The sequence below is a fragment of the Streptomyces sp. NPDC046862 genome, assembly GCF_040704615.1.
GTDB lineage: Bacteria > Actinomycetota > Actinomycetes > Streptomycetales > Streptomycetaceae > Streptomyces.
On sequence record NZ_JBEYXP010000029.1, the window covers coordinates 1 to 55,637 of the forward strand.

The window sequence follows — 55,637 nt, forward strand, 5'->3', positions numbered from 1 at the left end:
ATGTGACTTGTGTTCAGACGTTTGATATTCCGATCTGGCGTGGGCTGGCGCGGTGGACATCCCTTTGGGATATCCACGGCAACAGCTTGCTCGGCCGGTGGCCGTCGGAGCCTCCGGCTCCGCTGAGGAAGTGGTGCCCGCCGAGTCAGCGGTCGTCATCGGCTCGACTCCGGGCTTCGGCGGCGGACATCTCGCACGATGTCGGCGACGTAGTCCATCGCAAGGATCGGATGGTGCAGGGTCCACGGCCGCGAACCGGGCGTACGGTGCACGATCCAGACCCCGTCGGGCCCGGCCTCGACTCGGTGCAGGTGCCCTCGGCGGTGCAGAACGGTCAGCCAGGCGACGACTTCGGCGGCAGTGGCGGGCGTAGTGCGCATGAGCGGCATCTCCGGTGTGGAGGGAAGTCTTGGTGTGGATGCGGGGCGGCTGGGCTGGCCGGACCCTCCGTCAGTCACCCGCCCGCGCGAGGGTGGCCGGTCAGGCGGCGCGATCGTCTGTGGGCTGTCCGGGGTCGTCCCGGAGCGTGCGCATCAGTTCGGTCAGCCGGTCGTTGGACAGTGGCAGCCCCTGTCCGCGGATGGCCTCGGCGACCACAGCGCGGGTGGTCCGGCCGGTCTCGGTAACCGCCCTCCGAGCGATCGGGAGCAGTTGCTCGGTGACCGGGTCGGTCACCCGGTCACCGCCGGACAGAGGCTGCGGACGAGTGACCGGCTTGGTGTCCGTGCTTGGGCTCACCGGTCGGTCACCGTTCGGGCGAGCGTCCTCAGTAGCTCTGGACCCGGCATGTCCGCCCTGGTCACCGACCGGGAGAGGCGTCCGGACGGCCCGGGAAACTGCCCCGGACACTGGCTCAGTGACCGACTCGGTTGCTGGGGCGGTCGGCTGACCCGAGGCGCCCCGACCGGTTGGTGTCCGGCTGTCCTGACCGGGCATGTCGGAGGTGACCGGCTCGCGGCCCGTGACATGTCCGGGTGTCCCGGTCAGTGCAGCGTGCTGGTGACCGACGGTGACCTGACTGGCGGTTGGAGGCTGCCGGTGTCCGGTGGGTGCCGGTCGCTCGACCTCGATGCGGTCAGCGGAGTGACCGGCGGCGGCCGGCTGTCCGAGGGAACCGGGGGCAGTCTCCTCGGTGACCCGGCGGGCGATGAGGATGTACAGGTGGACCGCTCCGGCCAGGGCGAGCGGGGCTAGCGTGGACAGGATGCCGACCGTGGTGTCGCCGAGCCGCAGCCTGCCGGAGGTTATGCGCTCTTCGTTGAGGCGGACGGCATGCAGGGCGTTGGCCCAGATGCTGGCGGCGGTCGCGGTGCCGAAGAGCGTCCATACGTACGCGCGGGCACCGAGCGGTGCGGCGCGCAGGACCACCAGGGCGCGTACTCCGTAGGCGATGAACCCATCGATCACCAGTGGGAAGAGGTAGGTGAGGAAACCGCGGACGTGGATGGCGACGGCCATCTGCTGGAGGGCGTCGTACGACAGCGCGCTGCCTGCCGCGCCCAGGGCCACGATAGCGGCGCGGTCCCAGCCGGTCATGCGCGCCGGCATCGGCACGGCGGTGGTCATGCCGCCGCCCGGAGGTCGTCGCGGGACACCGTGGTCTTCTTCTTCGGCCGCCCGCGCTTCTTGGGCTTCGCCGTGGCGGCGTTGCGGCTTTCGAGTCGGCGGCGGGTGCGTCGATAGAGCTTGTCGGCGTGTTCCTCGGTGATCTTCAGCAACCAGGCGAGGCGGCTGGCGGGGATGCCGGCGCGGAAGGCGGCCAGGGCGGCTGCCTCGCGTTCCCGGGTGGTGAGGTGGATGTCGCGTCCGGCGAGTACGGCGTTGACGCGGGCGTAGTCCAGGCGGTGCGGCAGCTTCTTGTGCAGGGGCTCGCGTTCCTCCTCGGTCAGGCCACCCCGGATGCCCTCGCGGTCCCTGTTCTCCAGGGCTACGTCCAGGCAGGTGCGGCGGACCGGGCACTGGGCGCACAGTGCCTTGGCAGCGGCGACCTTGTCGAGGTCGTCCGGCTCGGGGAAGAACAGCTCGGGGTCGACTGGGTGGTGCTCGGTGGAGCGGCAGGCGGCGCGGTTCTGCCAGGTGTGGTCGCCCAGCGTGCGGAAGTGGGCAGGGGGCGTCGAGGTCTTGGGCATGCGCGGGGTGTCTCCGATCGCCCTCCGTGCGCCCGGCGGGGCGTCGGCGGAGGATGGTGCGTGGTCGGGGAGGTGATCAAGGGCGGGAGCGAGCGGCACCGCCCGGTGGGATGGCCTGGTGGCGGTCAGGCGGCTGGGCCTCGTCTGCGGTCGGCGCCGGTCAGCACGATGCGCTCGGTCATCTCCGCCAGCCGGGAGGCGACCCGGTCGCCGACGGCCTGGCGCAGGTCACGGATGGCCAGGTTGGTGGTGATCAGCGTCGGCAGCATCTGGTTGTAGCGGTGGTTGACCAGCCGGTACGTGATCTCCTCGGTCCACTCCGAGGTCTTGGACGCCCCGAGGTCGTCCAGGAGCAGCAGCGGGCAGCGGGACAGCGCTAGCAGCTCCCGCTCCGTGTCGACACCTGCCCGAGGGCGCAGGCTCGCGTACATGTCGGCGGCGGTGGTGGCGTGCCAGCGCACGCCGATCTCGGCACCCACGAGGCTGCGGATGGCGCCGTACGCCAGGTGCGTCTTGCCGGTGCCGGTGGTGCCGACGAGCAGGAGCGACGGGCCGGTGCGTACTTGTCGGCGGGCGCCCTTGCTGGGAGCGACGGCTTCCGAGGCGACGTTGCGGACCCACGCCTCGATCTGCGGGTGCTCGCCGATCGCGCTGCGGTAGCGGAGCGGGATCCGGGCCTCGGCCGCTTCCAGCGCGGCGATCGGCTCGGGGGTGTCGTGCACCACGGCGGTGGCAGGGTCGACGCCCCGGGCCGCCAGGATCCGGGCGATGCGGGCCATGGTGCCCTCGCCGCCGAGCCGCTGAGGTTCGCGGTTGCGGTCGCGCATCACAGCTCCTCGGCGTAGGCGGCGGCAGCGTCGACCGGGTTGGTCCACGCCGTGTGACCGGGCACGGTAGGCCGGTTTTCCGGCCCCACCAAACGACCGCCCCCGGCGTTCATCGCCTCGTTCACCAGGCTCGGCAGCGTCGAGGGGTGCATCGGCTTGGCCCGGAAGCGCTCCAGCCCCGCCCGGACGTACTTCGGATCGATGCCCTCGTCGAGCAGTTGGCGGACCTTCCGGCCGAGGTGGCCCAGCACGTCGTTCGGCGGGCGCTCGGCACAGGCGGCGGCGTACTCACCGATCAGGGCTCGCGCCGACGGCGATGGTGCGGGCGCTGAGCGCCCCGAAGGATTAGAAGATCCAGGATCCAAGATCCTAGATCCAGGCACCGAGGACTCCACGAGACTTCGGGGACGGTTCGGGGAAGCCTCGGCGAGTACCGCCTGACCTGCAGTTTCACGATTTCCGTGAGTTGGGTTGCCAACGGCCTCGTCCTGAGTGTCCCGCCGGCCGTCGCCGCCCTTGGCACGGTGGTCAGGACGCGTTGGAGCGGACGGCGCGGGAGCGTGGGCAGGCCGATCGAGGCTTCGGGGGAAGTTCGGCGAGGCTTCGGGGAGGGTTCGGGTAGGGCGCGGTGACACCTCGCCGGACTTGGCCGAGGCAGCGGTGCAGACTCCCTTGCATGCCCCGCACCGGTCGGCGGTGTGATGGACCGGGCAAGAGGGCAGCCGGGACTGAGAGGGCTTGTCGATCTTCTGGTGCTCGCCCCAGGTGGCCACGTGCAGATACCGGCGGCCGTCGCAGCCGGTGTACCGGCAGATCAGCCCGGCGTCGGCAAGCTGCTGCAGGTCGTCCTCGGCGTGGACGGCGGTGTGCTCGGTGCGCAGCGGCCACAGCAGACCGTTGATGATCGCCGCGTTGTCGCGGAAGCGTCCCTGGTCGTCGGCCTGGGTGAGCAGGCCGAAGAAAGTCCGTTCGGCGTTCACGCTCACCTCGGCGAGCGACTCGGAGACGAATGCCTCCGGCTTGATGGTGCGGATCCTCGCCATGCTCAGCGGCTCCGTCCTGCCGTGACCACGACGGCGCGGTGCAGGCGGGCGGTGGCGAGGTCGAGGTCGTACACATCGCCCCAGGTGACTTGCGGATACGTCCGGATGATCCAGCGGGCGGCGGTGATCGCCTGGGTGCGAGTCAGGGTGATCGCCTTCCCCGCCGTGTCGTAGGCGCGGGCGTGGGGGTGCGGCCACACCTGGGTGGGGTCGTGCAGGGTCACCCGGAAGGTGGCGGCCCCGGGGATCATGTCGGCCAGTAGGTCAGCCAGGCGACGGTGCCGGTCGTCAGGCTCCGCGACACTCCGGCTTCCGCTCCGGTGCTCGGGCATGCGAGTATCCTTCGCTGGTAGTGAGCGGCCCGGCTGTCTCTCGTGGAAAAGGTCCAGCCGAGCCTGCTTGGTAGTGGATCCGCACCCCTGTTGGGGGCGACCATTCGGCGCCTGGGAGTTCCCGCTCCTGGGCGCCGTTGCCTTTGGGACTGCGGCCACCTACGGGCTGCGGACACGCACCGCCTCCATGGCAGAGCCCCTCCTCACGTTCTCGCAGGTCGCTGCTGTGCTGATCACCGCAGCGATCAGCACCATATGACCACCCCGAGGAATACTCCAGTAAGAAGCGTGGCGCAAAGGTACACCAGAGTGACGCAATCGTCCTCACTCGAGTACGGGACGACTGGACTCACAGACCGCCGGGTGCACTACAGTGGCGCCCGTCCGGCACCAGAGGAGGTGGAATGGTGGTCCAGAACGAAGGTCTGACTGCAGGAGCCTTGGACGCGGGCGCAGTTGTCGAACCATGGGAGACAGGCACGTTCGCCGAGCCGCTGAACTACCTGTTCCAGCATGTCCGCCTGCAGGGCCGGGACGGGCCGCCCACGAACGCCGAGGTGGCTGCCGCGACCGGGAACGCAGAGAGCACGATCCAGCAGTTGCGCTCGGGCAAGAAGCCGAACCCGACGATGAAGACAATCGTGGCCCTGGCCACGTTCTTCCAGGTATCCCCGGGGTTCTTCTTCGACAAGCAGGTGGCCCGGCGGGACATGGAGAAGCACGAGGCGCCGACCGAGGCGGAGAAGAGGCTGGTGGCCGCCATGCGCAGCCGGGGCGTCCGCCGGATCGCCCTGCGGGCGAACGGGCTGTCCCCGGAATCCCTGAGAATGCTGGAGGCTGTCATCAGCACCGCCAGAGTGGCGGACGGGCTGTCCGCCGAGACGGTTGAGGACGATCTCGACCTGAGCGAATGAGACGACGCCTGCGGCCAGGGCGCTGGTACGCACAGGCAGCCTGGTGTTGATGGCCGCCGACCGGTGTCAGTCGTCGATCCTCATGAGGACGACGAAGCGCGATTCGATGCTGCGCAGCGGGGCAAGCATAATGATCTTCACGATGGTCTCCTCGGCACCGTGGTAGGGCAGCCGGAATTTGCGCACGTCGCCATCCGAGTGCGTGTGAACCTCGTGCCTCTCCCAGAGTTCGCGGACCTCAGGACTGCCGGCCACCACATCACGCGCCAGCTCCTGCAGGGCGCGACTGTCGGGGTATCGCCCACAGACGAACCTGATCTGGGCGATCGACGGACGCGCCCAGTCATCCCGCCAGTTCACCAGCTGGTGGCGAGCCTCCGGGTGGATGAGAATCCACTTCATTAGGTTGTTCTGGTACGGGATCCAAGGAAACCATTCGAGCATCCGTTGGTTGTACCCGACGAAGTTCCAGGCGATATCGGATATGTAGGCGGGATGGGGAAGCTGGTGCTCCAGAAAGCGTTGCATGGGGGCGTCGAACGCTTTGACCGCAGCCGAGTCCGCCGACTCCCGCAGGGGCGGCTCCCGCCCTAAAACACGCAGGAACAGCATGCGCCGCTCTGAGTCACTGAGCCGGAGAGTGACCGCCAGCCTGTCAAGGAAGCCGGCGGAGTAGTCGGCAGGATGGCCAGCTTCCAGATTGCGGTACCAGCGGTCGGTCACTCCGGTCAGCTTCGCGACTTCCTTCTGCGACAGGCCCGGGTTAGGGCGGCGGCGGTCCGACCGAACCAGACCGGGAACCGACCGCGGGTCGAGGCGCTCCCGCCAGCCGCGCAGCAGGTCGGTCAGCGTTTCACTCACTTCCGGCCCGCCGCCCACTCCTTCCCCAAATCTACGCATAACAGGCATTTTACCGTCGGGGGCACATCGGCGCGCCGGGGCGCACCAGCCACACAGAAGGCCGTGTGGCGTAGATCACACCTAATATTGATCACGCGCCTGCCGGTCGGGATTTCATGATCGAATAGAGGTTGATCTACACGCAGCGTAACTAGTTCTCGTTCGATACTTCTTCGACCGAACCATCTGCCCCGCTGTCAGCTTTCTTGATTCGGGGGGAAGTCCAGCCATCCTGCTTGCGACACCTGCACGTTCTTGCACGTAGGTGGATTTTCGAGCAGCGGACACGGAATGTAAGCGGAAGTGGCACTTCCGCGGAAGTGCGAGTTCCTCACAACCCTTGGCATGGTGACGCCCTCAGCGCCTACAGCCGTTGTAGGCGCGAACGGCTCAGCCTGGGAGGGATACATGCCTCGCTCTGTTTCGACCACCGGCAGCGACCGGGGACTCGCCCCGGAGTTGGCCCGCCAGGGGCGCGGGGATGCCAAGGAACAAGCCGCGATGCCCTACCAGAGGAGCGAGTTGCTCGTCAGACTGCACGCCACGCAGAGCGAAGGGACCGGCCCTGAACGGGGTGGCGCAGTTCTCTCCGCCGTGGCGCCCGTGCACGGCCTAGCCGAGGCGGCCGTCATGGGTTCCGAGATCGTCCGACAGACCTTGGCAGTGGGGATTAACCGCGACGCTGTCGCCTCGACCCTCGTCACCGGCGCGTGCCGGATCGTCAAGCGTGCGGTTCGGGGCATGCTCCGGCTGTGCTGCGGGCAGGTCGCCGTGCACTCCGCCGCGCCGGGCCTGACTCAGACCGCCGTCATCATCCCGTTTCCTGCGGGTTCGGCTCGGCCGACTCGCCAGCGGGGCGGCGCCGACGGCACAGATTGTCGCTGGTGCTGATGCTGCCCGAGCACTTCTCCCGTGCGACATACCGCAGGCCCCGGCTTGCCGGCGGTACGCCCCACTCCCGGCAGGACCGCTGAAGCACCGGGCCCAGCATCGGCCCCGGAGCCGCCGCAGAGGCTGTGCAGCCTGCCGCCGCACTCCTGGTGTGCCTGCCTGTCCGCCACCGATGCCCACCGGCCCCGGCCGGCCGCCGGTACACCGCAGCCCTATCGAACGGCCTCATTGACGGGGGGATCATGGACAGCCGACTTCGTACCGCCTGTGAGGAGCGCCTCGCCCTCCTCAATCTGCCGCATCGGTTCGGCACCGGGCAGCTCTGCGACGCGGTTGCCGCGTGGTGCGGCAAGCCCCTCATTCCGCGCCCGCTGGACACGACGGGGTTCGTGGATGCTCCGTCCGGCGTCAGTTTCGAGACGGACGAGGCGTTCTTCCTCTTCTACGAGCGAGGAACCTCGCGCCTGCACCGCTTGCACATCCTCGCGCACGGGATCAGCCACGTCCTGTGCGGTCACATCGGGTCCCTACCCTGGGAGGACGGGCTGGTACCGGCGCCCCGGCTGGAGCCGGAATTCGGGGCCTGCATCTCCGGCCGTACTCGCTACGCCACCGCCGACGAACGCGAAGCGGAAATGATGGCCACCCTCATCCGTCAGCACATCTACCGCGGCCGGCAGTTCCCCACGTGGCGGCCCGCAGCGGCCGAGGACTGCTGGGAACGGCACTCCGTAACCCTCCTCGATCCGCTGTGGCAGGACCTCACCCGCGTGCTGCCGCACATCGTCCTGGAGGTCGGCGCCGACCACGAGCTGGACTTCCTGCTCCACCGCAAGGTCATCGAGATCAACGACGGCATCCTCGCTCTGCGCCCCCACCGCTCCCGGTCCGTTAAGCAGGCAGCCGCCGAGGCAGTCGCCGCGCGCCAGCTCGCCAGCACCGCCGAAGGCGACGCGATCATCGAAGCCGCGGTTCTGGCGGCGGCCCTGAACTCGGCGCGCAGCAGCAGCGAACCGGACTTTGATCCCGCGCCCCCAACCCCCGGCACCCGTGAACGCGCGGGAGACCTCCGCGCGGAAACCACCTGGTTGCGCCAGGTCTCCCAGGCCTACACCACCGACCCCATCGTTCACTCCGTCCGCCTTCTGGCGGCGAGCCCCGCACCAGCAGGAAAGTAACCATGAGCAACCCCCTGCAGAACCCCGAGTTCTTCGCCAACCCCTACCCGGCCTACGCCGAGCTCCGCGGCTCCTGCCCGGTGCAGAAGATCCGCACCGGTCGTACCACCACCAGTTACCTGGTCACCGGCTACGCCGAAGCCCGGGCGGCCTTCACAGATCCCCGCTTGTCGAAGAACGCCACTGCCTTCTTCGCCGACAAGCCCTCCCAGCGCAACCTGCACCCTGCCCTCAGCCAGACCATGCTCGACAGCGACCCGCCCGAGCACACCCGGATGCGCCGCTTGGTGACCAAGGCGTTCTCCACCGCCACCGTTCAGAGACTGCGCCCCTACATCCAGCAGGTCACCGACGAGCTCATCGACGCCTTCCTGCCGCACGGGCGAGCCGATCTCGTCGAGGAATTCGCCGTGCCCCTGCCGGTCACCGTCATCTGCGAGATGCTCGGCGTACCCGAACAGGACCACAAGGCCATACGCGAGTGGTCAGCCGAACTTTTCGCGGCCGGGCACCCCGACCGCATCGACGCCGCCACCCACACCCTCGCCGACTACATGACCGACCTCGTTCAGGCCAAGCGGCGCACGCCGGACAGCGGCCTGCTCGCCGACCTCCTCGCCGCCCGCGATAACGGCGACCAACTCAGCGAGAGCGAAGTCGTCTCCCTCGGACTGCTGTTGCTCGTCGCCGGCCACGAAACCACCGCCAACTTCATCGGCAACGCCGTCCTCGCGCTCTTCCAGCACCCCCAGGCGCTCAACCGGCTGCGCGACCATCCCGACCTGCTCAATGGCGCCGTGGATGAACTCCTGCGCTACGACAACCCTGTCAACATCGCCACCTTCCGCTACACCACCAAAGCCATCACCCTCGGCGGCGTCCACATCCCTGCCGGCGAACCCGTCCTCATCTCCCCCACCGCGGCCAACCGCGACCCCGACCGCTTCCCCGTCCCCAACCGCCTCGACCTCGACCGCGATGCCGTACGCCACCTCGCCTTCGGCCGCGGCATTCACCGCTGTGTCGGCGCTCCACTCGCCCGTGCAGAAGCCGACATCGCCCTCACCACCCTGCTGCGCCGCTGTCCCAACCTCCAACTCGCCACCCCAGCCGAGCAATTGCAGTGGCGACCGACCCGCCTGGTACGCGGACTCGAATCACTGCCGGTCACCTTCAGCCCCGGCTGCCCCACTCGGTGAGTTACACCGCGTTTCCTTGGCAGAGGTGAGCGTCCGCCACCAGGTCATCTCCGGAGCGCGCGGGACTGTAAGACGTTCGCTACACAGACCCCCAGGACGGCCACACCAACATCGCCGCCGCCCTGCGCCGCACCGCCCGCAACTACCGACGGCCCCTGGCCGCCCTCGGCCTCACCGTGAAACCCTCACTTGCCCGGAATGATTTCTAGAAGACGGGAAACCCTGCCCCAGCCGCCCGTACAGATCGCCCCGAGCACAGCGCCTGCAGCGACACACCAACCCTTCATGTCCGAGGGAATGCCGAGGGTGGCCACGACGGGAGACGCTGACAGCGCACCGGCAATTGCGGCGAGGATGATCAACGTAACGTGCGCCGATTCCTTCAACGCGCTACGCGCCATAGAGACGGGCTCGACGTTCTCCAGATCACTGTCAGGGAGAAGACTCCCCACCAGGCGCCGGGAATACCTCTCCCCGACCGTGAGCATCTTGGCCGCCAGATCGCGGATCGCGGCTTCCGGCTCCGCATCGATCCGGGACATCTCCCGGCGCAGTGCTCCGGCCACATGAAACGCGTGCTCACGTGCCGGTCGGTGCCGCAGGGATCTGATGGACATCGTGGCCGTGGTGCGATGAGCGCGGAGGACTCCTTGCTCGACTGATCGGCAGCGGCGATCGAGCGTGCGCAGACGGGCGGGCAGACTCGCGGCCGTAGCCTGGCGTACGGCGGCACATGCGATCACCGCTTGCTCGATGTCGAATACCAGCTTGTTCCGGATCGCGCTGCGGGGCACTCGCGTTAAGAGGAACCACACCCCCAGCACCCCGAGCGCCAACAGAATTGGCAGCAGGACCAGGTCTCTCACATCACTGCTGATGAGCAATGCGCACACCACGATTGAATACACCAGAGTGAGGATGGAGAGAACGAATTCGAAGAACCCGGAATCGGGTGGCGTCTTGATGATGTTGCGTGTCTCGGTGAGTTCAATGTGCGGCAAGGACAGCTGAACGACAGCCGCGACGAAATAAGCCTCACGTTCAGCAGCCCGATCCAGATCGGCCCGCCTCCAGTCGTCCCCATCCACCAGCGCATACGGATCCACGAAGCCCCCAGTCCGCCTGCCCGATCCCCACTCGGTGCTCCAGGCTAGCTTCTCAGGCCTCTCGGTCACGCAGCGTCTTCCAATCTGTCCGTTACTGAGCAAGCGCGATTCCGAGAGCGCCCGGAGCCGACTTCACCTCAGCAGGCGCCAGCCAGTGCAATCATGGGGAACGGGCGCCCCGACGCCCGCCAGGCCCTCCAAGTCGTGCGCTGGAGGAAGGACTTCACCACCGGCAAGCTCACCATCGAGCGCGTCTACCTGATCACCAGCCTGCCGCCCGGCGCGGTGACCGGCGCCCAGCTCGCCGACCTGATCAGGGGACACTGGAAGATCGAGAACCTACTGCACCACGTCCGCGACCGCACCTTCCGCGAGGACGCCTCCAAGATCCACGTCGGCCATCTCCCGCGCATCATGGCCGGCCTGCGCAACCTCGCCATCGGCGTCCACCGCCAGGACGGCCACACCAACATCGCCGCCGCCCTACGTCACACCGCTCGCGACTGGCAAAGGCCCCTGGCCGCCCTCGGCATCACCGGATGAATCCGGACAGATCTCGATCATGCAAGGGCCCCTGAGGGCCACCCCCCGTGCCGCCGGCACCCGGGCGTTGTGCCACTGCGGTCGGCGGGGTCCCAGCACCCCGCCGACCACGACCACCCCGACCGGCTCTCCGACACCCCCGCTCGAATGGCATCGCCATGTCGAGCGTGACATGTGGCGGATCCTCCCGCCCCATGTCACCAGGGCCCTGGAGGCCGTCGAGGCGTCCATCAGCAGACTGACCGTCAGCCTCACCTACTACGCCTGGTTGGACGAGTACCGCCCCCTTGCCGCCGTCAACGCCGCCATGCGGCTCCGCGTGTACCCGGACATCCTGCTGACTCAGGCGGTGGGCAGGGCGCGCGGAGAGGGATATTCCTGGGAGGACGTCGCCAGCCCTCTGGGAACGACCCGCCAGTCCGCACATGAGCGTTTCTCCTCCCGCTGAAGCCGGACCGAAATACCCGCCTCCTCCGCTCTTTTTACCCCTCGTTCCGATGCGGTTTCCGTATTCAGAAAGAGGGGCTTTCCTATGCGGTGAATGGGGACGACGGCGACACCGTACGGTCGTCATCAACGATGAGGCAGCCATTCCTGTTCCATGCCGGGCAAGCACAGTGATCATGATTGTGTCGAGGTGGCCAAGCTGCCGACGTCAGATACCCATCACGGGAGAGACTGGCTGTCATGAGCGCGCCAGTTCACGGCGCGAAACCCGAGAGGTCAAACTGCCTCGTCCAATCAGAGGAGCGTACTTCGGAGCGAACCGGGCGCATGATCGGGCGCAGAGGGCCGCCGGGTGCAGCTGACCTCCCAGTCGATCAGGCCCTTAGCATCCGCCTCCGCCTGGAGCCGGGTGAGGATCCTCGCCCAGGTGCCGTCCCTCTGCCAGCGCCGGAACAGGTCATGCTTGCGGAACGGAACATCGCACGGCCCCCGGCTGAGCTCCTTCAGCAGCACGTACCCCCTCGTCTGCTTCGGAATGCTCACCACACCGGCGCCGTACTCCTTGACCACACGCTCTTCGATCTCCATCAGCACCAGACCACGAACCGGGCGGCTGGACTTCTCAAGGCTCTTTCGCTGCCCGGGCAACCCACACTCAGCGAAGATCGAAAGAGACCCGACGGAGATCGCCGCTGTCCGTAGTCATTGCCAGCAGGATCACAGATTTGCTAATCCACTGCTAACGAACCACCATCATTGCTAACGAAGTCGCGGATCCTAGAAGCCTGTAGGTTGCGCTTTTCCGTGAGCATCGGCCGTCCAGGCACCTGGGGCGTTGACCGCGGTGGGCATTCTTGGCAGTGGGGCTAGTCGCCCGATCATGAGCAATCGCCTCTGCGATCGATGCTTGGGTGGTGGCGATGAGTAACGGGCGTTGCCCTTTGCGGGCAGGCTCGTGGCTGTGAGGGAGGGATTGGGCTGCTCCTTCGAGGCTCGGCTTCACAGGCCGTGCGCGTGCAGGGCCCGCTGAGGTTTGCGGCTGGAGGGGAGCTTCAAGTGTCGTGACGATCGCCGGTTGGGATAACCGGCGATCGTCGGCTATGTTGCGCCGTGACCGCGGCCCAAGCTTCTCGGAGGCAGATGTTCGATCCCGCCCGGCGGTCATGAACGGGAGAATCGTTCCATGCCAGATCTCTTGCCTTCAGACGACTCGGACGCCGGGACCTCCGCTCTCGACACCAGCGTCATCCCGCTCGGTGAGCGCGCCCTACGGGGCGTTCTTGGGCACGTAGTTGCTGTCGGCGACGAGGCCGAGACGACCTACCTCGAGGTCAAGAGCCCACTTGACATGAACAGCAAGGCTACGGCGGCCAAGATCGCAAAGTTCCTCCTGGGCGCAGCGAACCGGCGCCCGGGAGAGGCGGCCCGACACTTCCATGGCTACGCGGTCCTGGTCATCGGCGTACAGAAGAACAGTGCTCCCGGAGTACTGCGCGGAACCGAGGCGCACGAGCTCGAGGACCGGCTCCGCCCCTACCTCGGGCCCCAGTTCCCGGCCTTCGAGTTCGGCAGGATCGGCATCGACTCCGACCACGAGGTCCTGTTCGTCATCGCCCAGCCGCCGGAGGATGGCCAGACGATCTTCCCGTGTCACAAGAGCTATCAGAGTGACGACCGCCGCGACAGCCTTGAGGACGGCGCGATCTACGTTCGAGGCACCAGCAACACGCGGCCCGCACGCTCCGGAGAAGTCCTCGCCCTCGTCGAGCGCGTCCGCCGGGGCGGGAGGCCACCGATTGACCTTGAGGTGCAACTGCTCGGCCCGATCTGCAGGATCGACCGCGTGGACGAGATCCTGGAGAGCCTGCGCCGCTACGAAGAAGAGCAGTTCAGCAAGCCGACACCGGCGGAAGACACTCTCGCCTCGACGCCGCTCGTATTGCCGTCGAGCGTCTTCGGCAACCCGAAGCCGCTGTCGAAGGAGGACCGGGAGCAGGCGCTCGCTGCATGGCAGAGTAAGAAGGCCGAGCACATCGCCAAGGGTCGGGAGCACCTCCTAGGCGTCGGGATGCCGGGTACCGGCGTCCAGGTAGTCAGTCGCGATCGTTTCGTGTCCAAGCCGCACCTGATTCTGACGTTCCATAACTGCGAGGTGCTGGATTACCTCGACCCGGACAACGCAGACTTTGAGAAGGTCGTCGAACCGGTACTGGGGCCGCACGAGCCGTTCCTGCCGAGCTTCGACCACTCGACTATCCGACCCCTCCCGCGGGGCTATCCCGTGACCTGGAGCACCCACGGCGAGGACGCCGAAGTTGTGCTCACTCCGGAGTCGCTCCGTCCGAACGTACTTTGGACGAGCGACCAAGACGACTACGTCATCATCGCGAAGGATCCTCATGCCAGTTCGGTGGAGGTCTCGTGGGAACTTACCGAGGACGGCAACGACGCGGTGACCAGTGGTGAGCTCCGGGTACCCACCGAGCCCCTCGTCGACGCGGCCGACCTGTTCAAGTCGGTCTTCCTCAGCACGGACGAAGACCTCTGATAATGATCTTTTGGTGGGTCGTGGTGACCTGACGGATGTGGCGTGGGAACGCGTAGCGCCCCCTGCTTCAGGTGTTGATGGTCGTACGCGGCCGTGGCGTGATCAACGGGGTGTTGTGGCGTTAGCGGAGGGGTGCTCCGTGGCGTGAACTGCCGGAACGCTATGGACCGTGGCAGACGGCCCACGAGCGGTTCGCCCGCTGGGAGGCGGACGGAACGTGGGCCCGTCTGCTGGAACAGGCCCAGGTCCGGGACGACTCCGTCGTGGCCGTGGAGTGGACCGAGTTGGTCGACTTCACGATCAGCCGGGCCCATCAGCACGCCGCCGGCGCCCGCGAAAGGGTGCGGAGGCGGGGGGCGAGCTGGAAGATCCGGCACGCGCGGCGGCTCGCCAGGCGCCGGGATTCTCGCGCGGCGGACTGACCACAGACAACTGACCGCTACTAGACGTTACCTCTGCTCATGATCACGCGGAAGTGCTCGCGAAACTGCGGAACCTACAAAGCCGGGACGCGCCCCGTGCGCTCGTTTTGCAGATCCCACAGCTCGCGGAACAAGCCGTCGCGCTGGGCGAGGAGTTCGTCGAAGGTGCCGTCCTGGATGACGCGTCCCTTGTTCAGGACGACGATGCGGTCCGCGATAGCAACATTCGTGAGCCGGTGCGTGACCAGGACGACGGCGCGGTCTGCGGCGAGGCGGCGGAGGCCGGTGAAGATGCGGTGTTCGGCCCGCGGGTCGAGGGCGGCGGTCGGCTCGTCCAGCACCAGGAGCCCCGCCGGGCGGTGGAAGGCGCGGGCAATCGCGATGCGCTGCCACTGCCCGCCGGAGAGTTCCTGCCCGCCCCACCATTCCTTGGCGAGCAGGGTGTTCAGGCCGTTGCGCAGACCCTCGACGACCTCGTCGGCGCCCGCCGCGTGGGCCGCGGCGAGTACGGCGGCGTCCCCGGCCTCGGTGGGCTGACCGAGAGTGATGTTCTCCCGTGCTGACAGGGGCCAGTTCGCGTAGGACTGCGGTACGACGGCAACTCGCTCCCAGGCTGCGTGCGCGTCCAACTCCCGTGCGTCGATGCCGTCCCATGTGATGGCTCCGTTGTCGGGCAGGTACAGCGAGGACAGGAGCTTGCTCAACGTGGTCTTGCCCGAACCGTTCTCGCCCACCAGGGCTACGACCTCGCCCCGCCGGACTTCCAGAGACACGTCGCTGACGGCTGGGCGATCGGCGCTCGGATACTTGAAGGTGACGTTCTCGGCGCATACGAGCGTGGGTCCGGTCGGCTTCTGGGTGCCGCGATCGATGCGGTGGCCACCGGCTTCGTCGATGAAGTCGGCCCAGTCGTCCAAATACATGCCGGTACGGAAGAGTTGGGCTCCGTAGCCAACGATTCCGTCCAGGCCGGCGCTGACACGCCCCAAGGCGAGGAACGCGGTACCGAGGGCGGCGACCGAGATCTGACCGGCGGACATCAGCAGCGCCAGGGCCACCCAGACCACGGCGTGTGCGAGGCCTCCCGCGGCCCCGCCGACCAGGGAGATCCGGGCGGCGCGCCAGGTGGCCTGGTCGGTGGTCTTGTCGATCCGCGCTCCGGCCGCGCGGTACTTGCCGAGCAGGAACGGGGCCATGGTGCCGGAGCGGACCTGGTCGGCGGTCTGCTTGTCGACCATGTACCAGCGCAGCATCCCCAGCAGCCGGCGGTCCTTCGATGTGGCGAGTGAGGCGATGTAGCTGATGCGGGCCGCTCGCACGCTGGCCACACCCTTCGGCAGCGCGGCCAGGATGAGCAGCGGCAGCAACACCGGGTGCACAGCGGTCAGGACACATGCGGAGGCGATCAGTGACGCCGACGACGCGAGGATGTACTGGGTCTGCGTCAGGAGGTCCCGGGAGACCTCCACGCCGCGGTCGGCCGCATCCCACCGGTCGTTGTATCCGGGGTTGTCATACGCGGACAGTTCCGCCTTGGTGGCGGCATCGAGGAGCTTGAGTTCGGCTTCGCGGGAGATACGGGGTGCCAGCCGGGCCGACAGCGACGACGAGGCGATGCCCAGGAGGGCACGCAGACCGATGGCCCCGGTCAGTACGGCCAAGGACGGTGCGGCGTCCATGAGTTGGTCGCTGCTGATGTGCTGGGAGGCGATCAGCGGCTTGATCGCCCCGGTGGTGGCCATCAGCCCGAACGCTTCCAGCACCCCGGAGAGGACCTGTACAACCAGCAGGGCGATGACCGCGTTGCGGTCCACCTGCCAGCCCAGGGCGAGGGCTCGCCGGATCAGCTGGGGTAGGCGACGAGCCATGGAGCGGCTGGTGATGGCGTTGGCGGCCTCGATACGGCGGTCGCCGGGGATGGTGAACCTCAGTTCCTCGTCCGGCACCTTCGCGTCTTCGGGAGGCGTGGCCTTGGGGGCAGTCTTCGGTGTGGTCGTCATCGGCCCCGCCTCTCCGCCGCCGACGCGATCGCCTCGGTCGCCTCAGTCGCCTCAGCCTGGTACCAGCCGATCAGTGCGCGATACAAAACGTCCCCCTGTGGGTGAAGTGCGGATGGGCCTCCTGCTCGGCTGCCGTGCGTGCTCGGCACGGTCCGAACAAGTGGGTGTGTCATGCGCCGCCGCCTCCCTCGCCAAGCCGGGCGAACGCATCGTCGAGGTCGCCAAGGTGGTTCAGCAGGCGGCGGATGGTGGTCTGCCTCTCGTTCCAGTGCCGGCTCAGGTCCGCCTCGGCTTCCTGGGGAAGGTCGTATTCGGCGGTCGTGGCGCCGTAGAAGCTGAACAGCATGTACAGCAGGGCGATCCGGGCACAGGCCCGTAACTCGGCCGGAGGGAGGCTGGGGTTTTGCGCGTGGTAGGCGCTGACCATGGCCAACGCGCAGGTGTCCCACTCCCGGCTGGTGGCGACGGTGCGCGGATCGAATGCGGCGCGGCCGAGCTCCCAGGCAGGCATGCCCGTTGCGCCCCGGAAGTCGATGACACCGGTGACGATGTCGGCGAGGACGATCAGGTTGGTGCGGGAGAGGTCTGCGTGCAGTGCCTGCTCCACCAACGTTTCCGGCAGGTGTTCACGCAGCCGGTGGACGTGGTTCTGCAGGTCCTCCCGCCGCTGATCGAGGTCGGCCCGTAGCTGCTCGAGGCTCTCGTGCTCCTGGCGCATGGCTGTGGCCATCACGGTGTCGCACTTGGCGAGTGCGTCCTCGACCGTGCCGGTCCGCCAGCGGGACTGCTGCACGCTCTTCGGCAGCGGGTAGGCGGCCAGAACCCGGTGCATGCGCCCCATCGCTGCGCCGATGCTTTCGGCGAGCGGCACCGTCATTGCCGAGGTGGTCACGCGACCAGGCGCCTCGTCGACCAAGGCCCAGGCGCTGCCCTGCGCGATGGTGATGAGGTTGCCGTCCGCGTCGTCCCAGACGCGCGGGATGGGAACGCCCGCGGCTCGGCAGTACTCCGACATGTCCCATGCTGTGCGGGCCGCATCCAGGTCCGCATCCGACCGGTACTCCTTGACGAACAGCCGTAATCCGTCGTCGGTCAGGACCCGCCGGTTGACCGTGTCGGTGCCCATGTGCACCGGCTCGACCACGAGTGCAACGACCCCGTACCGCTCTTCCAGCACGTCAGCGGTCACTGCCGCGTTCCAGTCCGCTTCGCTCATCCCCGTCACCGGCTCCTGAAGGAGGGGCGGCGTGCCGTAAGGACGGTGAACGCGTTGTCCTCCACGAGGACCCCGTCTTCCACGAAGGAGACCAGGGCATTGGTGAGCCCTGCCTCGAAGGCTTCCCGGCGGTCGCCGAACAGGCGCTCGACCACGAACGATGTCGAGTGCAGGCCGCCGATGACCTCGTCGAAGCACCACTCGCGGCGCACGGGGATGGTCACGGTGGTGACATCGCAGAAGGCGGAAGCGCGTAGCGCCTCCTCATCAGCCAGCCCTTGCGGGCCGAAGACGCCGTCCCCTGCGCGCCGCTGTTCCCTGCAGCAGGAGGAGGCTCCGCCAATGACATTCACTGGCCCCACCCGCCCCACAGGCGCCCGCCGCTCTCCTGGCGCAGGTTTTCCAGCATGGTGTGGGCTTCGTCGACGAGACCGATGTCGCGGTGCGTGATTCCCCAGGACAGTGAGTCGAGCGCGTCCAGCGCCGCGTACGCCCGGCACGCCGCCAGCTCCTGCTCGGTAAGCTGGCGGCCGTAGCCGTGGTGGAAGGCGGCAAGGAGGTCGGGGCGCTGGAGCAAGATCCGGTAGCGAAGTCGGCTGAAGTCCCGGCGGGCAGCGGGCTGGAGTTCGGCCCGTTCGAAGTCGATGACTCGAAGCCGTTGCTCGGTCTCGTCCCACATCCAGTTCTTGGGCATGTAGTCGCCGTGCGCCGCCACTTGCGGCAGAAGCGGCGGAGCCTCCTTGACGAGCGCCTGCACTAGCGTGATCTCGTGCTCCGGCACATGGGGCGCAGCATCATCCAGCAGCTTCGCTGCCGTCGAGTCCCACGTCTCTTCGGTCACCTTCGTGGTCGGCTCGTCCGCTGCCGCGGTGTGATGCCGAGCCAGGAGTTCACCGGCCTGCTCATACGCCGTGCGTTCCTGCTCGGCCGGCAGCCGCAGTGTGTCCAGGCTCCGTCCGGGCACCGCGGTGACCAGGACGGTGCACGTCTCCACATCCGAAGCAATCAGCTCGGGCGCACGGTCGGCACCCAGGGCGACCGTCCATTTCCCGTACGCGTCGACCTCCCGCCGGTGCAGCTTCGGGCCCGCGTGCTGTTTGGCGAACCACCGTGCGCCGTGGAGTCCGTCGACCTCCCAGAGCGATGGTCGGTTGACGCCCGGGCGGGAGTATTCGGCAACCACGATGTACGTGTCGGTCACCGATCCCACCAGCTGGTGGAGTGCGCTGGGCATATCGGTCACGTTTGGTGCGCCCTTCCATGGACCAAGCCACATGAGTCACACATGGTGATGGACTGGGTTCTCTGAGTATTCAGTCGGGAGTGGGGAGTGTGCCAGGGGGCACTGACAATGCGGCCTGAGCAGGTCATACGGGGGCCTGGGCGCGGAGGATCGTGCCGGAGGCCATCTCGACGAGGGACTCGTCGAGAACGCCGTAGGTCCAGCCGAGCGACACCAAGTGCGGGTCGTTGCCTGCGTCGACGCGCTTTCGGAGGTCCCTGGTGCGTTGCACGGCCGTGTCCCGGCTGATGCGGGCACGGTCCCCGTACTCCTGTGGCGTCGCACCGATAGCGATCATCTGCCATGTCTCGATCTCCGCGTCCGAGAGGGTTCCTGGAAAGGTGACCTTCCGGGGGCGTTCGAGCTGCTTGGTGACGTAGCAGGCGTGGACGATGGCGGCCCGCCCGCGCACCCCGAGCTTCTGACCGCAGTGCTGTATCTGCACGTTGATCGTCCCAGTGGTAATCGTCAGGTCGGATGCGATGGCAGCGGTGCTCTTGCCTTCCGCGACCTTCTGAACGATCCGTACCTGTGCGGGGGTGAGCCCGAGGGGTGTGGCGGGCGGGCGCGCCGGTCGTGCACTCACGGGAGCTTGAGATCCCTTCTTCTCGATGGTGTGAGGGGTCAGGCGCGAGCCAGCCACCGCTGCCGCTCGGCATCGGTGACCACACGCTGCTGGTGTTGGAGTTCCAGGTAGGCGAGATGGCAGTAGTGCTCGACCACCTCGGTGCCGAACGCCTCTCGGGCTATGGCGCTGGTGTGGAAGGCGGGCATGGCATCGGCGAGGGCGGTCGGCACAAGGTTGCCGATGATGCGAGAGGAGTTACCGGTCTCCTCGATGCTGAGGCGAGGCGTCTGCTCGATGCCGTGATTGATGGCCGCCAGTACGGCGGACAGAGCCAGGTACGGATTGGCGTCTGCTCCCGGCACGCGGATCTCGAGGTGGAGCCCTTCACCGCGACCGACGACCCTGACGGCGCAGGTGCGGTTGTCCCAGCCCCAGTCGAAGTTGGTCGGAGCGAACGATCCGGGTGTGAACCGCTTGTAGGAGTTGACATTCGGTGCGTAGAACGGGCCCAGTTCCGGCAGTGCGTCGAGCAGCCCCGCGATCGCGTGCTGCCCGGTTGGAGACATTGCGCGGTCGTTGTCGGGGGCGTGGAGTTGGCTGACGCCGTTCTTCGACCACAGCGATACATGCAGGTGTAGGCCGTTGGCGCGGCCGGTCTCGGGAGCGGCCATGAAGGTGGGCGCCAGTCCGGCGCGTGAGCCCAAGGTGCGGACCGCGTGCTTGAAGAGCAGGTGCTGGTCGCAGGCGGCGAGCGCGTCCCCGTACGGGAAGGTCACCTCGACCTGACCGGGACCGGCCTCCGTCTTGATCGCCTCGACGGGCATGCCCGCGCCGGCGAGTGCCCGCTGCAGGCGGCGGAAGAACCGGTCGCAGACCGGATCATGGTCGAGGGCGTAGTCCAGGTTCTCCGCCGTCACCGGCCGCAGCCCCTGGTACCCGGTCTGTTCCGCGTCGGCGTAGGTGCCTTTGTAGAGGACGAACTCGGTTTCGATTCCCACCTGAGGGTGCAGGCCGTGCTGGGCCAGCCGGGTCAGCTGCTGCTGCAGGATCTGTCGGGGCGCGACCTCGATGGGCGTGCCACTCTCGTGTACGGCGTCGCCGAGCACCACAGCGGTACGCGGCATCCACGGCACCACGCGCGCTGTCGCCAGATCGGGCTTGACCGTCAGGTCCTGATAGCCGGTCTCCCATGAGGTCAGCGCGAAGCCGTCCCCCGGGCTCATCTCGACGTCGGTCGCCAGGACGTAGGCGCACATCTCCGCACCGTGGTGCGCGACGCGTTGGAGGAAGTGACCTGCGTCGTACCGCTTACCCTTCAGCCGCCCCTGCAGGTCGGGCAGGGCGAGCAGCACCGTGTCGATCGCCCCCGCCTTGATGAGGTTCCGCAGGTCAGACAGCGAGACCGCCTTCTCGGAGCGCCCGCCCCGCTCGGGGGCGGGCGCGGCAGCCAGACGTGCCGTAGGGACGTTACTGATCGTGGTTCTCGTCATCAGACGACCTCGTCTTCGTACGTAGCCGCCGAGCGGTCGAAGTTCTGGGCCGGGACCTCGTACGAACTGCCCTGTTTCCGCCACCACCCCCAGGCCAGGGCCAGGACGACGAGCAGAGCGATCGGCGCGTAGTTGAACGTCTCTACGGACACCAGGCCGCCGTCGGCGGGGCGCGTCTGCGGCAGAAGGAACAGGACGGTCACGAACATCACCCAGATGACCGCAATCGTGCCCACGGTCACGCCCCAGCTGCCCAGGTTCCACGGGCCGGGCCGGAACCGGTGCCGGTTCTTGACCCGCAGGAAGATCGGGATCGCGTACGCCGGGGTGATGCCGATGACGTTGATGCTGGTGATCGCCGCGTACGCGACCGGGCTGTACAGGCTGGGAAGGGCCAGCACCGCGGCGCACACGACGGACAGCAGCACGGCCTTGCGTGGTGTGCCAGTGCGGCGGTCCACCTGCCGCCACAGGTGCGAGCCTGGCAGCGCCCCGTCACGCGAGAACGCGAAGACCATCCGACTGGCCGCGGCGGTCTCGGCATTGCCGCAGCACAACTGAGCGACGATCACGACCAGGAGCAGCGCCTTCGCACCCGCCATGCCCAGGGCGTCGAGGAAGATCTGCGCCGGCGGGACCCCTGTTGCGGTGCCCACGGTGCCCGGGTAGTCCTGGATCGCGAACGTGAGCCCGGCCAGCAGCACGAAGCCGGCCAGCCACGACCAGCCGATCGCGTGGATGATCCCGCGGGATGCGGACACCTGGGCGTCGGTCGTCTCCTCCGACAGGTGCGCGGAGGCGTCGTAACCGCAGAACGTGTACTGAGCCAGCAGTAGACCGAGCACCGCCACGTACAGAGGGCTGGACCAGCCGGTGTTGTTGACGAACTCGCCGAACACGAAGTCGGCGGACTGGTGGTGTGACGGCACGATGGCCAGCGCGCCGACGATCACCAGGACGCCGCCGAGGTGCCACCAGACGCTGATGCTGTTGAGGATGCTGACGAGACGGACCCCGAACAGGTTCAGGACAAGGTGCAGGGTGAGGATGCACAGGAAGATCACCATGATCTTGCCGGGCGTCGGCTCGAAGCCCCACTGCAAGTTGAGGAAGGCGCCGGTAAACAGCGCGGCCCCGTAGTCGATGCCGGCGATGGCGCCGAGCAGGCCCAGCAGATTGAGCCAGCCCGTGTACCAGCCCCACTTCCGGCCGCCGAGTTGCTCCGCCTGGTAGTACAGGGCCCCCGAGGTCGGGTAGGCGGAGGTCACCTCGGCCAGTCCGGCGCCGATGAACATCACCATGGCGCCCACGACGATCCAGCCCCACAGCATCACGGACGGACCGCCGGTGTTCAGACCGAACCCGTACAACGTCATGCAGCCGGACAGCACGCTGATGACGCTGAACGAGATCGCGAAGTTTCCGAACGGCCCCATGCGCCGGGTCAACACCGGCTCGTAGCCGAGCTCCCTCAGGTATGCGTCATCGGCCTTCCGGGGCGCCGCGCGATGGCTGTGGCTTAAACGGGACACAGGACAACCTCCAGGTTTCAGGGAAAGCAGGAATGGGCGGGGTCATGCCAATTAGGGAAGGCATGGGGCGGAGATTCCTCACGGGTGCGGCCCAGCGCGCGCCCCATGGGAGCGGGCGTAGGAGAAGGACTCGGCACGTGCACGAAGCAGTAGCGCCTCGCCGGGGTCCGGGCCTGCGGCCCCGTCGTGCACGGAGACCCATGGCTCGCGGGCCGCGTACGGGCCCATCGCCGCGAACACCTCGGCGGCTTCCAGATACTGACATCCCGCCCACAACGCGTAGGCGAGATAGTTCAGATCAGCCACCGAACACCGACCTGCCGGCGTCTTGCGGAACCAGCCGTGGAAGGCATCCAGCGTGTAGTCCAGCGTCGAGGCATGCGCCCACTGCTGCCGCCACAACGGATCGATGTGCGATCGCCGCCGCTGCTCGATCTGCGCGTACGCCGGCAGGAGCAACAACGACGACCCCACCGGCCGCTGCGACGCCACCCACCGCCCGAAGTCGAACACCGCCGCCAAGGACGCGGCCTGGGGGCCGTCGAGTGCGAGCAGGAACTGCAGCACGCGGTGGTAGGCCTCACGGTTGTACGGATCACGCTGGTTGACCTCGTACAACAACCCCCATGGACCGCTCGGCAGCATCCGCTCGGCGGGTTCCAAGCAGTGTTCAGGACGCACCTGCCGGGTGTCGAGCTGCGCCAAAGCAATGAGGCACACCCACGGCACGGGATCCTGTGGCGCGCGTCGTGCCGCCAGCAACGCCCCACGCCGTGCCCGGGTCTCGAACTCCCAGGTGTACGGATGCCCTTGGCGGTGTGCCCGCAACGCGCGCTCGACGGCGACACGGGCGCTCATCAACTGGGCGTCATAGCTCCCGGGCTCTTCGTCGAGCCACACGCTGACCACATCCGAACGAGCTGCCGCCCAGGCCAGCACCTGAGTACGCGATGTCCGCAGCGCCCAGTGCGTCCCCGTATCCAGAAGCAGTTTCCTGGCCGTTCGCCAGCGGCCCGCATCCAGCTCTTCCATGGCCACACGTAGGTCGCCGTCGTGGCCGGCGGGGTGGTACACGAGACGCATCAGAGCCCCGCGACTCGAACGAGGCAGTGACGGAACCCGAGATCGAGGCTGCTCGTCCTGTGCGTTCGAACTGTGCGAGGTGGCGTCGTGCTCTCTGGGTTGGGCATCGATGTCATCGAGGGCCTCAGACAGGTTGGGGGGGGAATGGGACCGCGCAGTGGATGGGGTGCTCCGCCATCGAGCGGCGGACGGCGGCTCGGTCACCGAGCCGGGCAGCCTAGAAACGAATCTGGCCGATCATGTCCGCGATGCTGGTCATGAACCGGTTGATGCTCGGGGCCATGGATGTGCTCGCCAGGAAGAACCCGAAGAGCACACAGACGATCGCCGGCCCGGGCTTCAGGGATTTACCGCGGATCAGAACGACCACGACGATGCCGAGCAGCAACACGAAGGAGATACTCAGGGCCATCAGGAGGTTGCTTCCTCCACAGGCCCTCGGCGCTCCCTGCGTGCCTGGCTCAGCGCGCGGCGAAGAGCATCGGGGCGGGTCAGCGACCGCGGGCCGCTCGGGAAGACATGCCAGTGCATCCCGGGAGGTGTCGTGGTGTCAGCGGACGGCACGACGACGTGACACTTCTGGCCCAGCGCAACAGTTCCCGGCTCCTCCCAGCGAGCCGCGGTACCCACGGGAACGAGGAAGTACAGCCGGGGCTCCGGCCCCCCGGCATCCAGGATCACCGGCCCGACACGCTCGTCACCCTCCTTGAGGATCTCGATCGCGCGCTGGCCTACGGCCTCCTCGGCACGCACGGCATCCCACCACTCGCCCGCGGAGCACAGTTCGGGCTCTTCGCCGATGGGCATCCAGCGCGGCGGGAGCGCGCGAGCTGCTGGATTGGCGTCGGACATGGAAAAGGCCTCCTCACCACTACGTGTGAGGAGACCATTCCACTCAGCAAGTTCTGTGCGCGGACAGATTGTCCGTGGGGTTGACTCGCCAAAACCCTTGACAGACCCTTAAGTTGCGCTTATGCCCGTCCAACTGCCGAATGCCGAGAGTTCGTTGGACGGATGGGAGTCCATCCTGAGCAGCGCCGACGCGGTTTCCCGAACGGACGGGTGGAACCGGGTGTGGTTCGGAGCGACCTTCCGGGCACGCTTGAGATCGGCGAACGCACCGGCCCGGTCACCTGTGGCGAGCTTCGCGGAAGCCACGTCGATGAAGTGGTGGCTCGACCGCTCGCCGACGGTCGTAGCAGGCGGCGCCCACTCCCCTCCGGAAACCGGAGACCACTCGGTGAGGCGGGCGAGGGCCTGCTCGGTGTCGCCCATGTCGATCATCGCGTGCACCTCGTGGATGCGGATGTTCGTCGGGCCGAACGACATCTCGTACGCCAGGGAGTCACGGTTACCCGCCATGCCTGCCACCTGCTCGGCTTCCCGCAGGTACGCATCGGCACGATCCTGGCTGTTCTCGCGGGCCTCCAGTACAGCCAGTTTCAACAGCAACGCACCGTCGACGGCAAGCGAGTCGGCCGTGAAGGACCGCTCCGGCTGGAACCGCTCCAGCTCGGTCCGCAGCGCGAGCAGCTTGCGGCGAGCAGACGAGTAGGCGCCCTGGCGAAGCATCGCACCCGCGACCAGATAGCCGGCCGTGAACTGCATCAGCGGGTCCCCGGAGCGGTCAGCCGCCCAACGGACCCGCTCCAGCGCGGTGTTCGACAGGTCGTGGTGGCCCATCTTGTGGGCCAACGAGTTCACTGCGCGATAGGCGCGTGCCAGGTGCCAGAACGCCTTGCTCTGGTCGCCATTGCCGCTACCGAGGGCCACATGCGTCAGTTCGGTGATGATCGGCGGCAGCAGAGGGCCCATGGGGGCGTAGCGGGCGTCGCGGCGCAGGGCCGCCACCTGGTCAACCTCAGAAGCGAGCACGGGAAGCGCCCGCGGGGCGATCTCCAGGTCGTCGGGGCTTTCGTAGCAGAGCAGGAGGCGACGGAGCTCGGGGATGACGGCGTGGACGCCGTCCTCTGCTTCCGGCTCGCCGTAGTACGGCTGGCCGGTCAGCACCTCAGGGCCGAAGCGCAGCGCCTTGGCGAGCGCCAACACCAGCGACGGTGAAGCCTTCCGCGCGCCGGACTCCAGCTTCTGCACGTAGCTCGGGGAGACTGCGACCTTCTGTGCCAGTTGAGCTGCAGACAGCTTCCGTGTCCTGCGTGCCGTACGGAGACGGTCTCCCAGCGTCAGGTTTTCACTCATCGGTGGATCTGTCCCTTCGCGATGCAGCACTCCGATCAGAGTACGGACAAGGCCTTGCACCATGCCCCTGGTCGCCAAGTGTTAACAGTGCTGACAGCGCCGCGATCAAGGAGTGAAGCCTTTTGATGCCGCGCCTGAAGCTCTCATCACACATTTTCGAACTGGAGTAAATGGGGCAACCCGTTACAAATGGGCGAGAATATGAGAGTTGTTGCCGCCCGGCAGTCAAGGGCTAGCGGAAAAGCACCTACGGACAATTTGTCCGCGCGCTATTTTCATCGCCGCGATCGATGAGCCGAGTTCCGTTACGGACAGTGGCCGCGAGCACTGCGCACGACGCGAACACCTGGGCGCCGGCTCCATACTCTCGTGAAGTGCGGCACTCGTACCGTCTCATGCGCCAAAGGAGGTAAGAGTGGCTGAGACTGGACGCCCGCACGCTGCACCTACTCGCGTTCCACTTCCGTGACGGCCCGGGGAGCAGCGGTCACCAAGCGGACGATCTCTTCGGCGCACCCCCATGACAGCGTGACGCCGGCACCGCCATGTCCGTAGTTGTGAAAAACGGGAACTCCGCTTCCCCGGTCCTCTACTTCGACACGCACCTCGGCTCGTGCCGGTCGCGCTCCCACGCGATGGGCCAGAACGGGGGCGTCCGCAAGCCGCGGCTCGACCGCTGCGCAGCGCTCGACAATCGCCCGGGCCGCGACAGCGTCGCCGTGGAGGCTGGCGTCGCCGTCGACGGCTGTCCCGCCGAGGACGACCGTCTCGCCGTGCACCACCACCCCGGAACCCACCGACCTGGACGCCGTCCTGGCCGACCGCGCCGCCGCGTGGGAACCCCTCGCCGCCGAACAACGCGTCACCCTCGCCCTCACCGGAACGCCGGCCGGGCAGGTCTGGGCCATCCCCGGCGCGCTCGAGCAGATCATCGACAACCTGGTCGCCAACGCACTGCGCGTCTCCCCGCCCGGCACCACACTCACCCTCACCCGCGCCCCCGGCGCCGAACTCCACGTCATCGACCAGGGCCCCGGCACGTCGCCCGCCGACCGCGAGCGCGCCTTCGACCGGTTCTGGCGCGCCTCGGACTCCCACCACGACGGCACCGGCCTCGGTCTGCCCATCGTCCGCCACCTGGCCCGCGCCTCCGGCGGCGAGATCACCCTGCACCCGGCCCCCGGCGGGGGGCTGGACGCGTGCGTCCAGCTGCGCCCGGCAGGCGGCGGGCGGCGGGCGGCGGGCGGCGGGCGGCGACGCACCGGTAACGGCTCCCCCCGAACAGCGCGGACAACAGTCACCGCACGCTGAGGTGATAGTGCACCGTACGCTTCCCTAGGCGAGCAAACGGTGGACCAACACCGGCCGGAACCACGACGAGCGCGGGCTGAAGAACCGCCCGCCGGGAGAAGCGGGTGGTGGTGCCGCCACCCCCGCATCTGGTGGCCCTGTGGGGGAGCACGTCGCCGCCTTCGGCACGGCGGATGACGGCCAGCTGTTCTTAGCGAATGCGGCGGAGTCATCGCTTACATCACCTACAACCGGGGCCGGCAGACCCTCGCCCTGCCACCCGCCCTTGGCAACACCCCGCTCGCGAAACGGCCGTACGACCTTCGACACTCGGCGCTGTCCACCTGACTGTGCGCGGGGGCCGATCCGGCTGAGGTCGCCCAGCGGGCCGGCAACAGCGTCGAGGTCCTGCTGTCCCGGTACGCCAAGTGCCTGTATGACCGGCAGTCCATCAACAACCAGCGCATCGAAGGGCTCCTCGACGCCTACGACCAGCCGCCTGAGTCAGATGAACCGGGCGAGGAGTAGCTCTCCTGACGAGGTGCTGCGCCGATGGCGGCACCTACGGAGCCGGTCCTTGGCCTCTGAAATGGTGATGACCTGGAATGTGTGGGTGTCTGGGCGAAGCCGGGCATAATCGGCCCACGTCGTGCTTTCATGCACGCATGCATTCCTTGACCGTGCAGGTGGACGGAGATCACCTGGCCCGCCTCGTCCGCAGTCCGCGGGCCGGCCTGACGGAGCTCATCTGGAACGCCCTCGACGCGGACGCGGATGTGGTCGATGGGCGACTCGAGTTCAGCACGCTGGGCGCGGTGGAACGCGTTGTCGTCGTGGATCGCGGTCATCGCATGTCGCCGGACGACGTGCAGCGGGGGTTCGGTGCACTGGGCGGCTCATGGAAGAGGTCCACCAGGACCACGCGAGAGCAGGGCAGGCGTCTGCACGGAGAGCAGGGCAAGGGGCGGTTCGCGGCGTTCGGTATCGGCGATGTCGTCGAATGGCGCACGGTGTACAGGGAAGAACCCTCGACCGAGATGCGGATTCGCGCCGAGCGCCACAACCTGCGCCGTTTCGACATCACCACGTCGCCTACTGAAGGCGGTGTCGGCACCGCGGTCTCGGTCGTCTCGGTCGATGAAGCGGCTGGCAAGCAGCTTGAGCAGGACTCGCTGATTGACACGCTTTCGGCGGAATTTGCGATCTATCTGGAGTCGTACCCGCATGTTGAGATTTCGTGGCGTGGCCAGAAGCTCAATCCGGTGGCGCTGCAGGTCGAACGTGAGGAGTACGACCTGGATATCGATGGGCTGGACGACAAGCCGCAACTTGTCATCATCGAGTGGCGTCGCCAGGTCGACCGGGCCCTGTACCTGTGTGATGAGGCCGGGATGGCGCTTCATGACATCAAGCCGGGGATCCAGGCTCCTGGGTTCGAGTTCACTGCCTATCTCAAGTGGGGTGGGTTCAGGGGGCACGACGTACTGCTTGCCGAGTCCGGCTTGGAGCCGATGAGTTCGGTTGTCACGGCGGCCAAGGAGAAGCTGCGTGAGCACTTCAAGCGTCGAAGCGCGGACAGGCGCAGGTCGATCATCAGGGACTGGGTGTCGGAAGGCAGCTACCCGTACAGCGACGGATCGTCTTCTGCCGCAGAGAACGCAGAGCGTCAGGTTTTCGACATCGTCGCCTTCACGGCATCGAAGGTGATCAACGACGGTGACTTCCGTTCGCGGAAGCTCACCCTGAGGCTCCTGCGCGAAGCGCTCGCGTCGAACCCCGGGAACCTCCACCACGTCTTGCGGGCCGTCCTCGAACTGTCGGCGGAGCGTTTGGCCGAGCTCAGCGAACTGCTCGACAGAACCACCCTCTCGTCGATCATCGCCACCTCGAAGAAGGTCGGAGACCGGCTCAGCTTTCTGTCCGGACTCGACACGATCCTGTTCGACAGCGAGCCGAGGCGCGAGACGCTGGAACGGAGGCAGCTTCACCGCATCCTGGCCAACGAGACCTGGGTTTTCGGGGAAGAGTACGCTCTGACCGGCGACGATGAGCCCCTGACCAAGGTACTCGCAAAGTATCTCCACTTCCTGGGCGACGATGTCGAACTCGCCGGTCATACCCCCGTGCTGCGTCACGACGGCACCAACCCGATCCCCGACCTCGTATTCACTCGCACGTGCGAGATCGCGCAGGACCGAGTCGAGAACATCGTGGTCGAGCTGAAGCGGCCGAGTCAGGAAATCGGTGCGGACGAGCTCATGCAGATCGAAAAGTACGCGCTGGCGGTCATGCGTGACGAGCGATTCAACAAGCCGAACGTCTCGTGGGACTTCTGGATTATCGGCAACTCCCTCGACGAATTCGCCGAGTCCCGCCGGAATCAGACAGGACTTCCCTTCGGCTACATTCAGCGCACCGACCGTCATCGCATGCAGGTGCGCACCTGGTCCGAAGTGATCAATGACGCCCGGCACCGTCTGAAGTTCGTCGAACGCAACCTCAACTACCGGGCCACTCATGACGATGGAGTGGAGTACCTGCGTTCAAAACACGCCCAGTTCCTGCCGCCCAGCCTCAGCGAAGGCCCCGACCCGTCAGCGTCCTCGGACGGCGGCCAGCACTGACTGGGGGAGCCTGCCCGTTCGCCGCGCGCTACGCGGTTGTCAGCAGCCTGTGGCCGTGCATCCGGCATCGAGGCGTTATCTGGATCTTCGATCTTGTGCGGTGCGCCTGCTCAGGGCCTTTGGTGTTTCGTTACCCTCGGTGAGGGCACCTGGTGGCTGCTGCCCCGGGGCCGCAGGCGCGTCGGGACCTCAGGGCACCACGCGGCCACGGTCCGTCTGCGTGACTGCGGGTGCAGCTTCTCGCCCTTCGCCAGCATCGCTACGTACTTCTCGATCCGGCGCGCCCGGGTCTCGGCCTTCTTGGCGTCCTGGACCCGGTACAGGATCGCGTAGCGGTTCTGCCGGTCCAGTGTTTCGAACAACGCCGCTGCGGCCGGGTCGGCGGTCAGGGCCGCCGCGAGGTCGTCCGGCGCCGTGGCGGTCTTCGCCCTGTTCGTAGGCCGCCTCCCAGCGGCCGTCTGTCTTGGCGCGGTCGCCCTCGGCCTGCCCCGGCTGACGCATCCGGCCCTGCTCGATCAGGGCTGCCGCCTTGTCCCGGTTGGCCTTGGACGGCCTTGGTACTGGTGGGCTCGCGTATTCAACTGTCGCGAGTTGTCGGTGCTGCTGGGCATGGTAGTGACTTTCCGTGATCTCCAGCGGGTTGTCCCCAAGCCCGCCACTCCTGCGTCAGCCCGTGGCACCGCCGTTGTTACGCAGGATGTTCAGAGCCGTGTCGAAGGCCGAGTCCCTCTTCTTGTCGAACTCCTCCTTCGTGAAGACCGGCTCTTTGAGGTGCGGCGGAATGCCCGTGCCGTCGAAGGTCCTGCCCGACCGGGTCAGGAACTCCTCGTTCGGAAGCCAGGCCGACATGCCGTTGGGGAGCTTGCGCGACATGACGTCCGAGAAGAGGCCCTGTGTGGGCTGCCCGATCCGGACCGTCTTGCCAGGCCGGTCCATGAGGGCCTGGGTGAAGGTCTCCCCCGCGCTGAAGGTCGAGCCGCCGGTCAGCACGGCGACCGGCCCGGTGTAACGGGGCCCTTGGGCGGGCGTGACATACGCGGGTTGGGGGCGGGTGTGCCGGGTGGGGTCGGCGGGGTCGTTGCGGGCCCGCTTGGAGTAGGCGAGGTAGGAGGTGTCGGTGAGGCGCTCGGCGATGTGGATTCCCAGGGCGTCGGAGCCGCCGCCATTGATCCGCAGGTCGATGATCAGGCCCTTCAGGCGCTGGGTGCGCTCCCGGCTGAGGACCGTGTCCAGCGCCCTGTCGAGCTCGGCCAGCTGGGCGGCGTAGGGGGCGCCATCGCCCGCGTATCCGCCGAAGCCGGAGATCCGCAGATAGCCCTGCCCACCGGGGAGGTCGGCGTAGGTGATCCGCCCGTTGGCGAAGTCCTGGAGGTTCCGGGCGTTCCTGAGGTCGCGCGCCACGATGAACTTCTTGACCTTGGTGTCCAACTCCTCTGTGGGCACGACGGTGCCGGGGCGAACCTGTGCGTAGACGCGATCGCCGTCCTGGACGGCAACGTGGGCATCGTAGAGCGGCTTGACCATCTCGCTGAAGACGGCGTAGAGCTCGTCCCTCATCGTCCCAGCATGTACCCGGGGGCGGTATTGGTCGCGTACGGCGTGCCAGTCGATGCCCTTGGCGGAAAAGAAGGGGTAGTTCTCCTCGAAGGACTGCCAGAAGACGTCAAAGGCAGCGAGCGGACCCTTGGGGGCCGGACTCGTGCAGGCGTCGGGCAACTCCGGGATCCGGCGCAGGTTCCGGTCGCCGACGGAGCCGTCCACCCGCATGGACGCGCGGTCGCGGCCTCCTTGGGTGCGCACGGTGAGGACAGTGCCGTCGGGCATGGTGTAGGTGCCGGGGCCGGTCCGCTGCGCGGAATCGCCCTTGAGACAGCTGACGGCGGTGGTCTGGTACTCCTGGAAGGTTCCGTTCCGGATGGATAGGACTGTGCCGTAGCCGTCCATGTGCCAGATTCCGTCGGTGGTCGGCTGGTGGGCGGTGGCGGCCGGCGCGGCATGGCCAGCAAGGGCCAGGGCGGCGGCGGTGGCCGTGACAATGCGCACGATCCTGCCTTCTCCGTAGGCGACTTACTCGGGACAGCCCCACGGTCGCCGACATGGCGTTCTCCCGGCCATCCGGCTGTCCGGTTGATCGAAGGTGAGGCCAACCCCCGCTACCGGCAGAGCCCAGGGGCGATCGCGTGGGGCCGGTGCCTGGAGGTTGTCGGCGAGGCGCACGGTGGGGAGGCTGAAGCTCGTGCCGCTACGACAGCGGCAGCTTCAGTCGTTGCTTGTGATGTGCGCCCGCCGCGTGGAGATGCTGGGTAGCGGGTGGGATCACCCATTGGCCACGCCTGAGTTGGGGCCGCGGGGGTACCTGGTGTGTCAATGTGATGGTTTGGGTGCAAGGCGGCTCGTATGGATCACGCTGCAAGGGGAGAGGGACGGCGGTTGCCGGCCGACGGTCCGACAGCGCTATCTGCCGTGTTTGAGGGCAGTGAGGCGATCGCTGAGGCTCGTGATCGTGCCTGGTCCTTTCTGATGGACCTGCGGGCCGAGCATGGGGTGCCGGTGCCTCAGAGATCCGTGGACGTGGTGCAGCTGGTAGTGAGCGAGCTGGTGACGAACACCCGCAAGTACGCGCCGGGCCCGTCGCTGCTGACGCTCAAGGCTCGTGAGGGTGCTGTTGAGGTGACCGTGTGGGATACCGAACCCCGGCTGCCGGTGATCCGGGACGCCGATCCGGTCCGGGTGGGGCAGCACGGCCTGGAGATCGTGACGGCGATCTGCCGGAGCTTTGAAGTGCACCGTGAGCCGGTGGGCAAGCGCATCACAGCGACCATCGATCTGGCCGATGAAACACTCACAGACGCGGCTCGCGACGAGTCATGACCAGGCGCCCGTCGGGTGTTTGGCGTCTGCGGCCGGTGGTACTCAAGGGCGGGTGGAGCACGGTTCGGCTCACGGGCCGTGGGCTGCATCCCTCACCCGTGGAGCCTGCCGCGACTGGCGGGCTCCACGGCCCTGTCCGGGAGACGGGGACCGGCGTCACCGCACGGCCTTCGTGGCCGGGGCCCGGATCGCTGGTGACGGACTGGGGAGGTTCTGCGCATGGCTGACGAGACTGCCCTGCAAAACCTGTTCGAGGACGTGTGCCAGACGCTGGCCCATGCCGGGTTCGACATAGCGTCAACAAACGCGGACGACCGGACGGGGCTGAGGGTTCACCGGGAGCCAGATGCGGTGAGCGTGGGGTGGGTGCCAACAGGGGAACTGGATCCCGCCGGACGGCGGGACGCCGACTATGAAGGCATACGCACCGCGCTGCGCCAGGCGCTGCTGGAGATCCTCACGCAGGCCGGTTACGCGGTGCAGGCAGACCGGTCCAATGGCGAGGTGCGGGTCATGCCGACGTAACCGCTGAACTTGACGACCATCCGATAGGTGAAGCGGACATGGGTGACGGTTCCCGCGGACGGCCAGGCGCAGTCCGTGAAGCGCGCGCAATGAAGGCCGTGAGGAAGGTACTGCACGCGGGCGGTGGGTGGGGCGGGCAGGCGACGGGGGATTTTCACCTGCCCGCCCCGGGCGGGCAACGACCCGCACAACGGAGGGATGCGGGCCTTACCAAGCCGTAGTCACGGCCCTCGCTGGTGACAGCATCAGTCGCCGCAAGTTTCACACCTAGGGTGCCGAGCCGTCCACCGGGCTGGCGGGCTGGCGTCCGACCGAGGCTGTGCCCCACACGCCGGGCAGCGCCGGCCGCTGCCCGGGCGTCACCATCGGTGGGCAGCGGTCGAAGTGACCGGACGGTGCCCTTGCGAGGTCCGTGTCAGGCGGGGGCTGGCTACGGTTCCTCCAGGACCTGGGCGATCTTCCGGGCCAGTGCTGCGATGCGGGGAGGAAGATAGCTGTCCAGGGCTTCGACGTCGTCGCACAGCCGGGCCTGCAGTCCGTGAAGGCATGCCTGGGTGAGCAGTCTCTGCGGGCTGTCCTCGTAGGTCTGCGCGGCATCGGCAAAGCCGTGGCCCCAGGAGAACCTCAGCCATGCTTCACGGTCATCCGGGTCGGGTGCGGGGCCGTTCAGCAGTCCGGCGACCTCCTGCCGGTCGCAGTCTTGTGGTCCGGCCGCCCGGCTGCGCTGTTGACGGGCCTGGAGGTACGACGACAGCGTGTCCTGGGACATGCCTGTGCGCTGGCAGTAGGCGGCGATCAGCAGCGAGGTCATGTCCAGGGTGTCCGCGGCGTCCGTCGCCCGGCACAGCGTCATCCGTTGCCAGTCGCCTGCCAGGTCGGGCTCGGTGGAGCGGAGTACCTCCTGGCAGTTCTGGACCGCCTCGGCAACGAGCTGGTGGACCGCGCGGCGCAGCGGCTCCGGCATCGGGGTGTCGTCCATGGCCCGCACGTTAGAGCGGCTGCCCTCACGGATCTCGGAGTCGGGCACCTCGCTCACCCGGACAGCGGACCCGGCTAGCACCCCGGGTGAGCAGGAGCATCCTCAGGTCCGCCGACGGTTGGCCGTTGAGCACCCGTGTGGGTGAAGCCGCGAGAGCGGGCTACGCCGGCCGGGTAGAACCGGGTAGAAGGTGATTGCGCAGGTGCGGCTGGGAGGCTCGCCCTGGGGTCTGTCCGGCAGGTCTTGCCGGACAGACCCTGCGCCGGAGGCGCGTTCGGCGCTTGAGCGTGAAAGTGACGTCGCCGGGAGACTGCCGTTCGGCCGGACTGCTGAAACGAGTCCTGGCTCGTCAACGGGTAGGGCTGTGGCCGTGAGCCGGTTGAGGAGGGTCTCCTCGCCCGCCGGCAGACAGCCGGTGGTCAGGGCGCGTCCGCGCTGCCGGTACATGATGTCGGCGGCGACCAGCGCGTTGGAGGCCACGTCGACCCCGTCGTCCCAGCCTTCGCCGTAGGCGGCGCCCTGAGCGCGGGGAGCGCAGCCGGGGAGCTCTTCGACTCAGCAGTGGGCGTTGGCGACAGCACCGGCCTCGACGGCACAGACCAGTTCGTCCGCGTCATCGGGCTCCATCCCGGCGGGCGAGAGGACCGCATGGATCTTCATCCGGGCAGTGACCGCCATCTTCTGGCAGCCGCTCATCCGCTGACGCGGGTCACAGCTGCCGTCCCGCATCAGACTCAACCGCTCGCACGTCGAAGCGCTGCTGCTCATCGTGGAGAGCTTTGACGTCGACGCCGCCGGCAGAGAGGCCCTGCGGTCGGGTTGGCTTCAGGCTGCCGGGGTCCCGTCGACCATGTCCTCGCAGGAGAAGCCACCGAGTGCCCGCAGGCCGAAGTCGAAGCCGGTCGGAGTGAACTCGCACGCCAAGGTGGCGAGCAGTCCGGGCTCGTGGTTCTGAATGCGTTGTGCGGCTTCGGCGTTCGCGACTGCGCCGCGCAGACGGAAACGGGTGGCTGGTCCGACGATGCCGTCCGCCTTGGTGTCGTGTTCCTGCTGGAAAAGCTGCAGCTGGGCTCGGGTGCCCGGTCCGAACTTGCCGTCTGTGGCCACGCGGTAACCAACCTGGTTGAGGGTGGTCTGAAGGGCCGTCGTGCACCAGCCGGATGCACCGATGGCCAGATTCTCGCACTCCGGTCGGTCGAGGTCTTGGACGCTGACCGCCCTGGGGCCCATGCCGCTGTTCCAGTCGTCCGCGGAAGCTGGAGTGACCAGAACCGCGGTGGCGAGGGTGACGGCTATGGCAGCAGCGGAAGTAAAACCCCGAAGGCTCACTTTTCCCCCATTGGGTTCGAAGCGTCATGAAGCGCGTTACTTGCGCAAGTGGGCATGATGCCGACGAACCGCAGTCATCGTAACTCCATGCGCCTTTTTGGCAACCATGGGTTATGCGGGAGGGGTCATTAGGCTCAGCTGGGTCTATTTAGGTCTGTGGGTCTGAGGTCGAGTCCCTGCTTGGCGGCCCAGTCCGGGTCTAGGTGAACCGGGAGAGGGTGTGGTCGGTCCGCAGAGGGCTTGGTCTGCTCCCGCTCGACTGCGCGTGGCTGTGCGGGCTACCGACGCGCTGCTGCCTGACGCGGTCCGTGTCGTTACCCAGGCCGTGCTGGAGGGCACGCGACACTGCGGGGTGGCGGTCGCGTGTCTGTTCTCCGTGCAGACCACGGCCGCGCCTCTCACCCGGTTGGAACGGGCCGGTGGAGAGCGGCCCCGGGGACGTCATGACCCGGCCCCCCGGGGCTCTTTGCAGAGGTCGCCTGATCTTCCATTGCCGGCGTACTGAGAAAGAAAAGTGCTCAGGCGTGTACGGACGAACGTGCTCAGCCATCGGACCGGGTGGACAACCCCGCGGCCGTGGGGGTGTCCGCGAGCGTCCATGACTCGACGGCGGTCTGCACCTGGAGCACGCGGGCGTAGGCTCTCAGGGATGCGGATAGGCGAGTTGTCCAAGCTCACGGGCGTGAGTCCGCGCTCACTGCGGTACTACGAAGAGCAGGGCCTGCTGACCAGCTCACGCTCCGCCGCGGGGCAGCGTCACTATTCCGATGCTGCGGTCCAGCGCGTGTCACTCATCCAACAGCTGTTCGATGCGGGTATGTCCAGCAGGGTGATCGCGACTGTGCTGCCGTGTGTGGACGTCCCCGGTGACCTGGGCGTCGCCGAGGAAACGTTCACGGCGATGATGCGCGAGCGCGACCGGATCGACGCCGACATCGCGCACCTGATCGAGACCCGGGATGCACTCGACGTGCTGATCAGGGCCAACAGCCGACACCGGGCGGAGCTGTCCACGGCCCAGGAATCGGTGGCGCGCTCGGCCTGATGCTGTGATCTGCGTCTCAGCCGGTTGCCCCTCACATCAATGTCAGAGGTGAGGATGGCGACAACGCCCGGAATCACCGGGTCGGTCGTACGAGAGGCGGCGGAAGATGGGGCAGGCGTGGGGTTTCGGCAGGTATGGCGGGCCCGAGGTGCAGGAGTTCTTCGATCGTCCCGACCCCGTCCCCGGTCGCGGCGAGGTGCTGATCCAGGTCGACGTCGCCGGCGTGAATCCCCTCGACCACGTTCTGCGCTCGGGTCTGGTCGAGGGGCTCGACGGCGGGCGTCCGTTTCCCCGCGTGCTGGGCATGGAGGCAGCCGGAACCGTTCTCGCCCGGGGCGAGGACGTCAACGGGCTCGAGGTGGGTGACGCGGTCTTCGGCTTCGCACTCACCGGTGGCGGCACCTACGCCGAGACGACGGTGCTGTCCGCGCCGAACACCGCACGCATCCCGGAGGGTCTGGCCGCGACCGTGGCGGCAACGCTGCCAGTGGCCGGGACGACCGCGGTGGACGTGCTCGACCAGCTCAGCCTCCCGGCTGGTGCCACGGTCCTGGTCAACGGAGTCGGGGGCGGGGTCGGCCTCGCCGTCGCCCGGCTGGCTATCGGGCGCGAGCTGCGTGTGATCGGCACCGGGAGTACCGCCAAACGCGAGCACGCCGAGGCCATCGGGGTGCGGTTCATCGACTACACCGCCGAGGACGTCGCCGCCGCGGCACGCGAGCTGGTTCCGGACGGCTTCGACGGGATCGTCGACCTGGTCGGAGGCACCTCGCTGCGGACGGTCGCTCCGCTGGCCCAGGATCCCCGCAACGTCATCGCTGTGGGTGACATGTCTGTGCCCGATCTCGGTGGGCGTTTCGTCGAGCGTCGCGTCGACCGCGAGAACCTGGAGCGGTCGGCCCGGCTGGCCCTCGACGGACTCCTCACACCCGTAATCACCGCGGTCCATCCGCTCTCCGACGCCCCGGCCGCCCTCGCCACCGTCGAGAACGGTCACACCTCGGGCAAGGTCGTCATCAAGGTGGCATGAGAGGTGCCCGGCCGTCTGACGCTGTCGACCGTCCATTGCGGACTGGCGAGGTGCCAGGACCGTGAGCTCCGGCCACTCGTTCTTCCAACGGGCCGCCTTGGTCTCATAGACCTTCCGCGGGGCAAGGACCAGGTTGGGGCGAAAGCAAGGTTGAACACGTCGGAGATGCTTGCCGCGAGGTGATCGACCAGCTCCTGGAGGTCAACGCCCTCTACCGCCTTCGGGCCGCTCAGGGAGAGCTCGGCCTGCGGAAGAAGTACGGCGACACGCGCTTGGAAGCCGTCTGCCGCACGGTAGTCACGGTCGGCGCCCCGTCCTGCCGCACCGTCAAAGGCATCCTGGTCGCCCGTACCGAGACCAACCCGGAGCCGGAGACCGGCGAGGCCGGAGCCGCGGCCTGCCTGCACGGGCCCGAGGGATTGTTCGCCATCCCCATGCAGACGCCGGGCCAGCTCCACGATGACCAGGACCGCGGTGACGCCGAGGAGGCCGCCCGGTGAGCGTGATGACCACCGCTCTGCGTGAATCACTCAAGACCCTGCGGCTGTCGGGGATGCTGGAGACCCTCGACGCCCACCTCACCCAGGCTCAGAAGGGCGAACTCGGCCAGCTCCACTTCCTCCAGGTCCTATGCCGGGACGAGATCACTCGCCGTGAGACCGTCGTCTTCGAACGACGTCTGCGCCAAGCGAAGTTCGAGCAGCAAGCCACCCTGGAAGGGTTCGACTTCACCGCCTCCCCGAAGCTTCCCGCCGCTCAGATCCGCGACTTGGCCGCTCTGCGCTGGCTCCACTCCGGCGAGTCCGTTTCACCAAGACCAGCCGCATCCTGGCCGAGCTCGCCGGCGGCCACGCGGACTGAACCTGGGACAAACGCATCCACGACACGATCCGCCCCGACCTGCTCATCCTCGATGACTTCGCGATGCGCCAGGTGACCGCACCCCAGGCTGACGACCTCTACGAACTCGTCAGCGAACGAGCGACTGGTATCCCCTCTTCTCCAACCCCGTTGTCGCCGAGTCGCTGCTGGACCGGCTGATCAATGCCAGCCACCAGGTCATCATGAACGGACCCAGCTATCGGCCCAACAAGCCTCCTGGGAACGGAAGTTCGTCTCATGACACCAACATCAAGGAGGTTCGGATGCTGCAAGGAGTACTGATCGCCGAGAGCCTGCGGGTCGGAACCCCAGTTGACTGGGATCCCCCTGCAGATCACCAAACTGTCGCGGGTCGAGATGACGGACCCCGGAGATCACCAGCCACGACACTGGACACTCCTGGAATTTTCCGCCGAGGAGTCTGCCGCCCACCGGCTCGCGGATCAGCTCTCTTCCTGCCTGGCCTCATCGGGAGGTTGGTACACCGACTTCCACACCGCTGACGAAACGTTCGTGATCTTTGCCCACAAGGTCTTCCGCTACCCCCGCGGGCAAGCCGAAGGCCGCAGCGAAGCTCAGCAATATGGACGCTCCGTCGGCGTCCCCGAGCCGCAACTGGACTGGCAGGTCCGACCTCGGGCTCCGCGAAAGCGGAGCCCGTCTCCAGGCACCGCAGCCTGGGGAACTACGTGATCGCTGACACCCCAGAGCAGGAGCTACTCTCGGGTCCCGGGGCCGTCGCAGCTGAGCTGATATGCCTTCGCGACCGTCTTCGCCCGGGCACACTGGCCTGGGCGGGTGGCGAAGAGCGTTCAGTATTGCTCGGGCTCGACGAACCTCGTGTCCTCGTTGTTGGTGGCGAAGGCGTCGGCGGCGGATGCAGGGTCGAATCCGGGCGGGCTGTCCTTGAGGCCCAGGCCCAGTCCGGCCAGCTTCGCCTTGACCTCGTCGATGGACTTCGCACCGAAGTTGCGGATGTCCATCAAGTCGGCCTCGGAACGCGTCAGAAGCTCACCCACCGAGTGGACGCCCTCGCGCTTGAGGCAGTTGTACGAACGGACCGTGAGTTCGAGCTCCTCGATCGGCAGCGCCAGATCGGCGGCGAGGGCGGCGTCCGTCGGGGACGGACCCATGTCGATGCCCTCGGCGTCGATGTTCAGCTCGCGGGCGAGCCCGAACAGCTCGACCAGCGTCTTGCCGGCGGAGGCCATGGCGTCACGCGGACGCATCGCCTGCTTGGTCTCGACGTCGACGATCAGCTTGTCGAAGTCGGTGCGCTGCTCGACACGGGTCGCCTCGACCTTGTACGTGACCTTGAGCACCGGGCTGTAGATGGAGTCGACCGGGATACGGCCGATCTCCTGACCGACCTGCTTGTTCTGCACGGCGGAGACGTAACCGCGACCGCGCTCGACCGTCAGCTCCATCTCCAGCTTGCCCTTGCCGTTGAGCGTGGCGAGGACGAGGTCGGGGTTGTGCACCTCGACACCGGCCGGGGGCGCGATGTCGGCGGCGGTGACCAGACCAGGGCCCTGCTTGCGCAGGTACATCACCACCGGCTCGTCCTGCTCGCTGCTCACGACGAGCTGCTTGATGTTGAGGATCAGGTCGGTGACGTCCTCCTTGACGCCCGGCACGGTGGTGAACTCGTGCAGTACGCCGTCGACGCGGATGGACGTGACCGCCGCACCTGGGATCGAGGAGAGGAGCGTTCGGCGCAGGGAGTTGCCGAGGGTGTAGCCGAAGCCCGGCTCCAGCGGCTCGATCACGAACCGGGAGCGGAACTCGTCGACGACCTCTTCGGTCAGGGACGGACGCTGAGCAATCAGCACGGGGTGTTGCCTCCAGTGGTTTGGCGTCGGATAAGAGACGCCGCAGACACCACGAAGGGTACGTGCGCTACAGGCGGTGCGGCCTCCGCAGAGGCCGAACCCGCCCGACAGGGAGCCGTTCACCGATCACCGCTGAGGGACTGCAACAGTTCGCCACCACTGCCTTCCTCTTCTTGGGCAAGCTCGATGCCCAGCAGTTCGTCCCGTTGCTCTTGGCCGAGGAGACCGCCGTTTCCGCCGCGTTGCAAGGGGCAGAGCAGGCGCTGTCATCTCACTGTTATGCGCCGCCGCGTGGCGACGGCTGTTCGGTCCAGTGGGCGTAGCTGGGCTGGTCGGGCAGGGCGATGAGGGGCACATCCAGCCCGTCGCGCTGTTCCCCGGGGCGCAGCAGCGGCTCGATCACGCATCGTGTGGGCCAGCCCGGCCACTGTTCGATCCTCAGCAGGCGGCCGACGCTATCCGGATCGAAGTTGTCGGCAGCGAACTGGGTGGCCTCCATGACCAGGTCGCCGGGTCGGGGCTGGTCCATCCGGTCGCGCAACCGCGCCACCGCCGGTGCCGGATCGCCCAGGTGAGTGGCTGCCCACAGGGCCCGGCCAAGGTGGGCGATGTGCTCCACCAGCTCTTCGGGCGTGGGTCTTTTCAGCGGTGCTGTGCTCACGTGCGTCCCCCTGGTCGTGGGCCCGCCGGCGCAGCAGCCGGACGTTGCAAACCGGCTGGTGGGGGAAAGGGCGACGGAGCCGCTCGCAGCTTACCCAAGGCCGAGCCGGCTCCGCATGCAAGGGGCGGACGTGCCTTGGGCCGCGTGTTGCCTAGGACCGGTTGGAGAACCCCTTCGACGGCTTGGCTTTGGCGCTCGGCTTGCCCTGGCCCTCTCCGGTCTTGTCCTCCCTCGGGGGCGATGGGGTGGTTTCGCCGGCTGGGCCGGTTTTCTGGGCCCAGTAGGCCGCCACCTGTTGTTCACCGCCTGCGGCGTGGATGAGGCGTTGCCAGGCCGTGGCCTCGGTTCTTGATGCGCTGGTAGGCGCGGGAGTATGCCTGGACTCTTTCGCGGTGTGGGGGTGCTTGGCGGGCGGGGTCGGTCCTGATGAGCAACCTCTCTGTCGAATGTGACCTGGCGACGGGCGTGCCACTCGTCGAGCAGTGAAGGGAGTCGCTGGGCGAGGAACTCGGTCAGCGCGATCATCTCTTCGAGTGGGGCGCGGCGTTCCGGCGGACCGTCGGCGAGCAAGGCCAGAGCGGCGACCTAGGAGAGGCGGGCGGCGCAGCCGAGCCGGTGGCGCAGCCAGTTCGTCGCGCGGGCATGGGGCGGTCGGGGAGAAGCCGGAGGATTCATGGCGGCCTTCTTCCGGCGCAGGGGCCGTTGCGAGACGGAACGCCGATATGTGCGGGCGGGACACGGGAAGGCGCATGAGGCCGTCGTGCGGGGACCGGGCGTGGGTGGGGAGGGGCGGTGATCATCACGCGCGGTCAGGATGCGTTCAGGTAGCCGATGGCACGGTCGTGCCTCATGACCTACGAACTGTCCGAAACACCCGAAGCCGAACGAAACCCCCGTAGTCGCACCCGCCGCACGCATCGCCTGGGTCTGAACAAGGTCCCCGAAGTCACCGTCTACTTCTGGATCATCAAGGTTTTGTGCACGACGGTCGGCGAGACCGCGGCGGACCTGCTCAACGAGAAGGCCGGGCTCGGCCTCACCGGCGTCTCGGTGCTGATGAGCGCCCTGCTCGCCGTCGTGCTGGTCGTCCAGTTCCGCACCACCGCCTACCGCGCGGGCGTGTACTGGCTCGCCGTGGCCCTGATCAGCGTCGTCGGCACCCTGATCAGCGACAACCTGACCGACAACATGGGCGTACCGCTGGAGACCAGCACCACGGTGTTCGCGATCCTCCTCGCGGTCGTGTTCGTGGTCTGGTACCGGCGGGAGCGGACCCTGTCCATCCACAGCATCGACTCCACCAGTCGCGAGTCGTTCTACTGGCTGGCCGTGCTGTTCACCTTCGCCCTCGGCACGGCGGCGGGAGACCTGGTCTCCGAGCGCATGGACCTCGGTTACTGGCTGGCCGCGGTCCTCTTCGCCCTAGCCATCGCGGCGGTGGCGGTCGCCCACTTCGCCCTCGGGCTGGACGCGGTGTGGAGTTTCTGGATCGCGTACATCCTCACCCGCCCGCTGGGCGCCTCGATAGGCGACTACCTCTCCCAGCCGACCGGCGACGGCGGCCTCGGGTTCGGCACCGTCGTCACGAGCGGGCTCTTCCTGGCGGTCATCCTCGGCCTGGTGGTCTATCTGACGGTGACCCGCAAGGACGTCGCGGACCCGGCGCGCCTGCCGCGGCAGGCGGTCTGAACAGCCCGGGAGGCGTTCAGGAAGCGTTCAGTCAATCGCCGACAAGGTCGTACACCACGGCCGGCCTGCGCGGTCGGCCCGTATGTCGCAGGGCGCCCGTCCCCTTCGCGGAGACGGGCGCCCTGCCACTCCCCCCACGAACTGGAGTGTCCGACCTTGGAGAATCCGGAAGCCCTCAGCGACTTCGGCGTTGCCGGCGGGCAGCGGCGGCCCGCGACCACGGCCAAGTCGGTGATGAAGAAGCTGCCCGAGGTCACCCTCGCCTTCTGGGTCATGAAGATCGCGGCGACGACCCTGGGCGAAACGGCCGGTGACCTCTTCGCCCAGACCCTGAAGCTCGGGTACTTCCTCACCACGATCGCGCTGTTCCTGATCTTCGTGGTGACCTTGGTGGTGCAGCTGCGCTCCCGGCGCTACAACCCGTTCTTCTACTGGACGGTCATCCTGTCGACCAGCATGGCCGGCACCACGATGTCCGACTTCATGAACCGCGACGCCAGCACCAAGTACCTCTCGAACGGAGCCACTTCGCTGGGCTGGGGGCCGCAGGGCCTCGGTCTCGGCTACCCGACCGGCGCGGCGATCCTGGTCTCGATCCTGCTGGCGATCTTCGCCGTGTGGAAGCTGACCGGAGTGACCTTCGTCATCCGTGACATCGTCAGCTTCCGCGGGGAGGCGCTCTTCTGGTCGGCGATCCTCGTCTCCAACACGCTCGGCACCTCGATGGGCGACTTCCTGTCCGACAGCTCGGGCCTCGGTTACGCGGGCGGGGCGGCTCTCGTGATCGGTGTCCTGCTGGTGCTGGTGGCCCTGATGAAGGTGCCCGCGGTGCCGAACGTGGTGCTGTTCTGGATCGCCTTCGTGCTGACCCGTCCGCTCGGCGCCACCGCCGGCGACTTCCTGACCAAGCCGGTCGCCAAGGGCGGACTCGACCTCGGTACGGCGGGTTCGTCGGCCGTTCTGCTGGCCGCACTGCTCGGCCTGATGGGATACGCGCACGCTCGGGAGCGCCGCGACCTCGCCCCGTCCGCGGCCCTGCCTCCGGAGACCGGCGAGCAGGACCAGGTCACCGAGCGGGCCGGCTGAGTACGAAGCGGCGGGGAGAGTGCCGCTACCACCGGCCGTACGCCGCTGTACAGTCCGCGGACCTCGGCGTTCAGGTTGCGTTCAGGTCCGGACGAGTCTTGGGCAACTCGGGCACCAGAAGCGCCAAAACTCTGGCAAAGGGGTCTGGGGCGACCGCCGGGCGCCGTGCCATCGTGCCTGCCATGACGACAGATCACCTCACGCACGACCGGCGTCCGCGCCACGCACGACACGCGGCGAGCAAGGTGCCGGAGGTGACCGTCTACTTCTGGATCATCAAGGTGCTGACGACCGGTATGGGCGAGACGGCCTCCGACTATCTCGCCCATGTGCTCGGCCCGGTTCCCGCTGTCGGTCTCGGCGGGATCGCCCTGGTGGCCGCCCTGGCGGTGCAGTTCGCCGTCCGGCGGTACGTGGCGTGGATCTACTGGACGGCGATCGTCATGGTCAGCGTGTTCGGCACGATGGCCGCCGATGTCCTGCACGTCGGGCTCGGTGTGCCGTACACGCTCTCGACGCCGTTCTTCCTGGTCGCGCTGGCCGCCGTCTTCGTCCTCTGGTACCGCGGCGAGGGCACCCTGTCCATCCACAGCATCCACACCCGGCGCCGCGAGACCTTCTACTGGGCCGCCGTGCTGGCCACGTTCGCGCTGGGTACCGCCGCCGGGGATCTCACCGCCACGATCGGTCTGGGCTACCTGGGCTCCGCCGTCCTGTACGCCGCCGCGATCGCCGTTCCGGCCGTCGCTCACCGCTGGGGGAGTCTGAACGCGGTGGCCGCGTTCTGGGCGGCGTACGTCATCACCCGTCCGCTCGGTGCCTCCGTCGCCGACTGGATGGCCGTCGGTCACGAACGGGGCGGGCTGGCACTGGGCCTGGGGCCGGTCACGCTGTCCTGGACGGTGGCCATCCTCGGCTTCGTGAGCTACCTGGCCGCCTCTCGCAAGGACGTCCAGCACGACGTCATGCCGTGATGCGGAGGCACCGCCGAGCGGGGCCGGCCCGCTGTCACCCGGCGGGCAGTTCGACCACGAACCGTGCCCCCGGCGTGTGCCCGGGATCGTACGCCACCTCACCGCCCGCGGAGCGGGCGAGGCGTCGCGCCAGCGGGAGCCCGAGGCCCGCACCCGCGTGTCCGTCGTCGGGATCCGCACGCCGACCAGGCTCGAACAACCGTACTGCGAACGGGGGCGGGACGCCCGGTCCGTCGTCGATGACCTCGACGCGTACGCCGTCGGGTGCGCGGTACGCGCGGATCGCGACGGTGGAGTGGGCGTAGCGGCAGGCGTTGGTGAGGAGCGGGCTGACGATGCGTTCGAGCAGGGCGGGTGGGATCGCGGCCACCAGACGTGGACTGTCGGTGGCGACCGTCACGTGGCCGGGCGCGCCCAGGGCCTCGGTGAGGTGGCGCAAGGTGGGCAGGACCTCGGCGGTGCCGGGCGCGGTGAGCGTGTTGCCCCGGGCGTCCTCGAGGAGGGTGTCGCAGATCGTGCGCATCGACTCGGCGGCGTCCGCGATGACGTGGTGGGAAGCGCGGGTCTGCTCGGCCGTGCGGGGGTGGGTCCCCCACCAGTCGAGTTCGGCGATGATCCGGCTCAGGGGGGTGCGCAGTTCGTGCGACAGCTCCCCCGTGAGCTGCCGCTCGTGGCGCAGCAGGGTGCGGATGCGGTCCAGTATGGCGTCCAACGACGTGCCCAGGCGGGCGAGTTCGGCCGGGTGCCGCTCGCTGCCGAAGCGTTCTTCGGAGGTGACGGCGCTCCACTGGGTCGCCTGGTCGGTCATCGTGCGGACGGGGCGCAACGCGCGGCCGACGGCCAGCCGGGTCAGGGCGTAGGTGCAGGCGAGCATGACGACGTCCAGGGCGAGCGATCCCAGGAGCAGCGTGTCGGCCGAACTCCGGTAGGGCGAGAGGTCGAGAGCCGTGACGACTGTGGCGTGCCGCTCGCCTTCCGATACCGGCTGGGAGCACAGCCGGAGGGGGCCTTCGACGTCGGTGGTGAGGCACCGCTGCCCGCCACGCCGGGCGAGTGCGTCGGCGACGCGAGTCAGGGGGCCGGCGTTCGGCGGCTCTTCCAGGAGCCGTCGGCCGGCGTAGATCCACACGTTGGTGTCGAGGATTTCGTCGTGGGAGGTCTCCAGCACGCGTACCGTCGTGCCGCTGGTGTCGACGGTCGTCGCGACGGCCGCGGCGCGGGTGCGCAGTTCGTCGTCCGCCTGGTGCTGGAGGCGGTGGCCGGCCACGGCGTTGAAGGCGACGGTGAGGACCAGCATCAGCAGCGTGGCCGTGGTGAGGGCCAGAAGCGAGAGCCGGCCACGCAGGGTGCGCGGCGCCAGACGGTGGAGGAGGGCCGCCCGCGGCCGGTGGACGTCCTTCACGACAGCCTGTGCCCGACGCCGCGGGCTGTGCCGATCGTCCGGTCGCTGCCCGCCTCGCGCAGCTTGCGGCGCAGCCGCGTCAGGTACTGGTCGAGGGTGTTGTCGTGGACGTGGGCCCCTTCGGGCCAGGCTGCCCGGACCAGGTCGCGGCGCCGGACGATTCCGCCGGAAGCGGCCATGAGAGCGGCCAGGAGGCGGAATTCGGTCGGCGTCAGGTCGACCGGGGCGCCTCGGACACTGACCAGGTGCTGGACGGCGTCGAGCACCAGGTCTCCTGCGGTCGCGGCAGGCGGCGGCGCGGCCCGTTTAAGGGCTGCCCGCAGGCGGGCCGCGAGTTCGGCGAGATGGAAGGGCTTGGGCAGGTAGTCGTCGCCGCCGGCCGAGAACCCGGACAGCCGGTCGGTCAGCCGGTGATGGGCGGTCAGGAAGATGACGGGAGAGAGGAACCCGTTGGCGCGCATCGCCTGGCACACGTCCCGCCCGTCGGCGTCGGGCAGCCCGATGTCGAGTACGGCGGCGGAGATGCCGGCGGTGGCCAGTCGCAGGGCTGTTGCGCCGTCCCGTGCGGGCACGGTGTCGAAGTCCTCGTCGCGCAGTCCGCGAATCAGCACGTCACGCAGGGCGTGATCGTCCTCGACGACCAGGATCGTCTGCCGCATGGCCCTCCCTCTGCTCTCGTGCCGTGCCCGTCTGTTCTCGTGACGTGTCCGAGTCCGGGTTCGTGTCCATGCCCATCCCCATGCCCATGCCCGTGCCCGGGTTCGTGCCCATGCCCGGGTTCGTGTTCGTGTCCGTCGCACCGGGGGTCCATCGATCAGGCAGCCAGTGGGCCACGGCGCACAGGCACACTCCCAGCCAGCCGAGGGCCAACAGCCAGCCGCCGACGACATCGGTGAACCAGTGCACCCCGAGGTGGACGCGGGTCAGCCCGACCAGCACGCCCCAGCCGCCGATGGCCAGGACGAGCGGAGTCCGGCCCCGCGGACCGCGCACGCAGACCGCTATCGCGAGGAGTCCCGCGGTGAGGGCCGCCGTGGTGGCGTGACCGGACGGGAACGCCCAGCCGGAGGCATGCGTGTCCCAGGCCGCCCGGGGCGGTCGCGGCCGGGCGACCATCGTCATGACCGCGTACCGCAGTGCCTGGCCCGTCCCGAGGCAGGCCAGGCAGAGCGTGACGGTCAGCGCGCGCTGCCGGAGGGTGCGTCCCGCGATGATTCCGGCCAGCGCGGCCAGCGCGAACGCGATCACGCCGGTTCCGGTGGCGGTCAGCCCGCGGGTGAACGCCACGGCCACGTCCGGCCGGTGGCCGACGGACCACGTCAGAAGGTCGTGGTCGGTGAACAGCGGTGCGCCGTCACGGCCCACCACGACCACCGTCAGCAGACCGAACGCCGTCCACGCACCGAGGCCGCAGCTTCCGGCCAGTTCGACGACGTCACCGCGCTTCATGACGCCACCGCCGACAATGGAAGCAGGCGGGTGGACCCGAGCCGGAGGGCCATGCCCTCCGCACGCCTGCGCGGTGCCGGTATGGCGAGCAGCGCGGTCAGGACACCGACCACGGCTCTTGCCGCCACGTCACGGGGGTAGCGCGCGACGCCCCGGAGCCGCGAGGCAGCCATCGCGCCGGTGGCCACGACGGCGACCGCGCCGAGCCGGCGGGAAACGAACCGGGAGACGCACAGCAGGGCGAGCGCCGTCGCCGAGGGGGTGGCGTCCAGCCGCCGGGCGCGCCACCAGCCGATGGTCATGAGTACCGCGCACAGGGCGAGCCCGTGCGCCGACCGGGTCGACAGCGTGACGGCCGGCCAGGCAGGAGCGGGCGCGGGGAGGTTCACCACGTCGATGTACGCCGAGAAGTCGACCGACGAGCCGTCGAGGGCGGGAATCATCAGGGTGTCTCCTTCGTCTTGACAGCCCGGCGCGAGCGGTACACCTCGGAGGCGAGCGGAATCAGCGACAGGGCCACGATCACCGCGACCGTCGGCAGCAGGTACCGGTCCACGTTCGGTGCCGAGGAGCCCAGCGCGTAACCCGCCATGGTCAGCCCCAGGGTCCACACCAGCCCGCCGGCCACCTGCCAGACGGTGAACGTCCGCACCGGCACCCGCAGGGTGCCCGCCATCGGGTTCAGGACCGTGCGCACCACCGGGACGAAGCGGGCCAGCACGATCGCCTTCGCGTACCCGTAGCGCTCAAGAAGCTCCTCAGCACGTCCCGCCCCCTCGTGCAGGCGGGCCGAGCGGCTTCGAGCGAGCAGAGCGCCGCCGGCTCTGCGGCCCAAGAGGTATCCGCACTGCGAGCCCGCCAGCGCCCCCACTGCCGCGGCGACCAGGAGTGGGGCGAGCGAGAGCTTCAGGCCGCGGTCAGCGGTGCCGGTGCACAGAAGACCGGCTGTGAAAAGCAGCGAATCACCCGGGAGGAAGAAGCCGATCAACAGCCCGGTCTCGGCGAACAGCACCACACCCACACCCAGCACGCCGAAGGCGGACAGCACCGACCGGGCATCCAGCACGTTGACGGCGAGCTGCGACGATAGGTGCATGGCTGTGGTCATCGTCGAGGGCCCCTTCGTCGTTCTTCCTGGCCGTCGGACGCGCCGAGAACGGCGGCCCCGACGACTGACTACAATCCTGTAGACGGTCTACTTCACTGTAGACGATGGCGGAATGAGGAGCGTTCCCATGACCGACGCGAGGGACGAGAGGCGGCCGGCCGGCGAGCTCGAAGCCGCCGTCATGGCCGCGCTGTGGGCCGCGGACACCCCGCTCACGCCCGGACGGGTGCAGACCGAACTCGGCTCCGGCCTTGCCCGAACGACGGTGACGACCATACTGACCCGTCTGCACGAGAAGGGCGTCGTCGACCGTGAGCGGCAAGGGCGCGGCTACACCTACTTCCCCGTCCAGGACGCGCCGGGACTGACCGCCCGGCGCATGCACACCGAACTCGACCGGGACGCCGACCGGGAGACGGTCCTGGCCCGCTTCGTCGCCCAGCTCAGCCCCGGCGACGAGCAGCACCTGCGCCGGCTCCTGGACGGTGACGGGCGATGATCGCTCTGCTGCTCGTGCCGGTGATCCTGCCCTTCCTCGCGCCGACACTGGCCCGCCGCATCCTCGGCCGCCTGGCCCCCGCCACCGCGCTGTGGGTCCTCACCGCCTCGGTCCTCGCGCTGGCGGGAGTCTGCGTCGCCGCCCTCGGGGCCCTGGTCCTGACCGGTCTGCTCAAGCTTCCCGCCTTCGCCTCCCTCGGCGAACTCGTCCACCCCCTGCGGACCCCGTCGGACCGCCTCGTCCTCCCCGCGGCGGCGGCAGCCACCGGAGTGCTCACCCTCGGCGCCTGGACGCTCGTACGCTCGGCCTTGCGGCAGATCCGTGCCTTCCGTACCGCCCGCACACAGGCCGACCGCCGTCCCGCCGCCGGTGACCTGTGCGTCGTCGACTCGCCTTACGCGGACGCGTACGCCCTGCCGGGGCGGCCCCACCGCATCGTCGTGACCACCGCCATGCTGCGCAGCCTGGGACCCTCCGAACGAGAGGCACTGTTCGCCCACGAACGCGCCCACAACCAGGCCGGCCACCACTACTTCCTGGCCGCGGCCGAACTCGCCGCCCACTGCCACCCCGCCCTGCGCACCACACGCGACACCATCCGGCTTGCCGCCGAGCGAGCCGCCGACGAGAGCGCCGCCGAGGTCACAGGCGACCGACGTCTGATCGCCACGGCCATCGCCCGCGCCGCCCTCGCCGGCCACGCCTCCCCGTCAACCCGACCGGACTTCGCGCCCGCGGCTACGACCGGGCCGGTTCCGCAACGCGTCGCGGCCCTCCTCGCTCCCGCAGGGGGCCGCCCGCGCACCGCATGGTGGACTGCCTGCCTCCTCGTAGCCTCTACGGTCCTGTCCGTCGCCGCCGGAACGACCGGCGTGGTCGACTTCCATCACGAGGTCGAGATCGCCCAGGGCGAGCAGGGCCCATGACCTGGTCGGCCCTGGTGGCCGGCCGCACAGCGCCATGACCGGTGGCCCGGATGCCCTTTGTTGATCAACAGAAGGATCCGGGAAACCGAGCGATGAAGTGGGCAGCGGACGCCGAACGGTTGGCGTGTGAAGTCGTACGTCAGGCCCGGTTGAGCCGGGCAGCGATTCCGTGACCGATCAGCAAATACATAACAGCGGGGAGGCCATAATTGAGGGCAACACGTAGCCCCTCTGTGTCCATGGTGAAAATGTCCTGCGCCCAGCCCGAGAGCCAGTCAGCCGTTCCGCGCACGAATTCGACGAATACGTTCGCTTGGTTGGCGTCGAGCAGGTAGAGCACGATCCACAGTCCCAGGAAGCCGGCCGCCACGTCGGCGATCGTGCACACCGCGAGGGCTGCCCGCCTGGCAGCGTCTTGGTTGCGTGCGGAGCGGTCGGGCCCTGAGGGCTGGGCGTAGCCCTGGTGGGGGGACTGGTTGTAGCCCTGGTGTCCGGAAGACGGGTCGGTGTTGTGCACGGGAAATCCGATCTGAATGCTTCTGTCGGCCAGGTCACACCAGGCGCTGGGATTCAGCCGCGGGCGTGACTTATTTCTGCCTACTGCTGCGTCCGGCAGGTGCCACCGTGTTACTCCCTTCATCCGTGTCGGCCTCAATATGGCCGCCTATTCGGTCACATACCGAAATGAGCGATCGGGGAGGCACATAGGCCGATGACCCGCAGTTCGGAAGCAGCTGCGGCGGACAGGGCAGGGAAAGGCAAGCGGGTACGGTGGCCACAACGGTGATCGAGGCGGGTGGGTGTCGTGGACTGGCAGGAGTACGCCGAGCAGATGGCCTTGCTGGCACGGGACCTGCTGGCCCAGGACTCGGTCCAGGCGACGCTGGACGAGATCGCGGCCGCGGCGGTGAAGCTGGTGGACGGCTGTGACGCGGCCGGGATCCTGGCGGTGCGCAAGGGCCGCGCGGTCACCCTCGCCGCCTGCGGGGACATCGTCCATCAAGCCGACCGCCTGCAGGGCGAACTGGGCGAGGGCCCCTGCTTCGATCTTGCCCGCCGGAAGGACGGCGAGCGCATCTACCGGATCGCGGACATGGCCCTCCCCCAGCCCACCTGGCAGCGGTACGCCGCCCAGGCCCGCGAGATCGGCGTGGGCAGTATGACCGGCGTCCTGCTCTACACCGACAAAGACGACTTCGGCGCGCTGAACCTGTACGCACGCCGTCCCGGAGCCTTCGACAAGGACATCGAGACCGCCGGCTGGCTGCTCGCCTCCCATGCCGCCGTCGCCCTGGCCGACGCCCGCACCATCGACCAGCTCGAACACGCCCTGCAGACCCGGCACGCCATCGGCGAGGCCATGGGCATCCTCATGGAACGCCACCGGCTGAGCGAGGACGACGCCTTCAACGTGCTGCGCCGCATCTCCCAGCACCACAACATCAAGCTGCGCGACGTCGCCCAGCGAGTCCGGGACAAGCCCACCGACCTGGCTTGATCACAAGCTCGCGCGCCGCTCCGACGTGATACCTCAGGGTGCTTCCGGGCGTTGACGGGTAAGGGGACGGGGCAGGCAGGCGACGGGGGACCACCTGCCCGCCCCCGCAGGCAACGACCCGCTCACGGGGGGGAAGCGGGCCTTGCGAGGCGTAGTCACCGCTCACCCGTTACTGCGCACCGGGCGCCGCAAGTGTCACACCCGCACAACCACCACGCCCACCCGGTCGCCACGACAACTACCTACGCCGACCCGGCGGAAGCCCGTCAGGCGCATGGAGCACCCACTGATCGCGACGGTCTCCAGCGCCTTGCTCAGCCCGGCCGCCGTCGGGTGAGCCGCCTCGCCCGCCTCCACCATCCCTACGCACTGCTCCACACAACCAGTGTGCGGGCTGCGCGGCTGCGGCTGTGCGCAGCGTGGTACCCCCGGATGGCGGGCGTGGGAGCTCACCGGCGGTGTGTGCAGTTGCAGCCCGGGTGCACGCATGGCCAAGGCCGCCGAAGAGCGGGGCATACAACGAAAGAGTGCTCATGGTCATCCCGCTCCGGAAGCCGGCGGCAGATCAGCAGGGCCAGGGCGAGCACGCCACGCTGTGTTACAGCACGGTCTGGGCCGATGACACGGCCCGCGCTGTGGACGCGCGTCGGGCGCTGCACGCCTTCCTCGCCCACGCCCGCCGCACCGCCCGCACCCCCGTGCCCACACCTGTCCACATGGATGCCGAACTCGTCGTCAGCGAACTGGTCACGAACGCCCTCCGGCACGCTCCCGGCCCCTGCGGGCTGACCCTGCGGCTCTCCAGCGTCGCTCTGACGATCACCGTGTGGGACACCTCTCCCGAGAAACCAGTGGTCAGGAGGAGCGACCGGCACCGTGTCGGCGGCCACGGACTGCACCTCGTACGCGTGGTCAGCGACAGAGTCGTCGTCGCACCCCACGGCACGGGAAAGCAGATCAGCGCCCACCTGCGCCTGATACCGCACCCCGGCGCCACCCCGCGGAACACAACGGTCCTGCCCGCTCCGGCCGCGCCCAAGCGGACACCATGAGCCCGCGCTCCTGCTTGGTCGTCCGAGGCCGGACTGCGAGCCCCACGGCCCGACCCGCCTGTGGCGCAGGTCCGCATGCCGGTTCTGCTGCGCATCGTCTCGCGTGTGTGACGTCTGCGGCGCCCGGTGCGCTGTAACCGGTGGACCGTCCAACAGGCTGCTGTCGTGGTCACTCGTTCCCCCCGATTGGGCGACCATGCGCGCTGAGGGCGGGCAGTGCGCCCCGGTCGTCTGCCCGCCCCGTGGGACACCGGCGCTCCGCATCTCTCGGCTGATTCGCTAGGCTCATCGCTCAAAGCACCGCAACTCATCCCTCAGTAAGGGAAATTGGGCACCATGGTGCGTGCTGCTGTCCGGGGAAGAAGGTGAGGGTGCGAGTGCTTCTGGCGGATCGGTACCACTTGGACCAGCCGCTGGCTCGCGGCTCGATGGGCGAGGTGTGGCGGGCCACGGACCAGGCCCTCGATCGCGCGGTGGCGGTGAAACTCCTGCGCGCGTACGACGAGACGGACGCCGAGCGGTTCCGTCTGGAGGCGCAGACCGCGGGCTGCCTCAACCACCCGCACGTGGTGAGTGTGTACGACTTCAGCTCCGATCACGGCCGGCCCTACCTGGTCATGGAACTCATCGACGGCTGGACCCTTCGCCAGGAACACACCGAGCGGGCTCCGCTGCCTCCGCACGAGGCGGCGGGTATCGCCGCGCAGATGGCGGCGGGCCTGTCCGCCGCGCACGACCAGGGCGTCATCCACCGGGACATCAAACCCGCCAACGTGATGCTCACCGCCGACGGCACCGCGAAGATCACCGACTTCGGCATCGCCCGGTTCGCAGACGACCACTCCAGCACCCTCACAGCCACCGGCAAGATCGTCGGAACCGCCGACTACCTCGCCCCCGAACGCGCCCTGGGGCGGCCCGCGCAACCCGCCTCCGACGTCTACTCGCTGGGTTGTGTGCTGTACGAACTGCTCACCGGCAGACCGCCGTTCCAGGCTGCGACCATGCATGCCGTCGTGCAGCAACACGTCGATGCCACCCCGGTGCCCCCGACCCGGCTGCGCCCCGACATACCCGGTCCGCTGGCCGAGTTCCTCCTGCATCTGCTGGCCAAGGACCCCGCGCACCGGCCCACCGCCAGGCAGGCAGCCGCCTCGCTCGCCGGGCTGCGGCACGAAGAGCACCCGCGCCGCACCACCCCACCGCCCGAACCACCCGCCGCCACGGCTGCGCCCCGCACCGCACGCACCCAAGCAGCGCACGCACGGCCCCGCGGTCGCCGCAGAGGCGTATCGAAAGCCCTCCTGGGAGGCACAGCAGTATTGCTGTGCGCGGCAGCGACCGCTCTCGGCTCCTCGTCCAACTCCGGTGACGACGCCCCGTCCTCTCCCGTTCCGACAGGCCCCTCACTGACCGATGCGGTACCCCTGTCCGGCGCACCGTCGGCGACGCCGTCACCCTCCACTGCATCTCAACCACGTGAGGACCGCGACGTCAGCGGGGAGAAGTCGATTGATGAGCAGCGAAGGAAAAGGAAGGGGAAGGGCCAACACGGAAGAGACTGAGAGTCGGGGAAGCGGACACCGATGGACCAGGCGGCAGTCCGCCCTGACGCGGGATGCAACTGCCATACAGAAGCGCCGCCTTGCCCGAGTTCGCCAGTCGGGCGATTCGCCCACGCCATCCCACTCGCTCTCCTGCGCGGCCCGTGGTCGCAGTCTGTGCCTGTTATGTGGAGTGACCCTCCAGTAGTTGGGAGGCCCAGGCGACGTGTCGTACGCTCCCGGGGCACTGCATTTCAGCCATCGGGGGGACGGACGTTGGGTCGACGAGGACACGCCCAGCGCGTCTCAGCCGAGGACGCTGCGCTGACCACGGCCGTCGCGCGCGCCCAGGACGGTGACGAGGCCGCCTACACTCAGGTGTACCGGCTCATCCAGCCGGGTCTGCTCGGCTATATACGCGGGATCGTGGGTGACGGAGCCGATGACCTCGCCGCCGCCGTCTGGCGGGAAATCGCCCGCGAGCTGCCAGGCTTCCGCGGCGACGGGCCCGGATTACGCGGCTGGACGGCAAGCATCGCCCGGCGCCACGTGCTCGGTCATCTCCGGCATCACGGCACCTCGCCCCGTTCGCCGGGAAACTCCTCGGCACCAACGGCCGGGTGCCACGGCGCCCATGCTCCGCCCGCAGCGACGCTGTCGGCCGGGACGGCCCAGGCCCTCCTCGCCCGGCTGCCCCTCAGCCAGGCCGAGGCCGTCCTCCTCCACCACGCCGTATGCCTGGACGAGCCCGCCGTTGCCCGGGTGATGCGCAGGCCCCGCCCCGTCATACGGGTACTGACCCGCCGCGGCGTGAACAACCTGGCCCGCATGCTCAACCCCAACGATGTGACGCATGATGTCGCGCGGACGCTGAGAGAAACGGGATGAGCACCGATCGGAACGGAGAGCAACCGTTGAGCGGCCCAGCCCGCAGGCGCGACGTCGCCCCGCGTCCCGGTGCACATGACCAGACCAGGGACGGGACCGGCGTCGACGGCGCGTCCGTCCTGGAATGGACGGCCGAACAGGTCGGTGCGGCACTGCGGCAGCAGCCCGTGGACGACACCGCGGAGCAAGCCGCCGTCACCGCGTTCCGCGACGCGCTCACGGCGGGCGAACGGGCCCTGCGTACCCGGCGCCGGGACGACTGGCGCCCAAAGACCCCAAGGCAACGCTGGGTGCGCGCCGGCGCGGTCGCCATCGTGACGAGCGCCCTGCTGGGCGGCATCGCCTTCGCCTCCATCCGCGTAGCAGACACCCAGCAGCACGACACTCCCGATCCCATCCCCAGCGCCAGCACTCACCAGCCACCGGCGTACCCGGGCCAACAGCGTTCCTCTACAGCCGGGCCCACCACACCGACCACGCCCGCCAATCACCCGGACACGGCCAGGAACGTCCAGGCGCACTGCCGCGCCTACGAGCGCGTCAAGAACCGAGGCCACGCCCTGGGCGCCGCGGCCTGGCAACGCCTCATCCACGCCGCAGGCGGT

Annotated in this window: 54 protein-coding genes and 7 pseudogenes (1 of these 61 running past the window's edge); 25 read left to right on the forward strand and 36 right to left on the reverse strand. The window is 68.3% G+C overall.

Going from position 1 to position 55,637, the window contains the following annotated elements:
- Positions 1-155: 155 nt before the first annotated feature.
- The 6 genes from AB0959_RS28920 to AB0959_RS28945 all read right to left on the reverse strand — a co-directional run bounded on the left by AB0959_RS28920 (position 156) and on the right by AB0959_RS28945 (position 4,331).
- Positions 156-380, reverse strand: a complete 225-nt coding sequence (locus AB0959_RS28920) for a hypothetical protein (protein ID WP_366829545.1) — start codon at positions 378-380, stop codon at positions 156-158.
- Between the two features lie 100 nt (positions 381-480).
- Positions 481-1,566 (reverse strand): DUF2637 domain-containing protein, encoded by a 1,086-nt coding sequence (locus AB0959_RS28925; protein WP_366829546.1) that lies wholly within the window; start codon positions 1,564-1,566, stop codon positions 481-483.
- Positions 1,563-2,129 carry a WhiB family transcriptional regulator gene (locus AB0959_RS28930; RefSeq protein ID WP_366829547.1) on the reverse strand — a complete coding sequence of 189 codons (567 nt, stop codon included), beginning with the start codon at positions 2,127-2,129 and terminating at the stop codon, positions 1,563-1,565. The genes AB0959_RS28925 and AB0959_RS28930 overlap by 4 nt, the downstream gene beginning before the upstream one ends.
- 125 nt (positions 2,130-2,254) lie before the next feature.
- Positions 2,255-2,956 carry an ATP-binding protein gene (locus tag AB0959_RS28935; RefSeq protein WP_366829548.1) on the reverse strand — a complete coding sequence of 234 codons (702 nt, stop codon included), beginning with the start codon at positions 2,954-2,956 and terminating at the stop codon, positions 2,255-2,257.
- Entirely contained in the window at positions 2,956-3,999 is a 1,044-nt protein-coding gene (locus tag AB0959_RS28940) for a hypothetical protein (RefSeq protein ID WP_366829549.1), read from the reverse strand. The genes AB0959_RS28935 and AB0959_RS28940 overlap by 1 nt, the downstream gene beginning before the upstream one ends.
- A 2-nt stretch (positions 4,000-4,001) precedes the next feature.
- On the reverse strand, positions 4,002-4,331 hold the full coding sequence (locus AB0959_RS28945; RefSeq protein ID WP_366829550.1) for a transcriptional regulator: 330 nt from the start codon (positions 4,329-4,331) through the stop codon (positions 4,002-4,004).
- Between the two features lie 404 nt (positions 4,332-4,735).
- Here AB0959_RS28945 and AB0959_RS28950 point away from each other — a divergent pair, with 404 nt between their 5' ends.
- A complete protein-coding gene (locus AB0959_RS28950) occupies positions 4,736-5,245 on the forward strand; it encodes a helix-turn-helix transcriptional regulator (RefSeq protein WP_366829551.1) in 510 nt (169 codons plus the stop codon).
- 66 nt (positions 5,246-5,311) lie between these two features.
- Here AB0959_RS28950 and AB0959_RS28955 read toward each other — a convergent pair whose 3' ends face one another.
- Entirely contained in the window at positions 5,312-6,145 is an 834-nt protein-coding gene (locus tag AB0959_RS28955; protein ID WP_366829552.1) for a helix-turn-helix transcriptional regulator, read from the reverse strand.
- Between the two features lie 1,133 nt (positions 6,146-7,278).
- Between AB0959_RS28955 and AB0959_RS28960 the strand changes: the two genes are divergently transcribed.
- On the forward strand, positions 7,279-8,214 hold the full coding sequence (locus AB0959_RS28960) for a DUF6545 domain-containing protein (RefSeq protein ID WP_366829553.1): 936 nt from the start codon (positions 7,279-7,281) through the stop codon (positions 8,212-8,214).
- A gap of 2 nt (positions 8,215-8,216) precedes the next feature.
- Positions 8,217-9,413: a cytochrome P450 gene (locus AB0959_RS28965; RefSeq protein ID WP_366829555.1), complete on the forward strand. Its 1,197-nt coding sequence runs from the start codon at positions 8,217-8,219 to the stop codon at positions 9,411-9,413.
- Positions 9,414-9,598: 185 nt separating this feature from the next.
- Here the strand turns inward: AB0959_RS28965 and AB0959_RS28970 are convergent, their stop codons facing one another.
- Positions 9,599-10,519: a hypothetical protein gene (locus AB0959_RS28970; protein ID WP_366829556.1), complete on the reverse strand. Its 921-nt coding sequence runs from the start codon at positions 10,517-10,519 to the stop codon at positions 9,599-9,601.
- A 255-nt stretch (positions 10,520-10,774) separates the two neighbouring features.
- On the opposite strand from AB0959_RS28970, the pseudogene AB0959_RS28975 reads away from it, so the two are divergent.
- Positions 10,775-11,062 (forward strand): annotated as a pseudogene (locus tag AB0959_RS28975) (ISAs1 family transposase); the annotation flags it as partial.
- Between the two features lie 172 nt (positions 11,063-11,234).
- A complete protein-coding gene (locus AB0959_RS28980; protein WP_366829557.1) occupies positions 11,235-11,510 on the forward strand; it encodes a hypothetical protein in 276 nt (91 codons plus the stop codon).
- Between the two features lie 362 nt (positions 11,511-11,872).
- On the opposite strand, the pseudogene AB0959_RS28985 reads toward AB0959_RS28980, so the two are convergent.
- Positions 11,873-11,971 (reverse strand): annotated as a pseudogene (locus AB0959_RS28985) (IS5/IS1182 family transposase); the annotation flags it as partial.
- A gap of 721 nt (positions 11,972-12,692) precedes the next feature.
- Here AB0959_RS28985 and AB0959_RS28990 point away from each other — a divergent pair.
- Together AB0959_RS28990 and AB0959_RS28995 are read left to right on the forward strand one after the other, a co-directional pair.
- Entirely contained in the window at positions 12,693-14,057 is a 1,365-nt protein-coding gene (locus tag AB0959_RS28990) for a hypothetical protein (protein WP_366829558.1), read from the forward strand.
- Positions 14,058-14,067: 10 nt separating this feature from the next.
- Positions 14,068-14,484: pseudogene (locus AB0959_RS28995) on the forward strand (transposase); the annotation flags it as partial.
- Between the two features lie 69 nt (positions 14,485-14,553).
- Here AB0959_RS28995 and AB0959_RS29000 read toward each other — a convergent pair.
- The 12 genes and pseudogenes from AB0959_RS29000 to AB0959_RS29055 form a co-directional block, all read right to left on the reverse strand.
- On the reverse strand, positions 14,554-16,479 hold the full coding sequence (locus AB0959_RS29000; RefSeq protein WP_366829559.1) for an ABC transporter ATP-binding protein: 1,926 nt from the start codon (positions 16,477-16,479) through the stop codon (positions 14,554-14,556).
- Between the two features lie 169 nt (positions 16,480-16,648).
- On the reverse strand, positions 16,649-17,695 hold the full coding sequence (locus AB0959_RS29005) for a phosphotransferase (protein ID WP_366829560.1): 1,047 nt from the start codon (positions 17,693-17,695) through the stop codon (positions 16,649-16,651).
- Between the two features lie 5 nt (positions 17,696-17,700).
- On the reverse strand, positions 17,701-17,919 hold the full coding sequence (locus tag AB0959_RS29010; protein ID WP_366829561.1) for a hypothetical protein: 219 nt from the start codon (positions 17,917-17,919) through the stop codon (positions 17,701-17,703).
- 125 nt (positions 17,920-18,044) lie between these two features.
- Positions 18,045-18,929 carry an aminoglycoside phosphotransferase family protein gene (locus AB0959_RS29015; protein WP_366829562.1) on the reverse strand — a complete coding sequence of 295 codons (885 nt, stop codon included), beginning with the start codon at positions 18,927-18,929 and terminating at the stop codon, positions 18,045-18,047.
- Positions 18,930-19,062: 133 nt separating this feature from the next.
- The gene (locus AB0959_RS29020; RefSeq protein ID WP_366829563.1) at positions 19,063-19,563 is read right to left on the reverse strand and encodes a LuxR C-terminal-related transcriptional regulator; all 501 of its coding nucleotides are present in this window, start codon (positions 19,561-19,563) and stop codon (positions 19,063-19,065) included.
- A 38-nt stretch (positions 19,564-19,601) separates the two neighbouring features.
- Entirely contained in the window at positions 19,602-21,035 is a 1,434-nt protein-coding gene (locus tag AB0959_RS29025; RefSeq protein ID WP_366829564.1) for a glutamine synthetase family protein, read from the reverse strand.
- The gene (locus AB0959_RS29030) at positions 21,035-22,567 is read right to left on the reverse strand and encodes an amino acid permease (protein WP_366829565.1); all 1,533 of its coding nucleotides are present in this window, start codon (positions 22,565-22,567) and stop codon (positions 21,035-21,037) included. The genes AB0959_RS29025 and AB0959_RS29030 overlap by 1 nt, the downstream gene beginning before the upstream one ends.
- A gap of 78 nt (positions 22,568-22,645) precedes the next feature.
- On the reverse strand, positions 22,646-23,650 hold the full coding sequence (locus AB0959_RS29035; protein WP_366829566.1) for a hypothetical protein: 1,005 nt from the start codon (positions 23,648-23,650) through the stop codon (positions 22,646-22,648).
- A 217-nt stretch (positions 23,651-23,867) separates the two neighbouring features.
- Positions 23,868-24,062 (reverse strand): hypothetical protein, encoded by a 195-nt coding sequence (locus tag AB0959_RS29040; protein WP_366829567.1) that lies wholly within the window; start codon positions 24,060-24,062, stop codon positions 23,868-23,870.
- Positions 24,062-24,502 carry a hypothetical protein gene (locus AB0959_RS29045; protein WP_366829568.1) on the reverse strand — a complete coding sequence of 147 codons (441 nt, stop codon included), beginning with the start codon at positions 24,500-24,502 and terminating at the stop codon, positions 24,062-24,064. The genes AB0959_RS29040 and AB0959_RS29045 overlap by 1 nt, the downstream gene beginning before the upstream one ends.
- 108 nt (positions 24,503-24,610) lie before the next feature.
- The gene (locus AB0959_RS29050; protein WP_366829569.1) at positions 24,611-25,849 is read right to left on the reverse strand and encodes a helix-turn-helix transcriptional regulator; all 1,239 of its coding nucleotides are present in this window, start codon (positions 25,847-25,849) and stop codon (positions 24,611-24,613) included.
- Between the two features lie 446 nt (positions 25,850-26,295).
- A pseudogene (locus AB0959_RS29055) lies at positions 26,296-26,625 on the reverse strand (FAD-dependent oxidoreductase); the annotation flags it as partial.
- Between the two features lie 4 nt (positions 26,626-26,629).
- On the opposite strand from AB0959_RS29055, the pseudogene AB0959_RS29060 reads away from it, so the two are divergent.
- A pseudogene (locus AB0959_RS29060) lies at positions 26,630-27,160 on the forward strand (HAMP domain-containing sensor histidine kinase); the annotation flags it as partial.
- Between the two features lie 644 nt (positions 27,161-27,804).
- Positions 27,805-29,763 (forward strand): ATP-binding protein, encoded by a 1,959-nt coding sequence (locus tag AB0959_RS29065; RefSeq protein ID WP_366829570.1) that lies wholly within the window; start codon positions 27,805-27,807, stop codon positions 29,761-29,763.
- A 227-nt stretch (positions 29,764-29,990) separates the two neighbouring features.
- On the opposite strand, the pseudogene AB0959_RS29070 reads toward AB0959_RS29065, so the two are convergent.
- Both AB0959_RS29070 and AB0959_RS29075 read right to left on the reverse strand, forming a co-directional pair.
- Positions 29,991-30,312 (reverse strand): annotated as a pseudogene (locus AB0959_RS29070) (YdeI/OmpD-associated family protein); the annotation flags it as partial.
- 117 nt (positions 30,313-30,429) lie between these two features.
- Positions 30,430-31,806: a S41 family peptidase gene (locus tag AB0959_RS29075; RefSeq protein WP_366829571.1), complete on the reverse strand. Its 1,377-nt coding sequence runs from the start codon at positions 31,804-31,806 to the stop codon at positions 30,430-30,432.
- A gap of 354 nt (positions 31,807-32,160) precedes the next feature.
- Between AB0959_RS29075 and AB0959_RS29080 the strand changes: the two genes are divergently transcribed.
- Entirely contained in the window at positions 32,161-32,634 is a 474-nt protein-coding gene (locus AB0959_RS29080; protein ID WP_366829572.1) for an ATP-binding protein, read from the forward strand.
- Between the two features lie 219 nt (positions 32,635-32,853).
- Positions 32,854-33,159: a hypothetical protein gene (locus AB0959_RS29085; RefSeq protein WP_366829573.1), complete on the forward strand. Its 306-nt coding sequence runs from the start codon at positions 32,854-32,856 to the stop codon at positions 33,157-33,159.
- Between the two features lie 430 nt (positions 33,160-33,589).
- Here the strand turns inward: AB0959_RS29085 and AB0959_RS29090 are convergent, their stop codons facing one another.
- From AB0959_RS29090 to AB0959_RS29100, 3 genes are all read right to left on the reverse strand, one after another.
- Positions 33,590-34,195 (reverse strand): hypothetical protein, encoded by a 606-nt coding sequence (locus AB0959_RS29090; protein ID WP_366829574.1) that lies wholly within the window; start codon positions 34,193-34,195, stop codon positions 33,590-33,592.
- 498 nt (positions 34,196-34,693) lie between these two features.
- Positions 34,694-34,906 carry a hypothetical protein gene (locus AB0959_RS29095; protein ID WP_366829575.1) on the reverse strand — a complete coding sequence of 71 codons (213 nt, stop codon included), beginning with the start codon at positions 34,904-34,906 and terminating at the stop codon, positions 34,694-34,696.
- Between the two features lie 57 nt (positions 34,907-34,963).
- Positions 34,964-35,467, reverse strand: a complete 504-nt coding sequence (locus AB0959_RS29100) for a peptidoglycan-binding domain-containing protein (RefSeq protein WP_366829576.1) — start codon at positions 35,465-35,467, stop codon at positions 34,964-34,966.
- A gap of 649 nt (positions 35,468-36,116) precedes the next feature.
- Between AB0959_RS29100 and AB0959_RS29105 the strand changes: the two genes are divergently transcribed.
- Complete coding sequence (locus AB0959_RS29105) at positions 36,117-36,512, forward strand: MerR family transcriptional regulator (protein WP_366829577.1); 396 nt, start codon at positions 36,117-36,119, stop codon at positions 36,510-36,512.
- A gap of 106 nt (positions 36,513-36,618) precedes the next feature.
- Positions 36,619-37,542, forward strand: a complete 924-nt coding sequence (locus AB0959_RS29110) for an NADP-dependent oxidoreductase (RefSeq protein WP_366829578.1) — start codon at positions 36,619-36,621, stop codon at positions 37,540-37,542.
- 54 nt (positions 37,543-37,596) lie between these two features.
- Here AB0959_RS29110 and AB0959_RS29115 read toward each other — a convergent pair.
- A pseudogene (locus AB0959_RS29115) lies at positions 37,597-37,709 on the reverse strand (nucleotidyltransferase family protein); the annotation flags it as partial.
- A gap of 12 nt (positions 37,710-37,721) precedes the next feature.
- On the opposite strand from AB0959_RS29115, the gene AB0959_RS29120 reads away from it, so the two are divergent.
- Both AB0959_RS29120 and AB0959_RS29125 read left to right on the forward strand, forming a co-directional pair.
- Positions 37,722-38,042: a hypothetical protein gene (locus AB0959_RS29120; protein WP_366829579.1), complete on the forward strand. Its 321-nt coding sequence runs from the start codon at positions 37,722-37,724 to the stop codon at positions 38,040-38,042.
- A 5-nt stretch (positions 38,043-38,047) separates the two neighbouring features.
- Complete coding sequence (locus AB0959_RS29125; protein WP_366829670.1) at positions 38,048-38,479, forward strand: ATP-binding protein; 432 nt, start codon at positions 38,048-38,050, stop codon at positions 38,477-38,479.
- Positions 38,480-39,236: 757 nt separating this feature from the next.
- Here AB0959_RS29125 and AB0959_RS29130 read toward each other — a convergent pair.
- Positions 39,237-40,256 (reverse strand): DNA-directed RNA polymerase subunit alpha, encoded by a 1,020-nt coding sequence (locus AB0959_RS29130; protein WP_366829580.1) that lies wholly within the window; start codon positions 40,254-40,256, stop codon positions 39,237-39,239.
- A gap of 277 nt (positions 40,257-40,533) precedes the next feature.
- Positions 40,534-40,917: a hypothetical protein gene (locus tag AB0959_RS29135; protein WP_366829581.1), complete on the reverse strand. Its 384-nt coding sequence runs from the start codon at positions 40,915-40,917 to the stop codon at positions 40,534-40,536.
- An 849-nt stretch (positions 40,918-41,766) separates the two neighbouring features.
- Here AB0959_RS29135 and AB0959_RS29140 point away from each other — a divergent pair.
- The 3 genes from AB0959_RS29140 to AB0959_RS29150 all read left to right on the forward strand — a co-directional run bounded on the left by AB0959_RS29140 (position 41,767) and on the right by AB0959_RS29150 (position 44,666).
- Positions 41,767-42,606: a hypothetical protein gene (locus tag AB0959_RS29140; RefSeq protein ID WP_366829582.1), complete on the forward strand. Its 840-nt coding sequence runs from the start codon at positions 41,767-41,769 to the stop codon at positions 42,604-42,606.
- A 156-nt stretch (positions 42,607-42,762) separates the two neighbouring features.
- Positions 42,763-43,692, forward strand: coding sequence for a hypothetical protein (locus AB0959_RS29145; RefSeq protein ID WP_366829583.1), 930 nt, complete (start codon positions 42,763-42,765; stop codon positions 43,690-43,692).
- A 182-nt stretch (positions 43,693-43,874) separates the two neighbouring features.
- Positions 43,875-44,666 carry a hypothetical protein gene (locus AB0959_RS29150; RefSeq protein ID WP_366829584.1) on the forward strand — a complete coding sequence of 264 codons (792 nt, stop codon included), beginning with the start codon at positions 43,875-43,877 and terminating at the stop codon, positions 44,664-44,666.
- Between the two features lie 34 nt (positions 44,667-44,700).
- Here AB0959_RS29150 and AB0959_RS29155 read toward each other — a convergent pair whose 3' ends face one another.
- The 5 genes from AB0959_RS29155 to AB0959_RS29175 are packed head-to-tail and all read right to left on the reverse strand — an operon-like array spanning position 44,701 to position 48,625.
- Positions 44,701-46,068: a HAMP domain-containing sensor histidine kinase gene (locus tag AB0959_RS29155; RefSeq protein ID WP_366829585.1), complete on the reverse strand. Its 1,368-nt coding sequence runs from the start codon at positions 46,066-46,068 to the stop codon at positions 44,701-44,703.
- A complete protein-coding gene (locus tag AB0959_RS29160; RefSeq protein WP_366829586.1) occupies positions 46,065-46,727 on the reverse strand; it encodes a response regulator transcription factor in 663 nt (220 codons plus the stop codon). Before AB0959_RS29160 ends, AB0959_RS29155 begins: the two co-directional genes overlap by 4 nt.
- Positions 46,681-47,517, reverse strand: coding sequence for a phosphatase PAP2 family protein (locus AB0959_RS29165; protein WP_366829587.1), 837 nt, complete (start codon positions 47,515-47,517; stop codon positions 46,681-46,683). The genes AB0959_RS29160 and AB0959_RS29165 overlap by 47 nt, the downstream gene beginning before the upstream one ends.
- Positions 47,514-47,960 carry a hypothetical protein gene (locus tag AB0959_RS29170; protein ID WP_366829588.1) on the reverse strand — a complete coding sequence of 149 codons (447 nt, stop codon included), beginning with the start codon at positions 47,958-47,960 and terminating at the stop codon, positions 47,514-47,516. Before AB0959_RS29170 ends, AB0959_RS29165 begins: the two co-directional genes overlap by 4 nt.
- Positions 47,960-48,625, reverse strand: coding sequence for a DedA family protein (locus AB0959_RS29175; protein ID WP_366829589.1), 666 nt, complete (start codon positions 48,623-48,625; stop codon positions 47,960-47,962). The genes AB0959_RS29170 and AB0959_RS29175 overlap by 1 nt, the downstream gene beginning before the upstream one ends.
- 127 nt (positions 48,626-48,752) lie before the next feature.
- Here AB0959_RS29175 and AB0959_RS29180 point away from each other — a divergent pair, with 127 nt between their 5' ends.
- Both AB0959_RS29180 and AB0959_RS29185 read left to right on the forward strand, forming a co-directional pair.
- On the forward strand, positions 48,753-49,124 hold the full coding sequence (locus AB0959_RS29180; protein ID WP_366829590.1) for a BlaI/MecI/CopY family transcriptional regulator: 372 nt from the start codon (positions 48,753-48,755) through the stop codon (positions 49,122-49,124).
- Positions 49,121-50,050, forward strand: coding sequence for a M56 family metallopeptidase (locus AB0959_RS29185; protein ID WP_366829592.1), 930 nt, complete (start codon positions 49,121-49,123; stop codon positions 50,048-50,050). The genes AB0959_RS29180 and AB0959_RS29185 overlap by 4 nt, the downstream gene beginning before the upstream one ends.
- A 139-nt stretch (positions 50,051-50,189) precedes the next feature.
- On the opposite strand, the gene AB0959_RS29190 is transcribed toward AB0959_RS29185, so the two are convergent.
- A complete protein-coding gene (locus AB0959_RS29190) occupies positions 50,190-50,567 on the reverse strand; it encodes a hypothetical protein (RefSeq protein ID WP_366829593.1) in 378 nt (125 codons plus the stop codon).
- Between the two features lie 288 nt (positions 50,568-50,855).
- Between AB0959_RS29190 and AB0959_RS29195 the strand changes: the two genes are divergently transcribed.
- Positions 50,856-51,548, forward strand: a complete 693-nt coding sequence (locus AB0959_RS29195; protein WP_366829594.1) for a GAF and ANTAR domain-containing protein — start codon at positions 50,856-50,858, stop codon at positions 51,546-51,548.
- Between the two features lie 195 nt (positions 51,549-51,743).
- On the opposite strand, the gene AB0959_RS29200 is transcribed toward AB0959_RS29195, so the two are convergent.
- On the reverse strand, positions 51,744-51,926 hold the full coding sequence (locus tag AB0959_RS29200; protein WP_366829595.1) for a hypothetical protein: 183 nt from the start codon (positions 51,924-51,926) through the stop codon (positions 51,744-51,746).
- Positions 51,927-52,081: 155 nt separating this feature from the next.
- Here AB0959_RS29200 and AB0959_RS29205 point away from each other — a divergent pair, with 155 nt between their 5' ends.
- The 4 genes from AB0959_RS29205 to AB0959_RS29220 form a co-directional block, all read left to right on the forward strand.
- On the forward strand, positions 52,082-52,600 hold the full coding sequence (locus AB0959_RS29205) for an ATP-binding protein (RefSeq protein WP_366829596.1): 519 nt from the start codon (positions 52,082-52,084) through the stop codon (positions 52,598-52,600).
- A 371-nt stretch (positions 52,601-52,971) separates the two neighbouring features.
- Positions 52,972-54,165: a serine/threonine-protein kinase gene (locus AB0959_RS29210; protein ID WP_366829597.1), complete on the forward strand. Its 1,194-nt coding sequence runs from the start codon at positions 52,972-52,974 to the stop codon at positions 54,163-54,165.
- 255 nt (positions 54,166-54,420) lie between these two features.
- Complete coding sequence (locus AB0959_RS29215; protein WP_366829598.1) at positions 54,421-55,032, forward strand: sigma factor; 612 nt, start codon at positions 54,421-54,423, stop codon at positions 55,030-55,032.
- A gap of 26 nt (positions 55,033-55,058) precedes the next feature.
- On the forward strand, positions 55,059-55,637 hold the 5' portion of the coding sequence (locus AB0959_RS29220) for a hypothetical protein (RefSeq protein WP_366829599.1). It continues 153 nt past the right edge of the window; the window shows 579 of its 732 coding nt (coding positions 1-579); its start codon is at positions 55,059-55,061; the stop codon falls past the right edge of the window.

What these genes read in the sequence shown, in the direction of transcription:
- AB0959_RS28920 (WP_366829545.1), bottom strand. Translation starts at nt 380, where the DNA reads ATGCGCACTACGCCCGCCACTGCCGCCGAAGTCGTCGCCTGGCTGACC.
- AB0959_RS28925 (WP_366829546.1), bottom strand. Translation starts at nt 1,566, where the DNA reads ATGACCACCGCCGTGCCGATGCCGGCGCGCATGACCGGCTGGGACCGC.
- AB0959_RS28930 (WP_366829547.1), bottom strand. Translation starts at nt 2,129, where the DNA reads ATGCCCAAGACCTCGACGCCCCCTGCCCACTTCCGCACGCTGGGCGAC.
- AB0959_RS28935 (WP_366829548.1), bottom strand. Translation starts at nt 2,956, where the DNA reads ATGCGCGACCGCAACCGCGAACCTCAGCGGCTCGGCGGCGAGGGCACC.
- AB0959_RS28940 (WP_366829549.1), bottom strand. Translation starts at nt 3,999, where the DNA reads ATGGCGAGGATCCGCACCATCAAGCCGGAGGCATTCGTCTCCGAGTCG.
- AB0959_RS28945 (WP_366829550.1), bottom strand. Translation starts at nt 4,331, where the DNA reads ATGCCCGAGCACCGGAGCGGAAGCCGGAGTGTCGCGGAGCCTGACGAC.
- AB0959_RS28950 (WP_366829551.1), top strand. Translation starts at nt 4,736, where the DNA reads ATGGTGGTCCAGAACGAAGGTCTGACTGCAGGAGCCTTGGACGCGGGC.
- AB0959_RS28955 (WP_366829552.1), bottom strand. Translation starts at nt 6,145, where the DNA reads ATGCGTAGATTTGGGGAAGGAGTGGGCGGCGGGCCGGAAGTGAGTGAA.
- AB0959_RS28960 (WP_366829553.1), top strand. Translation starts at nt 7,279, where the DNA reads ATGGACAGCCGACTTCGTACCGCCTGTGAGGAGCGCCTCGCCCTCCTC.
- AB0959_RS28965 (WP_366829555.1), top strand. Translation starts at nt 8,217, where the DNA reads ATGAGCAACCCCCTGCAGAACCCCGAGTTCTTCGCCAACCCCTACCCG.
- AB0959_RS28980 (WP_366829557.1), top strand. Translation starts at nt 11,235, where the DNA reads ATGTGGCGGATCCTCCCGCCCCATGTCACCAGGGCCCTGGAGGCCGTC.
- AB0959_RS28990 (WP_366829558.1), top strand. Translation starts at nt 12,693, where the DNA reads ATGCCAGATCTCTTGCCTTCAGACGACTCGGACGCCGGGACCTCCGCT.
- AB0959_RS29000 (WP_366829559.1), bottom strand. Translation starts at nt 16,479, where the DNA reads ATGACGACCACACCGAAGACTGCCCCCAAGGCCACGCCTCCCGAAGAC.
- AB0959_RS29005 (WP_366829560.1), bottom strand. Translation starts at nt 17,695, where the DNA reads ATGAGCGAAGCGGACTGGAACGCGGCAGTGACCGCTGACGTGCTGGAA.
- AB0959_RS29015 (WP_366829562.1), bottom strand. Translation starts at nt 18,929, where the DNA reads ATGCCCAGCGCACTCCACCAGCTGGTGGGATCGGTGACCGACACGTAC.
- AB0959_RS29025 (WP_366829564.1), bottom strand. Translation starts at nt 21,035, where the DNA reads ATGACGAGAACCACGATCAGTAACGTCCCTACGGCACGTCTGGCTGCC.
- AB0959_RS29035 (WP_366829566.1), bottom strand. Translation starts at nt 23,650, where the DNA reads ATGCGTCTCGTGTACCACCCCGCCGGCCACGACGGCGACCTACGTGTG.
- AB0959_RS29040 (WP_366829567.1), bottom strand. Translation starts at nt 24,062, where the DNA reads ATGGCCCTGAGTATCTCCTTCGTGTTGCTGCTCGGCATCGTCGTGGTC.
- AB0959_RS29045 (WP_366829568.1), bottom strand. Translation starts at nt 24,502, where the DNA reads ATGTCCGACGCCAATCCAGCAGCTCGCGCGCTCCCGCCGCGCTGGATG.
- AB0959_RS29050 (WP_366829569.1), bottom strand. Translation starts at nt 25,849, where the DNA reads ATGAGTGAAAACCTGACGCTGGGAGACCGTCTCCGTACGGCACGCAGG.
- AB0959_RS29065 (WP_366829570.1), top strand. Translation starts at nt 27,805, where the DNA reads ATGCATTCCTTGACCGTGCAGGTGGACGGAGATCACCTGGCCCGCCTC.
- AB0959_RS29080 (WP_366829572.1), top strand. Translation starts at nt 32,161, where the DNA reads ATGGATCACGCTGCAAGGGGAGAGGGACGGCGGTTGCCGGCCGACGGT.
- AB0959_RS29085 (WP_366829573.1), top strand. Translation starts at nt 32,854, where the DNA reads ATGGCTGACGAGACTGCCCTGCAAAACCTGTTCGAGGACGTGTGCCAG.
- AB0959_RS29095 (WP_366829575.1), bottom strand. Translation starts at nt 34,906, where the DNA reads ATGAGCAGCAGCGCTTCGACGTGCGAGCGGTTGAGTCTGATGCGGGAC.
- AB0959_RS29105 (WP_366829577.1), top strand. Translation starts at nt 36,117, where the DNA reads ATGCGGATAGGCGAGTTGTCCAAGCTCACGGGCGTGAGTCCGCGCTCA.
- AB0959_RS29110 (WP_366829578.1), top strand. Translation starts at nt 36,619, where the DNA reads ATGGGGCAGGCGTGGGGTTTCGGCAGGTATGGCGGGCCCGAGGTGCAG.
- AB0959_RS29125 (WP_366829670.1), top strand. Translation starts at nt 38,048, where the DNA reads ATGACCACCGCTCTGCGTGAATCACTCAAGACCCTGCGGCTGTCGGGG.
- AB0959_RS29140 (WP_366829582.1), top strand. Translation starts at nt 41,767, where the DNA reads ATGACCTACGAACTGTCCGAAACACCCGAAGCCGAACGAAACCCCCGT.
- AB0959_RS29150 (WP_366829584.1), top strand. Translation starts at nt 43,875, where the DNA reads ATGACGACAGATCACCTCACGCACGACCGGCGTCCGCGCCACGCACGA.
- AB0959_RS29160 (WP_366829586.1), bottom strand. Translation starts at nt 46,727, where the DNA reads ATGCGGCAGACGATCCTGGTCGTCGAGGACGATCACGCCCTGCGTGAC.
- AB0959_RS29165 (WP_366829587.1), bottom strand. Translation starts at nt 47,517, where the DNA reads ATGAAGCGCGGTGACGTCGTCGAACTGGCCGGAAGCTGCGGCCTCGGT.
- AB0959_RS29170 (WP_366829588.1), bottom strand. Translation starts at nt 47,960, where the DNA reads ATGATTCCCGCCCTCGACGGCTCGTCGGTCGACTTCTCGGCGTACATC.
- AB0959_RS29175 (WP_366829589.1), bottom strand. Translation starts at nt 48,625, where the DNA reads ATGACCACAGCCATGCACCTATCGTCGCAGCTCGCCGTCAACGTGCTG.
- AB0959_RS29180 (WP_366829590.1), top strand. Translation starts at nt 48,753, where the DNA reads ATGACCGACGCGAGGGACGAGAGGCGGCCGGCCGGCGAGCTCGAAGCC.
- AB0959_RS29185 (WP_366829592.1), top strand. Translation starts at nt 49,121, where the DNA reads ATGATCGCTCTGCTGCTCGTGCCGGTGATCCTGCCCTTCCTCGCGCCG.
- AB0959_RS29205 (WP_366829596.1), top strand. Translation starts at nt 52,082, where the DNA reads ATGGTCATCCCGCTCCGGAAGCCGGCGGCAGATCAGCAGGGCCAGGGC.